Source organism: Rhodococcus sp. NPDC078407, assembly GCF_044542515.1.
Classification (GTDB): Bacteria; Actinomycetota; Actinomycetes; order Mycobacteriales; family Mycobacteriaceae; genus Rhodococcoides.
The window spans coordinates 1-56,422 of the sequence record NZ_JBITUQ010000018.1 but is presented as its reverse complement, the minus strand read 5'-3'; the positions used below and the strand labels follow the sequence as shown (position 1 = coordinate 56,422).

Below are 56,422 nucleotides of genomic sequence, written 5' to 3'. Positions count from 1 at the left end.
CCACCGTCGAATTCCATCCGTGGAACAGCCGCCGCGCCGACGTGGAGATGCCCGACGAGTGGCGCATCGACCTCGACCCGATGCCCGACTGCCCCTTCGACCGAGTCCGACGCGTGGCCGGGGTGGTGCAGGACGTGCTGAGTGATCTCGGTGCCGTCGGCTGGCCCAAGACGTCGGGTGGCCATGGTCTGCACATCTACGTTCGGATCGACCCGGCCCACGGCTTCAAGGACTTGCGAAGGGCAGCACTGGCTTTCGCGCGCGAAGTGGAGCGTCGCGCACCCGAGGACGTGACGACGACGTGGTGGCGCAAGGACCGCGACCCGTCGAAACTGTTCGTGGACTACAACCAGAATGCCCGTGATCACACCATCGCCAGCGCCTATTCGGTGCGGGGTAACCCGGAAGCGACTGTCTCGACACCCATTTCGTGGAACGAGGTGCCCGACGTCGACCCACGCGAGTTCACGATCTTCACGGTGCCGGCCAGATTCGCCGAGCTGGGCGACCTGCATGCCGGTATCGACGACGAGGTGTTCGCGATCGACGAGCTACTCGAATGGGCCGAGCGCGACGAGCATGCGGGCCTGACGGAACCCGAGGAGTAGCCGAACTCGAAGTTATGGACGGAAATCAGCGAAAATGCTTCCATAACTTCGAGTTCGGCAGCAGGAGTGGAGCCTGCGGAACGACCGAGTTCGGCAGCCTGCTCTAGTCAGTGCCGGACTCGATGGCGGCGTGGTCCAGTGCCGAAGAATCCACCGCACTATCGGGGCTGCTCGCGGCGATGGCGTCGGCTCCGCCTGCGGGCAGTTCGCCGATCAGGTCGCCCCACGCGGTGAGCTGATTCTGCGCGGCGTACTGCTCGAGTTTGCTGCGTGAATCGGCGATGTCGAGGTTGCGCATGGTCAGCTGCCCGATGCGGTCACCGGGGAAGAACGCCTGGCCCTGGCTGCGTTCCATCGACAGCTTCTCGGGGTGGTAGCTGAAGTTGCTGCCCTGGGTGTCGACGATCGTGAAGTCCTGACCGCGGCGCAATCGCAGTGTCACGCTGCCGCTGACGACGTTGCCGACCCAGCGCTGCAGGCCTTCGCGCAGCATCAGTGCCTGCGGATCGAACCAGCGTCCCTCGTACAGCAGACGCCCGAGTCGACGGCCCTCGTTGTGGTACGAGGCGACGGTGTCCTCGTTGTGGATGGCGTTGACGAGGCGCTCGTACGTGATGTGCAGCAACGCCATTCCGGGGGCCTCGTAGATGCCGCGGCTCTTGGCTTCGATGATGCGGTTCTCGATCTGATCGCTCATGCCGAGGCCGTGGCGTCCACCGATGGCGTTGGCTTCCATGACGAGGTCGACGGGGCTGTCGAAGCTCTTGCCGTTGATCCGCACCGGGCGGCCGCGCTCGAACTCGACGGTGACCTCCTCGGGCGCGATCTCCACCTCGGGGTCCCAGAACCGCACGCCCATGATGGGGCTGACGATCTCGAGGGACGTGTCGAGGTATTCGAGCTTCTTCGCCTCGTGGGTGGCACCCCAGATGTTGGCGTCGGTGGAGTAGGCCTTCTCGGCCGAGTCACGGTAGGGGAGGGTGCGCTGGGTGAGCCACTGCGACATCTCGTGCCGACCGCCGAGCTCGGCGACGAACGCTTCGTCCAGCCACGGCTTGTAGATCCGCAGCTCCGGGTTGGCGAGCAGACCGTAGCGGTAGAACCGCTCGATGTCGTTGCCCTTGTAGGTGGATCCGTCGCCCCAGATCGAGACGCCGTCTTCCTGCATGGCGCGCACCAGCATCGTGCCGGTGACTGCGCGGCCGAGCGGAGTGGTGTTGAAGTACGTCTGCAGCGACGAGCGGATGTGGAACGCACCGCAGGTCAGCGCAGCCAGGCCCTCCTCGACGAGAGGCTCACGGCAGTCGATGAGCCGCGCCTGCTCGGCCCCGTAGGCCAGGCCGCGCTCGGGTACATCGGACAGATCCGGCTCGTCGTACTGGCCGATGTCGGCGGTGTAGGCATACGGAATCGCGCCGTGCTCGCGCATCCACGCGACCGCCACCGAGGTGTCGAGGCCGCCGGAGAATGCAATGCCGATTCGTTCACCGACCGGGAGGGAGTTCAATACCTTCGTCACGGCCCGCAGCTTAGTCGTACGGTCAGCTGGGCCGATCGGCGAGCGACTCCACAGCTCCACGGACAGCGCTGAGGTGATCGGTCATGGCCTGAGCAGCAGCCGAATAACTACCCGAACGGATTCCCTCGACGATGGCGTCGTGCTCGATGTTGGATTGCTGTTGGCGATGCGCGACGAGGTTGAGGGTTTCGGATTGCCTGGTCAATGCGCCGCGGATATCGACGATGATGGCCTCGAAGACGCGGTTCTTGCTTGCCCGGGCGATGGCGGTGTGGAACTGACCGTCGAGCGTCACCCAGCTCTGCTGGTCGTCCTCCTCGCGCATCTCCTCGGTCAATCCGAGCAGGATCTGCAGGTCCTCCTCGGTGTGCCGTTCGGCTGCCCAGCCGGCGGCGGGAATCTCGACGTGCGGCCTGGCCTCCATCAGCTCACGCGCTGCGTAGTTACCGATGTCCAGATCGCCCGTGACCCGATCGGCGATGACGAAAGTGCCTCGTCCGGTCTTGGTTTCGGTCAGGCCCAGGGCGGTGCACGATCTGAGCGCCTCACGGATGACGGAGCGACTGACGCCGTGTCGGGTGGCCAGCGCGGCCTCGGACGGCAACTTCTGCCCGACGGGCAGATCACCCGACGCGATCGCTGCGCGCAGGTCGGCGAACACCGCCTCGGCAGCGCTCATGCGGGCATTGGTGGGCGCACTGACTGCCCAGCTGTCCGACAGGTTCATGATGCAATCCTAGCTCGGGGTTGACCGAAGGGGTGTTCTGCGCCACACTCAACCTGTCAGACAGCCGGACAGCTGGACACCCTAGAAGGAGCACAACCCGTGGCCGATACCCGCATCGAGAAGGATCTTCTCGGAGAACGCGACATCCCGTCGACTGTGTATTGGGGGATCCACACCCTGCGCGCTCTCGAGAACTTCCCCATCACCGGGCGTCCGATCTCCACCAACGCGCACCTCGTTCGCGGACTCGCCGCGGTGAAGTGGGCGGCCGCGTCGGCCAACCAGGATCTCGGAATTCTCGACGCCACCCGCGGGGAAGCGATCCGCACGGCCTGCCAGGAAATTCTCGACGGCCGATGGCACGAGGAGTTCGTCGTCGACGTCATTCAGGGCGGCGCGGGCACCTCGACCAACATGAACGCCAACGAGGTCATCGCGAACCGTGCCCTCGAAATTCTCGGACACTCGCACGGCGAGTACAGCATGCTGCACCCCAACGAGCACGTGAACGCCTCGCAGTCCACCAACGACGTGTACCCGACGTCGGTGAACATCGCGACCATCTTCGCGGTGCACGAACTCATCGCCTCGATGAAGGTGTTGCGAGACGCGTTCTGCCGCAAAGCAACCGAATTCGCAACCGTGGTCAAGATGGGGCGCACCCAGCTGCAGGACGCGGTGCCGATGACCCTCGGTCAGGAGTTCGGCACCTACGCGATCATGATCGACGAAGACTGCTCGCGGCTCGAGGAAGCAGCGCTGCTGGTGCACGAGATCAACCTCGGGGCCACCGCGATCGGCACCGGGCTCAATGCTCCTGCGGGATACACCGAATCGGCCGTCGCGCATCTGCGGACCATCACCGGTCTGCCGCTGGTCACTGCGACGGACTTGATCGAGGCAACGCAGGACGTCGGTCAGTTCGTGCATCTGTCCGGTGTACTCAAGCGCGTGGCGGTGAAGCTGTCGAAGATCTGCAACGACCTCCGGCTGCTGTCGTCCGGGCCGCGGGCCGGCTTGAACGAGATCAATCTGCCTCCGATGCAGGCGGGTTCGTCGATCATGCCCGGGAAGGTCAACCCCGTCATTCCCGAGGTTCTCAATCAGGTTGCCTACGAGGTGATCGGCCACGACGTGACCATCACGATGGCGGCCGAGGCAGGGCAGCTACAGCTCAACGCCTTCGAGCCGATCATCGTCAAATCCCTGTCCGACGGTATGGCGCATCTGAGTGCGGCATGCCGCACCGTCGCGCATCGGTGCGTCGACGGCATCACCGCGAACGTCGATCTGCTGCGTGAGCGCGTCGAGAACTCCATCGGCCTGATCACCGCGCTGAGCCCGTATCTCGGATACGTGGAATCCACTGCGATTGCGCAGGAAGCACTGGTCAGCGGCCGCAACGTTGTCGACCTCGTACTCGAGAAGGGCCTGTTGGCTCGCGACGAGCTCGATCGACTCCTCAGTCCCCAGCACCTCGCCAACCTGCGCGTGGCCCCAGTGGAGCATGCAGATGCTCCTGAGACGTCGACGAGGTAGCGGCACATGAGCATCGAAAATCGTAAGGCCTTCAGCGAAGAGGACCTCGGATATCGGAAAGAGCTGGCTCCGAGACAGATCCAGATGATCGCCATCGGTGGCGCGATCGGCACCGGCCTGTTCATGGGTGCCGGTGGACGACTGCGCGATGCCGGGCCCGCGTTGGTTCTGGTGTACGCGCTCTGCGGATCTTCGCTTTTCTGATCCTGCGAGCACTGGGCGAACTGGTGATGCACCGGCCCACCTCGGGGTCGTTCGTCTCGTACTCACGCGAATTCTTCGGCGAGAAAGTCGCTTTCGCGGCCGGGTGGCTGTACTGGATGAACTGGGCGATGACGGCGGTCGTCGATGTGACGGCCGTGGCGTTGTACATGAACTTCTTCAAGAAGTACTGGGCCCCGCTCGGCGACATCGACCAGTGGGTGTTCGCGCTCGCCGGCCTGCTGCTCGTTCTCGCGCTGAACCTGGTGTCGGTGAAGGTGTTCGGTGAGCTCGAATTCTGGTTCGCGCTCATCAAAGTCGTTGCCTTGGTGACATTTCTGTTGATCGGCACCTACTACGTCATCTTCGGCACGCCCATCGACGGGCAGGAGCCGGGCCTGAGTGTGCTCACCGACAACGGCGGCCTGATCCCGAACGGTCTGTTGCCGGCGATCGTCGTCATTCAGGGTGTCGTGTTCGCTTACGCCTCCATCGAGTTGGTGGGCACCGCGGCCGGAGAGACGCAGAACCCCGAGAAGGTCATTCCGAAGGCGATCAACACCGTCATCGTCCGCATCGTCGTGTTCTACGTCGGGTCGGTCCTGCTGCTCTCATTACTGCTGCCGTACACCGCCTATCAGGCCGGTGAGAGTCCGTTCGTGACGTTCTTCGGAGCGATCGACGTCGAAGGCGCCGACGCGATCATGAACCTCGTGGTCCTCACTGCGGCTCTGTCGTCCCTCAACGCCGGCCTCTATTCCACCGGACGCATTCTGCACTCGATGGCGGTCGCCGGCTCGGCACCGAAATTCGCTGCCAGGATGAACAAGTCGGGAGTGCCGTACGGCGGCATCGCGCTCACGTCGGTGGTGACGTTGCTCGGCGTCGTGCTCAACGCCGTCGTGCCGGCGCAGGCATTCGAGATCGTGCTCAACCTCGCCGCGCTCGGCATCATCAGCGCCTGGGCCGTCATCGTCGCGTGTCAGCTGAAATTCTGGTCCCTGTCCAAGACAGGCGCAGTCAGTCGACCCGCGTTCCGGCTGTTCGGTGCGCCCTACACCGGATACGCAACGCTAGGCTTCCTGGCGTGTGTAATCGTGCTGATGGCCTTCGACAAACCGGTCGGTACCTGGACGGTGGCGTCGATCCTGCTCATCGCGCCCATGCTGATCGGTGGATGGTTTCTGTGCCGCAAGCGAATTCGAGAGGTGGCCGCCCGTGATGACTGAGTTCGTTTCGGTGTTGACCACCGGTGGCACGATTGCCAGTAGTCGCGACGAGCACGGGGTGTCCCGTCCGGTGGCCGGTCTCGGAATCGATGTCGACGGTGTTCGGGTGCGTGAGGTGATGACGAAGGACAGCTCTGCGCTGGACTTCGCCGACCTCGACGCCATCCGCACTTCGGTCGTCGACGCGCTCGCCGAGGACGGCTGCATCGGAGTGGTGGTGCTGCACGGCACCGACACCATGGAGGAGTCCGCGCTGTACGTCGATCTCTTCCACGACGACGAAAGTCCGGTGGTGTTCACCGGTGCCCAGCGCACGGCCGATCACCCCGATCCGGACGGACCCGGCAACATCGCCGCGGCGGTGGCGGCAGCGCAGTCCGAGGGTGGTGTGTCGATCGCGTTCGGTGGACGGTTGCTTCCGGCGCGGGGTGCGATCAAGAAGCACACCTCCGCGCTCGATGCATTTCGGTCGGCGGCGCTGCCTCGGCCGACACCCCTGCAGTGGACGCCCGTCGCCGGAACTCGAGTGGACACTGTCGCCCTGTATCCCGGTGCCGACGGTGTTCAGATCGAGGCGTGCCTCCGGGCGGGGGCGTCGGGCATCGTGCTCGAGGCGTTGGGCTCGGGGAACACCAACAGCGACGTCGTGAGCGCAGTCGAGCAGGCGGTGGAGGCCGGGGTGCGCGTCGTCGTCACGACGCGGGTGCCGTTCGGCGAGACGTCGACGACGTACGGCGGCGGAGGGGGTGGGCACGATCTGGTCGATGCGGGTGCGGTGTTCTCCCGCGAACTACGAGCAGGACAGGCGCGGATTCAACTGGCCGCGCTCCTTGCAACCGGAGCCACTGACGTGACGGTCCACGATTCGTTCGCGTAAGCGGAGAACCGTGTGCTGACGCCAATAGTGGGCGGTCACGTCAGTAGTCACATGCCGTTCGAGCTACAGCTCCGACGCGCCCCAGGTTTCGACGTGTAGTTCGTCTCCGACCGACACGGTGCCGTGCTGCAGCACCGAAAATTTCGCTCCGAACGCCACGCCCTTCTGCTGGGCGCGGCGGTAGGTGGCCAGCGTGCGCAGGGGTTCGGGGCCGCCCCGCTCGCCGGTGGTCTGCTCGACCGTGGTGACGGGACACCGGATGGCCAGCTTGCTGTACGCGAGTCGAGTGGACCCGATCGCAACGTCCCGGACCTCGTCTTCGCGATGCGGATCTTCCCAGCCGTCGACGACGATGTTGGGACGAAACCGGTCCATCGGCAGCGGTGCGTCGAGGCGGGCGTTCAGCCCGGCCAGCGTGGCGGTCGAGAGGATGTGCACGGCAGCGCTGTCGGCGAATTGTGCTGAGCCGGGCGAAATTCCATCGGTGACTCGGCCGCGGTCGCGCGGAGCGGCGACCAGCCTCGACGGTTCTCCGATCACCTCGGTGAGCCAGGCCGCGACCTCGTCGCCCTGATCGATACCGCGCAGCGGTGCGCGAAACATCGTGATGTCACGGGCTGCGGAGTCCCGATCGACGGATACGGTCGTCGAACCCGACGGGGGGTGCTCGAGAGTCAACAGCCCGTCCGTCACCGAGCACCGGACGACCGCGAGGACGGGGTCGCTGCGTTGACTGCGAAAAGCGCCGTCGTCGTCGACGATCATGAACGCCCGATCGTGCTCGAGACCGGTGGCATCGACGGAGACCGAATCCAGCACGACACCAGCGCATCCCTTGACGGGGTAGGTGACCAGAGACGAGACGCGCACCCGTCGAGGATACTGGGATCCATGACTCGTGCTCTGTTGATAGTGGATGTGCAGAACGATTTCACCGAGGGCGGTGCCCTGGCGGTGACCGGCGGCGCCGAGGTCGCGCGCAAGATCAGCGAATACCTCGCGCGCCACGGCGACGACTACGACCTCGTGGTGTCCTCACGCGATTGGCATGACGCGGAGGGCGACAACGGCGGACACTTCGCCACCGACGCCGCCCCCGATTTCGTGAGCACGTGGCCGGTGCACTGCGTCGCGGGGACGGCCGGAGCCGAGTACCACCCCGAGTACGCGACCGGTTCCGTGGACGTCCACGTCTACAAGGGGCAGGGTAAGCCGTCCTATTCGGCGTTCGAGGGAGTCACCGAGGACGGGACATCCCTCGCCGAGACACTCGCGGCCAACGAGGTGACCGACATCGACGTCGTCGGGCTGGCAACGGACTACTGCGTGCTGGCGTCGGCGAAGGACGCTGTGGCCGAGAAGCTGAATGTCCGCGTTCTCGGCGATTTCGTGGCGGGAGTTGCTCCGGAGACCTCGGCCGCGGCCCTGGACGAACTGCGGGCTTCGGGTGCAGCGGTCGTCTAACTGTCGATCGTCGTCGTGATCGTGGTGACCGACGGGGCGGCGGGGGTACTGCCGAATCCGAAGGTCACCGGGGGAGTGACCGGGGTGAGTGTCCCGAGGTCCTCGCCCTGCCACGATGCGACGACGTCGGTGACGCGGTGTTGCCCTCGCGCACCGTAGTATTCGCGCCGACCGTTGCCGGCGCTGCCGCGGGTGCGGACCCCACGCAGTACTACTCGGGCGATGGGGTCGCTGATCGCACAGAACCACGGTGCCGTCGACACCGCGTCGGGGACGAGACTCAACGCGCGCCCGAGCAGGGTGGGGCCGGCAACGCGGATTCTCACCGACAGTTCACCGGCCTGCACCGATCTCCAATTGTCCGGTTCGGCGGCGAACGTCACCGGTACGAGCTCGGTGGCGTCGAAGGTGTAAGTGGCGGTGACGAATTCCCGGACGTCCTCGTTGGGCGCGACGAGTAGCCGTCGGCCGTCGGCGAATTGGATCATGACGTCGGTGAACTCGCCCAGCGGCGATCGCGTCCAATGCCCGACGACGATCCGCACACCAGACGTCGTACCTACCCCGTAGATCTCCCCGTGAAACCGTGATCTGTTCATCGTGCACCCTCCCTCGTCGGCGCTGTGCACTCCCGAACCGGGCGGTGCATAGTGGAGGTCATGGCGTCCTCGCAACCCACTGTATTCGTCCTGTTCGGCGCAACCGGAGACCTCGCGAAGCGAATGGTCCTGCCGTCGTTCTATCAACTCCACCTCGAGGGTCTGCTCCCCGAGAAGTGGGTGCTGATCGGCAACGGCCGCAAGGACTCGTCCGACGACGAGTTTCGGGACCACGTCCGCGGCGTGCTCGACGAGTTCGCCGAAAACGTGTCCGAGGACGACTGGTCGGCGTTTTCCGAGCGAATCCGGTTCGCGGGCAACGGTTTCAGCGTCGACGATCCCGGCAAGCTGACCGAGTTCGTCGCCGAGGTGAAGAAGGACATCGGCGACGACGCCCAGCTGGTGCACTACATCGCACTGCCGCCGAGCACCTTCGTCGATTACACCGAGGCTCTGGGTGCTCACCACCTCGCCGACGGTGCCCGGGTGGTGTACGAGAAGCCGTTCGGTACCTCGCAGAAGAATTTCGAAGATCTCGACAAGGCCGTCCACGAGGTCGTGGACGAAAAACAGGTCTATCGCATCGACCACTTCCTCGGTAAGGAAGCAACGCAGAACCTGCACGTGCTGCGGTTCGCCAACGGAATGATCAGTGGCATCTGGAATTCCGAGCATGTGTCCCAGGTGCAGATCGATGTGCCCGAGACACTCGACATCGACGACCGCGCCGAGTTCTACGACGCCACCGGTGCAGTTCTCGACATGCTGGTGACGCACCTGTTCCAGGTCGCCGCCGAGGTGGCGATGGAACCGCCGGCGTCGTTGGCCGCAGAGGATCTGCAGTCGGCTCGAGAAGAAGTGATCGGCAAATTCCGTCCGCTCGACACCGGCGAGGTGGTTCTGGGGCAGTACGACGGCTACCGCGACGTCGAGGGTGTCGACGAGAATTCGACGGTCGACACGTTCGTCGCGGCCAAGCTCTGGGTCGACACCGACCGTTGGCGTGGTGTCCCGTTCCTGCTCCGCACCGGAAAGATGTTGGGAGTGAGCAAGCAGCGCGTGTCGCTCGTCTTTCGGCAGCCCGCCGAGACACCACTCACCGATCTGCCGGACGACGGCGCAGTGCTGACGTTCGACCTGTCCGGCGACGGCAGCATCGATGTCGCGATGACGGTGAAGGAGCCGGGACCGGACTTCGATCTCTCCGTCGGGCATCTGGCTCTCCCGCTCGGGTCGGTGCCCGATGCCGAGCCGCTCAGCCCCTATGCGCGGTTGATCCTCGACGTGCTCAGCGGCGACCGTTCGCTGTTCACCCGGCCCGACGGTTTGGCGCACGTCTGGGACGTGGCCGCTCCGCTGCTGAACGATCCGCCTGCTGTCGAGGGTTACGCGCCGGGTTCGATGGGGCCGGCTGCGGCCGACGAACTCGCGGCCCCCTGCGGGTGGTTGATCACCGGCGAGAACGACGGCTGACAGGTCGTCACGTTTCGGGGGCGCAAACAGTCGGTGGGTCCTTTTTGTCCGAAACCATGGACCGCACCGTGTTCCGACCGTTATGTTTCAGCGGCCCGGTCACACTTGCGACTCAGGCCTCTGACACGCCCTCGAAAGGTACCCCCTCATGTTTCTCGATCTCATTCTCGGTCTGCTCGGCGGCGGCGAAGACGGCGGCATCCTCGGCCCCATCACCGACGGAATCACCGACGGAATCTCTGCTGGCATCGCCGAGGCGCTGACCGGACTGTTCACCGGTAGCGCCGAGGGAATCTCCAGCGCCGCAAGCTAGTCGACTGCCGAACCCCGGACCGAAGTTCAGGTCCGGGGTTTCGTCGTGTTCGGACTGTGGTGTCGTCGTGCGACCGTCATGCACGACGAGGCATCAGCATCAACGCAGCGAGATAGATCAGCACGACGGTACCGCCGGTGAGGACTGCGCCGGCGACGGTGGCGAGCCGGACGATGTTGACGTCCCAGCCGAAATACTCTGCCACGCCGCCGCATACACCTCCGATCATGTTCTGCGAACTGGAACGTGTGAATTCTCTGGGTGATCCGCTCTCGAATGTCATGGTGAAAAGTCTGCGTCATCAGCACCTGTGCGCACATCGGGACTTTCACCCATATCGACCCCGAGAAGCGAACAGGCCGAAACAGAGCGCCGAACGGGCACACCGACTTTTACGGCCGAGACGCTGGACCCGCTGTGACCGAGAGGATTACGGTCGATGTACCGGGCGCTTCCGGTCCGTCCCCCTTGCGGACCGGAAGCGTTGTCCGTGTCTTCGGATACGCCGGGTGTTCATCGACTCGCCATCGACCGGTCACCGAGGAGCACTAACTTTCGGCGCATGACCGCCAACGATCTTCGCAACGGTGAGGCTCCGCGCACCAACCTGAGCGACCTGCTCGACGTCACCACGGCCGTGGATCTTGCCGATACGTCGGGGTTCGTCGTCGACGATTCCGACGACGACGATCCCGTTCTGCTGACGGTTCCCGACGGGCACGTCGTCGATACCTGGCGGGAGAACTACCCGTACGACGAGCGCATGACCCGGGCGGAATACGACCTCGAGAAGCGCCTGCTGCAGATCGAGCTGCTCAAGCTGCAGATGTGGACCAAGGAGACCGGTCGACGTCACGTGATCGTCTTCGAGGGCCGTGACGCTGCCGGTAAGGGCGGCACGATCAAGCGCTTCATGGAGCACCTCAACCCGCGCGGTGCGAGCGTCGTCGCGCTGGAGAAGCCATCGGCCCGCGAGTCGACGGAGTGGTACTTTCAGCGCTACATCGCGCACCTGCCTGCCGCCGGAGAGATCGTGATGTTCGATAGGTCCTGGTACAACCGGGCAGGGGTCGAGCGCGTCATGGGCTTCTGTACCGACGAGCAGCACGCTCAGTTCGTTCGGCAGGCACCACTGTTCGAGCAGATGCTCGTGGACGAGGGCATCAGTTTGACGAAGTTCTGGTTCTCGGTGTCGCAGCACGAGCAGCGCACCCGCTTCGCCATTCGTCAGGTCGACCCGGTGCGGCAATGGAAGCTTTCACCCATGGACCTTGCCTCGCTGGACAAGTGGGACGCGTACACCGCAGCCAAGGAAGAGAGCTTTCGCGCCACCGACACCGACGTGGCACCGTGGACGGTCGTCAAGAGCAACGACAAGAAGCGTGCCCGCATCAACGCGATGCGATTCGTGCTCAACAAATTCGACTATGCCAACAAAGATCCCGAAATAGTGGGCGAAACAGACCCATTGCTGGTGGGCCGCGCGAAAGACGTGATCGGAGAATAGTTTTCGGTCCGCAACCAGTGACGTGTCCGGTGTGTCTTTGCGGCGCGCTCTGTTCGGAGCCTCGAGTTGGTACCGAGTACTGCACCGAAGCTCGGTGTGCGGTAGGAACGAAGAAGGCCGTATCTCCTACGGCTGTACGTACGAGTATCAGGAGTTCTCATGGGTTCAGCAGCGCAGTTCTTCACCGACATTGCCACCGGCGTCTACGACGGCATCGTCGATGCGATCGTCGAGCAGATCGTCGGCGTGCTGACGTCGGGTAGCGCCGCGTAATTCGTCGGCAACAGTCGCGGTCGCCGTCGGGGGCGGCCGCGACACCGGCATCGGTGACGGCGTCGTGACCGTTTTGTGACAGCTCACCAAGATTTTCGACTTTTAGACTCAAATGTGTGTACAGAACGTGATGAGACCGGGTAGAAATCTTCTTGCAGAGGAAATCAAGTGACGACCGTCACCTTCGATCTGCACCACCCCCTCTAACTAGGAGCCTGTCGCATGTCCGCTGAACTCGGTGACCTCTTCTCGATCCTCCTCCAGCTCTTCTCGGGTATCAGTTCTTCCTCCGACTGACACGCCCCGGCCCGAACGGCCGATCGGAGCTTGTCGTTCACGGACCTGTGACGATGCACTCCACGCATCGAATCCCCCTCTCTACAAGGAGTTCTCATGGAATTGCTCGCCATCTTGCTGCAGTTGCTCGCTCTCGGTAGTTCGGAAGGTAGCGGCTCGAGCGTCCTCGAAATCCCCGGCCCGGTGGCCTGATTCGGTCCAGCTGCTTCACACTTTCCACCTGCACGAACAGATCCACGACCAGAGCCGGATCCGACGTACCGTCGGGCCCGGCTCTCGTCGTTCGAAGTGTCGTCGTTCGTAGTGTCGTCGTTTGTAGTGTCATTCGTTCGACCGGAAAGTGCTCTACCAGTGGATGATCCGCCGGCGATCGGGTAGACCTGAGCTTCATCGCCGATGCACCGGGCATCGACGCCACCACAGGGGGCCATCATGCTCGAGTCCATAGTCGGGTTCATCAACAGTCAACTGCTCTGGTTCAGCTTCTCGACCGGTAGCTTTCACCCGATCATCCTCTAGTCGACTCCACGGGCCCACGTCATAGGGTGGGCCGATGCACACGGTTCCCATTCAGATGCCCGACGGTTCGACGGTGCCGGTGTCTCTGTTTCCCGGCGAAGGTCGTGACGATGCTCCGGTGATCGTGGTTCTTCCCGGTCTCGGAATTCCGGGGGGTTATTACCGCTTGTTCGCCGAGGCGCTCGTCGCGCGTGGTTTTCACGCCACGACGGGCGACCTACGTGGTCAGGGCGACAGTGTGCCGAAACCGAGTTCGGCGAGTCGGTACGGCTATCACGAACTGGTGTCGGTCGATCTCCCGGCGATCTTCGAGGTGGTTCGGGAGCAGTTCCCGGAAGCGACCCCTTACCTTCTCGGTCACAGCATGGGCGGTCAGCTCGGCTCGATGTACGCCGCCCGCATTCGAGGCAGGCTCGGCGGCTTGATTCTGGTGGCGTCCGGGTCTCCGTATCACCGCGGCTTCGGCACGACGCGCGGCGTTCCGTTGTATGTCGGCGCGGCCGCCATGGCGATCACCAGCAGTATCGCCGGCTTCTGGCCGGGTGATCGCATCGGTGTCGGCGGTTTCGGCCGTCAGTCGCGCGTGCTCATCGACGACTGGTCCCGTTTCGCTCGCTCCGGATCGATCGTGCCGGCGGGGGCGGACATGGACTACGAGGAGCGCATGGGCCGTCTGACGCTTCCAGTGCTGGCGGTGACCATCGAAGATGACGACCTCGCGCCTCGCGGCTCGATGGACAATCTCGTCCGCAAACTCGTCCGTGCGGATGTCACCTCGGCGCACGTCGATGAGCCGCTGGGCCACAACGGCTGGATTCGTAACCCCACCGCGGTGGCCGACCTCGTCGCCGCGTGGATCCGCAAGTAGTTCACATGAATTAACTTTCGGCCTATTGCTCGCTATTCGCCATTTCTGCATACTTCCGGTCCGTTTTGGTGTAGAAAGCTGTTGAACCAACAATTGTTCGGCGACGTTAGTGAGCACGACTATGTACGGCGTGGGGGATTCAATTCGTCGACGACAGGGTGGGACGAGGATCGCTCGCTCGGCGACGGGACGCAGATCGGCCGTCCTGTGGATGGTCGTCTGTATGACGGCCCTGGTGCACCCGATCGCGCACGCCGCGCCGTCCGATTCTCCGTCCGATGCTGCCCCATCCGCTACGTCGCCGTCGTCCTACGTAGTGCGTACCGAGGCCGCCGACGACGTGGCCATGACCGCATTCGTGCACTCGGCCGCGATGGATCGAACCATTCCGCTCAAGATTCTGCGCTCACCCGATCGGACGGCACCGAGCCCCACGCTGTACCTGCTCAACGGCGCGGGCGGTGGAACCGACGGAATGGACTGGCACACCCAGACAGACGTCGTATCCTTCTTCGCCGACAAGAACGTCAACGTGGTGACGCCCGTGGGTGGGGCCTACTCGTACTACGCGGACTGGCAGCACGACGATCCCGTGCTCGGCCGCAACCAGTGGGCCACGTTCCTGGCAGACGAACTGCCGCCGCTGATCGACGAGCTGCTGAAGACCAACGGACGCAACGCAATTGCCGGGATCTCGATGGCGGCCACGTCGGTACTGAATCTGGCGATCCAGAACCCAGGGCTCTACGAGGCAGTCGGTTCGTACAGCGGTTGTGCTTCGACGACCGATCCGTTGGGCAGGGCATACGTCAAGACGGTCGTGTCCATGGCGCTCGGTGCGAACGTGACGAACATGTGGGGACCGGACGGTGGTCCGGAGTGGACTCGCAACGACGCGGTGGTGAACGCCGAAGGTCTTCGCGGCACAGCGTTGTACGTCTCGAACGGCAGTGGCCTGGCCGGGGCATCGGACACTCTGGACGGCACGAATACGAACGGACCCGGCTTCGTGCTGCTCAATCAGATGGTGGTGGGCGGTGTGATCGAGGTGGCGACCGGCGACTGCACTCGGCGTCTGCGCACAGCCCTGGAACGACTCGACATCCCGGCCCACTTCGAGCTACGCGACCGAGGCACGCACTCGTGGGGATACTGGGAGACCGACTTGCACAACTCCTGGCCGATGTTCGAATCCGCTCTCGCGGAGTGATCATCCGACCCGTTCGAGGTGCCGCCACAGGAACTCGTAGGTCAATGCAGTCTTGAAGGCCAGCTGCGCGTTGTCCGACGCCCCGCCGTGCCCGCCCTCGATGTTCTCGTAATAGCTCACGTCGTGGCCCAGTTCGGCCAGCAGGGCGGCCATCTTGCGAGCATGTCCGGGGTGGACGCGGTCGTCCCTGGTCGACGTCGCGATCAGGATCGGTGGGTACCGGCGCTCGGCCGCGGACACCACGTTCTGATACGGGGAGTACTGCGAGATGAACTCCCACTCCTCGGGATCGTCCGGATCGCCGTATTCGGCCACCCAGGACGCGCCTGCGAGCAACAGGTGATACCGCTTCATGTCCAGCAGCGGTACCTGGCAGACCAGCGCTCCGAACAGTTCCGGGTACTTCGTCAGCATGATGCCCATCAGTAGGCCACCGTTGCTTCCGCCCTGCGCTGCCAACTGCGCTGTGGTGGTGATGCCTCGGGTCACCAGATCCCGCGCGACGGCGGCGAAATCCTCGTGGACGAGGTGCCGTCCGGCGCGAAGCACCTGGGTGTGCCACTCCGGTCCGTACTCGCCGCCGCCTCGGATGTTGGCCACCACGTAGGTGCCGCCCCGTTCGAGCCAGGCCCGTCCGGTAGCGCCGCTGTAGCCGGGCGTCATCGAGATCTCGAAGCCGCCGTAGCCGTAGAGCAGCGTCGGACCGGGATCGGCGTCGGCGCGGCGAACGACGAAGTAGGGGATCTGCGTGCCGTCGTCGGAACGGGCGAAGAACTGCTCCACCGTCATGCCGTCGACGTCGAAGAACGCCGGGGCCTGCTTCAGAATCTCGACGTCGTCCCCCACCTTGCCGAGCAGCAGCGTCGCGGGAGTCAGGTAGCCGGAGGAGGACAGGAAGAACTCGTCCCCGTTCTCTTCCCCGTCGGTGCCGATGATGTCGGTGCTGGTCAGCTCCGTCGTGCGCCCCTCCAGGTACGCAAAACGCGCACGAGGGTCGAGGACATGCAACTGCGTGCGCACGTCCTGCAGCGTCACCAGCAGCAGATAGTTCTCCGTCCAGGCGTACTGGTGCAGTGAGGTGTGCGCATCGGGAGCGAACAGAACGAGCAGAGAGGTGGTGCCGGCGAGGAATTCCTCGAAGTCGGCGGCCAGGAGTGCGCCGGCCGGGTAGGTGGTGTCGCCGACCGTCCACGGCGTCATGGTCCGTACCACCAGCCAGTTCTGGTGCACCGACGTCGACGCGTCGGTGGGCGTCGAGATCCGGGTCAGCGCGGACCCGTCGAGCACGTAGGTCTCGGAGTTGTAGAAATCGGTGGCCCGCTGGACGAAGTCTCGCTCGAATCCTGGAGTGCGGTCGTGCCAGGCCGAGATCGAGATGTCCTGCGCTTCGCCCTCGTAGACGGTCTCCGCCTCGGCGAGGGGAGTCCCGCGCCGCCACCGCTTGGTGATCCGCGGGTAGCCCGAGTCGGTCAGTGAACCGTCCCCGAAATCGGTGCCGACGAACACGGTGCCGGCATCGATCCAGCCGATGTCGGTCTTGGCCTCGGGTAGCGCGAAACCGCCGTCCTCGGGGGCGCGGAACATGCGGGAGTCGATGTCGAACTCCCGGACCACGGTGGCATCGGCCCCGCCGCGGGAGAGGGTGATCAGCGCCAGTCTCTGATCGGGCCGAAGCACCTGCGCGCCGCCCCACACCCAGTTCTCGCCCTCGGCGGCGGCCAGAGCGTCGAGATCGAGCAGGACGTCCCACGCGGGCTCGTCCTTGCGGTACTCGTCCATCGTGGTTCGACGCCAGAGGCCGCGGACGTGCTCGCCGTCGCGCCAGAAGTTGTACAGATACTGCCCACGGCGGCGTGCGTAAGGAATGCGAGCATCGGTGTCGAGAATCTCGCGTACGCCTGCCACGGTGGTATCGAATCGCTCTCCGGCCAGCGCTTCGGTGGTCACCGCGTTGCGATCGCGGACCCAGTTCACAGGCTCCTCGCCGGTGACGTCTTCGAGCCAGAGATACGGGTCGTCCGAGAAAGCCATTCCACAGTTCTAGCAGCACACCCGCGGTCGGGTGCAGTGTGGACGCGGGGCTACCGGCTGGTAACGAAGACCAGGTCGAGACAGTGTCGGAGGGCACGACTACGCTGGGGACTCGTGACCTCACACTATGACGTCGTTGTCCTCGGAGCCGGTCCCGGTGGGTACGTCGCTGCTATCCGCGCCGCACAACTCGGACTCAGCACCGCCATCATCGAGAAGAAGTACTGGGGCGGTGTGTGCCTGAACGTCGGCTGCATCCCCTCGAAGGCCCTTCTCCGCAACGCCGAGCTGGCGCATCTGTTCACCAAAGAGGCCAAGCTGTTCGGCATCTCGGGTGAAGCGTCCTTCGACTTCGGCGCAGCATTCGACCGCAGCCGCAAGGTCGCGGACGGACGCGTCAAGGGCATTCACTTCTTGATGAAGAAGAACAAGATCCCCGAGTACGACGGCAAGGGCACGTTCACCGACGCCAACACCATCGAGGTCGAGCTGACCAAGGGTGGCACCGAGACGATCACGTTCGACAACGCGATCATCTCGACCGGAAGTACGACCAAGCTGCTCCCGGGAACCGAGCTGAGCAAGAACGTCGTCACGTACGAAGAGCAGATCATGACCAAGGAACTTCCCGGGTCGATCCTCATCGTCGGTGCCGGCGCCATCGGCATGGAGTTCGGTTACGTACTGAAGAACTACGGCGTCGACGTCACCATCGTCGAGTTCCTCGATCGTGCGCTCCCGAACGAGGACAAGGACGTCTCGAAGGAGATCGAGAAGCAGTACAAGAAGCTCGGCGTCAAGGTCATCACCGGCGCGGGTGTGCAGAGCATCGACGACGACGGCTCCAAGGTCACCGTCGAGATCAAGCACAACAAGTCCGGTGAGAGCGAGACCTTCACCGTCGACAAGGTGATGCAGTCCGTCGGTTTCGCTCCTCGCGTCGAAGGATTCGGCCTCGAGAAGACCGGCGTCGAGCTCACCGATCGCGGTGCCATCGGTATCACCAACACGATGCAGACCAACGTGCCGCACATCTACGCCATCGGCGACGTGACCGCCAAGCTGCAGCTCGCTCACGTGGCCGAGGCTCAGGCCGTGGTGGCTGCCGAAACCATCGGCGGCGCAGAGACATTGCCGATCGACGACTACCGCATGATGCCGCGCGCGACGTTCTGCCAGCCGCAGGTCGCCAGCTTCGGTCTCACCGAGGACCAGGCGCGCGAAGAGGCGCAGGCTCGTGGCTCCGACATCAAGGTCGCGAACTTCCCGTTCGCGGCCAACGGCAAGGCGCACGGACTGGGCGACGCGACGGGCTTCGTCAAGCTCATCGCCGACACCGAGCACGGCGAACTGCTCGGCGGACACCTCATCGGACCGGACGTCTCGGAGCTGCTGCCCGAGCTGACCCTGGCCCAGAAGTGGGACCTGACGGTCAACGAGTTGGCTCGCAACGTCCACACGCACCCGACGCTGTCGGAGGCACTGCAGGAAGCGATCCACGGCCTCGCCGGCCACATGATCAACTTCTGATCCCACACCAGGAACGACGAACGGCGGCGACCACTTCGGTGGTCGCCGCCGTTCGTTTCGTTCCCGGGTGTTGCTCGAATATCGAAACAACAGTGGCGGTTTCGGCAGGTTCGATTTTCGCCACGGGATCGGTGCGTCGATCTTGTGAATACTCATATGCCCCGCACTGAGGAAAACGTCAACTCGAATCATCTGCAGCTGCTAATTTCCTCAGCGACGTACCGAGGGGTTCGGTGCGAGCAGCGAGGCAGCGGGGGCGTCTCGCAATCCAGGGGTGGGGGTGAGCTGCGTTGTCGACTCGTTCGAGTGTCACGGGCGCGCCGCGATCGCGGGTGTCGTCCGGGTTTCGTACGTTCGGGCAAGCTCTGGAACTCGCTCTCGATGCGTTCACGTATCTGTTCGGCGACATCGCACGGCTTCGTCATCCGTGGCGCGATTCGATCGAGCAAGCGTGGTTCGTCGTCACCGTCACGGCAGTTCCGGCGATTCTGGTGTCCGTTCCGTTCGGCGTGATCGTCTCGGTTCAGGTGGGCTCGCTGACCGACCAGGTCGGTGCCACCTCCATCGCCGGTGCCGCAGGCGGACTCGGCGTCATTCGTCAGGGGGCACCGATCGTCGCGGCGCTGCTCCTCGGAGGCGCAGCCGGATCGGCCATCGCCGCAGACCTGGGAGCTCGCACGATTCGCGACGAGATCGACGCTCTGAAGACCATGGGCATCGATCCGGTGCGACGCCTGGTGGTGCCGCGATTGGCCGCGATTCTGTTCGTCGCGCCGCTGCTGTGCATTTTGATCATCTTCATGGGGATCACCGCCGGCTACGTGATCAACGTCGGCTTCCAGGGCGGGACTCCAGGCAGCTACATCTCCTCGTTCGGGTCCTTCGCGTCCGTCGGAGATCTCGTGGTGGCACTGGTCAAGGCGGAGATCTTCGGGATCATCGTCGTCATCGTCGCCTGCCAGCGGGGATTCTCCGCCGTCGACGGTCCGCGCGGGGTGGCGAATGCGGTCAACGCCACCGTCGTCATCGGTGTGATCGCGGCCTCGACGGTCAACGTGGTCATCACCCAGCTCGTCGTCATGTTCATGCCGCAGAAGATCGGATAGCGAGACACCGATGGCAACTCCGTCCCGGCACAGTCCGTACGGCACCCGTGTCGCGGCCCGCTACACACGACGTGTGGTGCGGGGACCCGGTCTGCTGCTGCAATCGCTGGGCCATCAACTGACGTTCTGCGTGCAGGTGCTTGCTGCGATTCCGCACACCGTTCGCACCTACCGTCGGCAGATGCTCCTCATTCTCACCGATATCACCTGGGGCAGTGGAGCTCTCGTTGTCGGCGGGGGCACCGTCTCGGTGTTGATCGTGCTGGGCGTCGCGCTCGGTGCCTCGATCGGAATCGAAGGGTTCAACACTCTCGGTATGGTCGGCATGGAGCCGCTCACCGGTTTCGTCTCCGCCTATGCCAGTACCAGGGAACTCGCTCCGATGGTGGCGGCCATCGGCTTTGCCGCACAGGCCGGTTGCCGGATGACCGCCGAGATCGGGGCGATGCGGATCTCCGAGGAGATCGACGCTCTCGAAGCCCAGGGCATCAGGTCGATCCCGTTCGTCGTCACCACGCGGGTGATCGCCGGCATCGTCACGATCGTGCCGCTGTATCTACTGACGCTGATTCTCAGTTACCTCTCCTGCCAGGTGATCGTCAATGTGTTCAACGGACAGTCCTCCGGTACGTACGAGCACTATTTCACCGCATTTCTTCAGCCGTTGGACGTGGTGTGGTCGCTGCTCAAGGCGACGATCTTCGTCGTCACCGTCATCGTGATCCACGGCTACCAGGGCTACTACGCCTCCGGTGGTCCCGAGGGCGTCGGTCGTGCGTCGGGTCGCGCGATTCGGGCGAGTCTGATTTCGGTGGTGGTGCTGGACATGATCCTGACGATCGTGCTCTGGGGATTCGATTCCGGCATAAGGATTTCGGGGTAGTCATGGCAGTGTTCGAAGATTTGTCGGGCAGGTCGGCCGGCCCTGCGACCCTGCGGGCGAGGGGCATTGCGGTGGTGGCGCTCATCGCCGTAGTCGCTGTACTGCTCACGGCCTATGCGCGCGGCTACTTCGACTCGACCTTCGATCTGACCGTCGATGCGGCCACCGTGGGCGACGGTCTCACTGCCGGTGCCGAAGTGTAATTCCGTGGGTTGGCGATCGGCTCGGTGGAGCAGGTCGAGACTCTCGGCTTCGGCCGTCAGCGACTCGAACTGGCCATCGACGCAGCGCAATCGAAAGAATTGACCGATACCACCGAGGCGCAGTTCACGTCCTCGAACATCTTCGGCTCGACGGCAATCGAACTTCTCTCCGACGGCACCGGCTCGGCGCTGCAAGAGACCTCGACCCTCGTCATCGCTCCCGACTCTGTCAACGTGACGGTCACCAGTGTGTTTCGCCGAGTGGCAGCGCTCACCGAGGTGCTCGACTCCGATCAGGTCGACCGGCTGCGTGGTCTGCTGGCCAGAATCTCGTCGGACATATCGGGAAACCTGAAGCCCTACTTCGATACTGCCCGACTGCTCGCCGAGAACCAGATCGATCCACTGTCACTCAAATTGCATCGCGGCGGAGAACTGGGACAGGGCATCGACGACCTGATTCCGCCTTTGCTGGATCTGGTGGTGGGCGTGGTGGACAACAGCGCCTACTACGAGCCGATGGACAACCGAAAGCGCACTCTCGACGCGATCAACGGTCTGAGCAACGAACTGCTCTATCCACTCGGCAAGATGCTCGAGACGAACAACCCCAATTTGGCGAAGCTGTTGTCCACCACATTGGATCTGCTGGTCCCGATCACCGCGTCTCTGGGCACCCTCGCGCCGGCGTACGACCGCATTCCGGCCGTGCTCGACGGGGTGGCCGATGCGTTCCCGCTCGTCGACGGTGCCCCGCAGCTTCAACTCGACGTCATCGCCGCGACCATGCCGAATCTCGCGGACTCGGTGGCGGCCTACCGAAGTGAGGCCGAACAGTGATCAAAGTCGGCGGAACCGCCATCAAGCTGGCGGTGTTCACGGTGGTCGTCATGGTGTGCGGGTATGTTGTCGTCGCAGCGCTTCGGACACCGGTCTCGGGACCCACCTCGACGTACACCGCCTCGTTCGACGACGTGTCGGGCTTGTACGAGGGCGACGACGTGCGGATGTCCGGGGTGCAGATCGGCAAGGTGAACGCGGTCGAACTCGATGGCACCACCGCCACGGTCACGTTCGATATCGAGAGCAATCGAGCGGTCTACGACACGACGCAGGCCGCGGTGCGATACCAGAACCTGCTCGGCCAGCGCTATGTCGAGTTGATGCAGGTCGGTACGGCCTCCGGAGACGTCATGCCCGCCGGATCGGCCATCCCCCTCGACAACACGGTGCCCTCCTTCGACATCACCGAGCTGTTCGACGGGTTCCAGCCGATCTTCGACACCCTCGACACCGACCAGCTGAACCTGTTCGGCGAGAACATACTTCGCATGGTGCAGGGCGACGGCAGTGGCATCGCACCGGTATTGAAGGACATCGACTCGATCACCACGTTCGCCAACCAGCGTGAAGCGATCATCGCCCTGCTCATCGACAATCTCGGGCAGATCTCGCAGACCATCGGCGGCAAGTCCGCCTCGGTGGCGAGCCTCGTGGAGCAGCTGACGTCACTGGTCTCGCGGCTCAGTACCGAGATGGAGCACGTGTTGTCGTCCCTCGACCAGGCCAATTACGGTCTGGGCCCACTGGTGGGGCTGGCCGAGCAACTTCGCGACGCCTACGACGGTGGCTACGCGCCGGTCGATGGGGCGCTACGCCGATTGATTCCACAGACCGATCAGGTGACGGAATTGCTCGCACTCGCGCCGTCCCTACTGACATCGCTGAATCAGCGAATCCCAGGGCCCGGCGAGACCTACACGTGTAGTCAAGGGCAACAAGACATCCCGGGGATCGGACAGATCCTTCTCGGCAATCAGAAGCTGGTGGTGTGCCGATGACGAGCAAGCAGGGCGGGCGTCGTACGCCGCTGCGCAAAGGTGTGCGCGACGAGCAGTCGGAGAATCGTCGTCACCTGCTGTGGGGTGTGGTCGGCGTGGGCGTCACCGGAGCATTGTTGCTCACGGCCGGTGCCGTGTACGCCGTGCCGCTGGGGAAGAAGACGTACACCGCACATTTCGGGACGTCCGGCGGCCTGGCGTCCGGCGACGAGATCAGAGTCGCCGGCATCGGAGTCGGTAGCGTCCGGACGGTCGCTCTGGCCGGTGACCACGTGGACGTGACGTTCGGAATCGACCGGGACGTCTTCGTCGGCGATACGTCCAGCGTCTCGGTGCAACTGCTGACGCCGATCGGCGGCCATTACGTCAAGCTCGATCCCACCGGCGATCGACCGTTGGACGACGCGCCGATTCCCAAGGAGCGCACCAAGACGCCATTCGATCTGTCCGCCACCCTGGAACAGGCGACACCGTTGATCAGGGACGTCGACGGTGCCACGCTCCGCGCAACCGTCGCCGAGGTGGACAAGGCCCTCACGGTTCAACCCGAGTCGACGCGTCGAGTGGTCGACAACCTCACCCAGCTGACCGACCTCATCGCGCAGCGTTCCGAGCAACTCGAGCGCGGCCTTGCCGTGTCCGACGAGTACACCGCGGCGCTGTCGTCCGACGAGCTGATGTTGGACGAGTTGGTGCGCCAACTCGGAACGCTCACGAAAGGGTTCGGCGACAAGCGCACGTCCGTGGTCAGTGCGTTCGATCTGCTGAAGCGGTTGTTCGAGCTGTTCCATCGACCGTTGATCGCATACGCGGACGGAGTGGAACCGTCGGTGGTCCAGCTCGAAGAAATAGTCCAGAAGGCATTCGCACAGTTCGGCAACTTCGATTCCGCACTGACCCAGATCAAGACGGCATCGGACCAGATTTCGACTCTGGTGGCGAACGGAAATCAGGACGGCCCCGTGATCGATCAGTCGCAGAGCGTCGTGCGCGGTGCCACCGTGTGTGTACCACTTCCAGGGAAGGCGTGCTGATGCGCGCACGAGTGTCGCGACCGGTCGTCGTCGGGGTATCGCTGGTGGCGATCGTTGCCGTGGCCGCAACCGTCGCGTCGGCCAGCGGGGTCGTCGACGTCACGACTCGAACGTCCACTGTGTGCGCCGAATTCACCGACACGGTCGGATTGTACGAGGGCAACTCGGTCAAGATGCTCGGTGTCGACGTGGGCACCGTGACATCGATTTCCAACGACAACAGCGTGGCCGGCGGGGTGCTGGTGACGATGGACGTAGACGAGAACGTTCCGTTGCCTGCCGACGTCGGAGCGGTGACGATGTCCTCGTCCATCGTCACCGATCGATACGTGGAATTCACCGAGCCGTACACGGAGGGGCAGACTTTCGATCGTGGCGAGTGCATTCCTCTCGAGCGCACCAGAACACCGCTCGGGGTGAGCGAGACGTTCGATGCGGTCTCCAAGCTGGCAACCGACCTACTCGGGCCCGCCGACGAGTACGGCAAACGCAGAGAAATTCTGGGTGACGCGCTGCGGTCGGTCGACGGTGCACTCGACGGCTCGGGGCCGCAGGTCAATTCGGCAATCCAACAACTGTCGGTGCTGGCCGGGGAGCCTACCGATCGCGACGCGACCGTGCGTCGACTGATCGACAACATCGACAAGCTCGTCGACGTCTTCGCCGTCAACTGGCCGGACGTGGCGAAACTGCTCGACAATCTCAAAGCCGGCATGATCACCCTGACGGAGTTCACCACGGAATTCAGCGGTGCCGTGGGATTGTCGGTCGAGCTCATTCCGGTCCTCGCCCGCCAGCTCGACAAGTACGGCGACAAGATCTACGGATTCCTCGATCAGTTGATTCCCATCGTGGACGTCGGGCTGGGCCGCGTCGGGGACATCAAGGACATCCTGGAACAAGTTCCCGCCGTCAGCGACGCACTCGTCACGATGTACGACGAGGACCTTCGGGCCGGCCGATTGACCTACCACCCACCGAAATTCGAGATCGCAACGGCGTCACCGAACGAGATCTGCGCGTTGATCAACAAGTATCGGCCCACCTGCTCCGCCGATCAGCAGCGCGGCGACGTCATCGACGTCGGACTGGTGCAGTTGATTCTCGGATCGGCGGGATGGCGATGAGCAGGACGACGACAGTGGCGGCGTTGGTGCTCGCATCCGCGGTATCGCTTGCCGGGTGCAGTGCGAACCCGGTCGATCTCCCTATCCCCGGTAGTTACGTCGACGGCGACAAGTACACCGTGGACATCGAATTCGCCAGTGTGCTGAACCTGCCGGCGAAGGCGAAGGTCATCGTCGATGGGGTCGAAGGCGGGGTGTTGGATTACGTCACGCTCGACGACGACAGAGCCGTCGCCACAGTGGATCTCGCAGCGAACGTCTCGCTGCCCAGGGATACCGTCGCCGAACTGCGACAGAGCACCATCCTGGGCGAGATCTATATATCGCTGCAACCACCGAAGGACCCGTCGAGCACTGCAGTACTGGTCGACGGGGATGTCATTCCTCTCGATCACACCGTCCCCGCGGACAATGTGGAAGACGTCCTGCGCGGGTTGTCGAATGTGGTGACCGGTGGTCATGTCGTGGAACTGCAAGAAGCGGTGAACAACTTCAACGCGGCCGTGCCGCAGGATCCGCTGGTGTTCGACCGTGTGAACACCGCGGCGCGGGTGGCCATCTCCGATCTCGGATCCAACACCGCAGACATCGATCGCATACTGGCTGCGGCAGAGGGGGTTTCGAACACCATCATCACCCAGGAGTCGGGACTGACCCGCGTGCTCGATCTGGGTCCGTCTCGAGCGGAGGGGCTGTCGGAAGTGCTGTTCTCCGTCGTCAATCTCATCTTCGCGCTGGGGTACATGTCGCAGAACGTCGGTGATGTGCTCGGACCACCGTACGAGGAACTCAGCGGAGCGATCGGCATCATCCTGCCGGCGATCATGACGGTCTCGCGAGCCGACACCACCGTTCCGATGAACGTTGCGAAAGTCGACGCGCTATTGCGCGAGCGACTCGTTCCGTTCTTCTCCGCAACTCCGAACATTCGGATCGCGTCTGTTTCGGGACCGGACGACCCGGGTGCGCGTGCGGACGACATGATCGGCGTGCTGCGATCGATAGGAATCGTCCGATGACCAGATCGACCGTCTTCTCACTCGTGGGCCTGCTGCTGTTGACCGTGGCGGGGGTCGGATACATGACCGTCGGTGTTCTCGACATGGATCCGCGGCGCGAATACAACTCTGTCACAGTGCGGCTCGCCTCGTCCGGTGGGCTGATGGACACCTCGCAGGTGACCTCGCGCGGGATGAAGGTGGGCAAGGTCGAGAGCATCGCCGTCACCGCCGAGGGGCTCGACGTGGCGTTGGCTCTCGATGCCGCCCATGACATCCCGGTCGACTCCGATGTCGTCGTCGCCAATCTGTCGGCGGCGGGGGAGCAGTACCTCGACATTCGACCACGACATTCCGGGGGGCCGTACCTGTCCGACGGTGCGGTGATCGACGTCGATCGGACCGTGGTATCTGCTACGGTCAGCGACACCCTCGGCAAGGTGGATGCCCTTGTGGCACAACTCGATACCTCGGCGCTCGGCGGTCTGGCGGACACCGCGGCGCGCGCGGTCGACGGGCGCGATCCCGATATCGACAATCTCGTCTCGACGTTCCGCCTCCTGGCTCTGACGTTGCATGACAAGCGGGCCGAAATTCAGCACCTGTACGACAACGCCCAACAACTGGGTCGGAAGGCCTACGGCTACGGGCCGGTGCTCAGCGACGCGGGGCCGTGGGTGGGATCGACCGGGGAAGGCGTATCGAGTCTGCTACAGGGCTTCGAGCAATACTCCTACGTCGCCTCGGATGTCTGGAAGGACCCGATCGGACCTCTGATCACGAAAATCGACAGCTACCTGACTCCGACATCTCCCGACCTCGCCCTGATCGCCACTCTGTTGAAGCCCTTCACCGCACCGATCAAGCCACTTCGGGTGGATGCGGGCAAGATCATCGACCTGCTCGGTGGCACCTTCCCTCAGGGCGGACCTGCTCGCGTGGCAGTGACGATCCCCAACTGACCGCACTCACAACTGACCGCACTCACCAACTGACCGCACTCACCGTTGTACCCCGATCCACCGAATACCTTCCCGACATTGGAGACACCCGATGACCGACACCGCACCCGCGTCCGCCGAGGCACCCGCAGCACCCCCCGAGAAGGTCGAGGCGTCCGACGGCGCTGCCGTACCAGGACCCGGCAGGTCGAAGGCTGTGACAGTAGCGGTCGTCGTGGCCGCACTCGCCGTCGTCGCTGCGGCGGTGTTCGGCTACCTCTGGTATTCCGCTTCCGCTGATCTGAGCGCTCAGCGCCAGGCCGAGACCGATCGTCAGATCGCCCTGAACACAGCCATGGACTACACGAGCCGTTCGTTGACGTACGACTACAACGACCTCGATGCCTTCTTCGCCAGTGTCAAAGACGGAGCGGCGCAACCTCTGCAGGACCGCTACGACGGGGTGAGTGATGCGCTGACTGCCATCATGACCGAGTCGCAGGTTGTCGCCACGGGTGAGGCGCTGTCGGCCGCAGTCGATTCCGAGACAGACGGGGTCTACAAGATCTCGGTGTACGCCGAGCAGCAGACCCGAAACGTGCAGACGCCCGACGGGGGTTCGGTTGCCAACATTCTGTCCGTGACCGTGTCGGAAGACGACGGCAGGTGGATCGTCGACGACTACGGTCCGAAAAGCTGATCGGTGTCTACGTTTTGGTGGCGCTGACGAATTGGGCGAGACCGCGGATGTCCTGCTCGATGGCGGTCATTCCTGCGGCCGCGAAGGCGTCGGTGAACTGATTTTTCGGGAGCATCCTGACGCCCGCCAGGCCGGTTCCGAAGCCCACCATGGAACCGAGAGGTGCGGGACCGGGCTGGCAACTCGTCATGATGGCGATCCGTCCACCCGGACGCAGGACGCGAATCGACTCGTCCAGCACCGCCATCGGCTCCGGAACGAGATACAGTGCGGCGTAGCAACATACGGCGTCGAATGCGGCGTCCGGATACGGGAGGTGCGCCGCATCGCCGCGCACGTATGCGGCTCTCGGTCCGCGGTTGTCGCGCACTGCCCGGGCGATCATGGCTTCGGAGATGTCGAACCCGACTGCGAGCCCGTCACCGGTGAGAGCCTCGGACAGGAACTTCGTGAAGTTACCGGGGCCGCAGGCCACGTCCAGTACCTGCTGCGGCCCGCGTAACCGCAGATCGGCAACAGCCTTGGCTCGCTCGGCCGACATCGACATGCCGGCGATGCCCATCAGGGACACCCCGAACGGACGCCACAGCTTCTCGTAGATCGCAGCCACCACACGATTGTTCATCGCGATACTTGCCGGGGACGGGTTCGGTGCCGGCACGTCCGGCAGCAGTTCGACGTAACCGCCGTCGGTGCGAGCGGACTCTCGCAGCATCTCCGGCTCGATCATCTCGAGAGCGCGGCGCAATGCTGTCTCGGGTGTCTCGCTCATCGCCGTGGCGGCCGATCGCCGTAGTCACGTTCGACGCGCAGTGTGCCGAGAGTTGTTGCCAGGCCGTCGTATTGGGTGACCAGAAGCATGAATTCGATGAGGCGGCGTTCATCGAACTGCGTCGCGAGCTCGGCCCACGTGGTGTCGGTCAGTGTCTTGGTCTCGATCAGCTCGTCCACCGCTGTGAGAATGGTGCGTTCGCGCGTCGACAATCCCGGAGCGTCCGGTCCGGTCATGATCGAATGCAGCAGATCCCGGTCGATTCCCGCGCGTCTGCCGAGCCGAATGTGGTGGTCCATTTCGTATGCGGAGTCGCGGAGGTGGGCCACACGCAGGATCACCATTTCCGATTCCTTGCGTGAGATCTTGCCGCCGGGCATCAGGTGCCCGCTGTAGAACAGCCACGCTCGAAACAAGCCGCCGGTGCGACCGAGGGTGGTGAACAGGTGGGGATTCGGCACCCCCGCGCCCTTGGCGATCACCTTGCAGATGACCCAGTTGACGGGTCCGAGTGTCTTGGCGGTTCCGGACGGAATGCGTGGAGTGGTCACAGTCACACCGTACCGACTGGTCGTCGGATCGTCATCGGGTAGCCAAAGGCTAGGCTACCCTCTTCATGACTCTGTACAACCAACTCCCGGAGGACCCATGACGAAGTTCACTGCCCGCGGCACTGGGCTCGCCCTCGTCATCGTGGCGCTCGCCGCAACGGCGTGTTCCTCTACTGCGGCGACCACCGAGAGTGGCGCAACCAGATCGATCGACACCGTCCGAGGCACCATCGACGTTCCCGAGACTCCGCTGCGCGTCGTCACCCTGGAACCGGTCGAGCTCGACACCACCGTCGCGCTCGGCGTCGTGCCCGTCGGCACCGCGGTGCTCAGCGAGGTGAGCGGAGTGCCGTCGTATCTCGGTACGGACGCGGCAGGGATCGCGACCGTCGGCACAGTTGCCGAACCGACCATCGAGGACATCGCAGCCCTGCAACCCGACCTCATTCTCGGCACCGAGACTCGGCACGCCGAGTACTACGACCAACTCACCGCCATCGCACCGACGGTGTTCATGGCATCCCAGTCCGATCCGTGGCGGGACAACGTCCGGTTCGTCGGACGCACGCTCGGCAAGGAAGCGAAGGCGGATGAACTGCTCACCGCCTACGACGACCGGTGCGCCGAGATCGCCGACAAGCACGACACCGCCGGGAAGACGGCGCAACTGATCAGGCCGCGCAACGGCGAACTGACGCTCTACGGACCGTCCTCGTTCGCCGGAAGCACCCTCGAGTGCGCAGGATTCACCACCCCGCCGCGACCGGAATGGGCCGACGAGATCTCCGTCGACCTCTCCACCGAACTGGCGGCACAGGCGGCAGCAGACCTGATCGTCGTCACCGCCGACGACCCGTCCGACCCCGCTGCGATACCGGCAGCCATCACCGCCAACGCTGCGGTACTACCCGATCCGCACGCGGTGGACCTGTCTTACTGGATCACCGGCGTCGGGCCGATGGGTGGACAGACCGTGCTGGACGACATCGATCGGATTCTCTCGGAGTAGGCCGACTCACATGCGGACCGCGCCCGCCAGAGCCGCCGCGTGCTCGGCCCGCTCGACCACTCGGTCACGTGAGCAGTCGATATGTGCGAGCAGCAGTTTCAGGGCGGAATCGAGAGTGCCGGCGAGAACGTGTTCGACGATCTCGACGTGTCGATCGATGGCGCTGACGATGGCTGCTGCATCGAGTCCACCGAGTATCCGCACCGGACGCACCTTGGCGTTGACCGTGCACAGGGCATCGGTCAGAGCCGAATTTCCCGACGCGGCAAGCAAGGTGACGTGGAAATGCTCGTCCATCGCCACCAGGTCGTCGGTCGTCGCGGGTGGGTCGGTGCGGAGCGCGGTCCAGGTATCCAACAGAGTGGTCAGTGATACCCGATCGAAGGACTGCGGGGTCGACCGAGTGATGCCACGGGCCTCGAGTGTGGCCCGCAGCTCGTACAGATCGGGTAGGTCGCTCAGCCGAGGGCGATAGGCGTGCACACCGGCCTCGTCGCGAGTGACGAGGCCGTCGGACTGCAGCCGTGCCAGGGCCTCGCGCACGGGAGTGCGTGAGACCCCGTACAACTCGGCGAGACGCTCCTCGCCGAGCCGTTCCGTGGAGCTGATGGCACCGGAGATGAGATCCCGGCGCAGTGACGAATAGACCTTCTCGCGAAGGTCCCTGCGCGGCACGATGCGTCCGGTCAGATTGCCATGGCTGCGCGGACGTCGGCCTCGGACTCGGTTCCGCCCACACCGGTCGAGGTGATGCGGCCGGCCTCGAGGATGTAGTACTTCTGCGCGGACTCGAGGGCGAATCCGATGTGCTGCTCCACCAACAACACTCCGAGGCCGCCGCGGCGGGTGAGCTCGAGGATGGTGCGTTCGATCTCGGCGACCACCGACGGCTGAATGCCCTCGGTCGGCTCGTCCAGGATCAACATTCGTGGTTCGGTGATCAGCGCCCGCGCGATCGCGAGCTGCTGGCGCTGACCACCCGAGAGCAATCCTGCTCTGCGACCCAGCAACTCCTTCAACGCCGGAAACAGATCGAGTGCCTCGTCCACGAGGGCTTTGCCGCGCTTGCGACCGTCGGCGACGACCTGCAGATTCTCGGCCGTGGTCAATTGGCCGAACGACTGCTGGCCCTGCGGCACGTAGGCGAGTCCGCGGGCGACGCGGGCGCTGGGACGCAACGCGCTGACATCCTCACCGTCGAACATGACCTTGCCGGAGTTGACCTTCAACAATCCCACTGCTGCGCGCAGCAGAGTGGTCTTGCCGGCACCGTTGTGGCCCATCACCGCTGCGACCCCGTCGGCCGGCACCGTCAGCGAGGCACCGTGAACAACCTCGCTGCGGCCGTAACCTGTTCTGACGTCGATCAATTCAAGCATGACCGGCTCCCTTTTCTGCTGTGCCGTCGAGTTCCTCGCCCGCAGCCGCGGTACCGAGATAGACCTCCTGGACTTTCGGATCGGCCTGTACCTCGGCCACCGTGCCCTCGGCCAGAACGCGTCCGGCAGCCAATACCGTCACCGAGGTGGCGAACATGCGCATGAAGTCCATGTCGTGCTCGACCACCACCACGGTGCGTTCACCGCCGATGCGCTGGAGCAGCCTGCCGGTTTCCTCGCGCTCCTCGTGACTCATGCCGGCGACCGGCTCGTCGAGAAGAAGCACTTCCGCGTTCTGCACCAACAGCATTCCGATTTCCAGCCATTGCTTCTGGCCGTGCGCGAGAATTCCGGCGGGCTTGTCGCGCTCCGATGTCAGGCCGATGGTCTCGAGAGCCTCCTCGATCTGCGGCAGTACCGACCCGCGTCGGCGCAACATCGTCAATACGGACCGACCGGATCCGGCAGCGATGTCCAGGTTCTGCAACACCGTCAGATTCTCGAAGATGCTGGCTGTCTGGAAAGTTCGGCCGATGCCGAGACGGGCGATCTGATGCACCTTCTTGCCCAGCAGTTCCACGCCGGATTTGGTGATCGAGCCGGTGGCCGGGACGAGGCCGGTGATGGCGTCGATCAGCGTGGTCTTGCCTGCGCCGTTGGGCCCGATGAGGAAGCGCAGGTCGCCCTGCATGAGCGTCAGATCGACGTTGGTGTTGGCCTTGAAACCGTCGAAACTGACTGTCAGGTCTCGAACTTCGAGGTACTGACTCGACATACCGGCGTTTCCGCCGAACGTGGGTTGCGGTCCTTCGACATGGATCATCGTGCGAGTTCCTTTTCTGGCTCGTCGCTCGACTCGGGTTCGGGGTCGGGTTGCTTCTTGCGTTTACGGAGCGCGAACAAGCCGGCGACACCGGCGGGGAAGAATCCGACGACCACGACGAACAACAGACCCTGCGCGTACGTCCAGCCGGAAGGGAACTGCTCGGACAGTGTGGTCTGTGCCCACGCAACGCCGAGCGCGCCGAGAACCGGGCCGAGCAGAGTGGTGCGGCCGCCGATGGCGACGCCGATGAGGAACGCGATGGACGGAACGATTCCGACGTCGTTGGGGGAGATGATGCCGACGATCGGAACGAACAGCGCCCCTGCCAGTCCCGCAAAGAATGCCGCGGCGACGTAGGCCACGATCTTGACGTTCGCCGGGTCGTAGCCGAGGAAGCGCACACGCTCTTCCTGATCACGAACCGCCACCAGCAGTTCGCCGTAGCGCGAGTACATCAGCTGGCGGGTGATGGCGACGACGGCCAGCAGCACGCCGGCGGCGATGAAGAACAGCATCTGCTTGTTGGCGGGGTCGTTGAGGTTGAACCCGAAGAACGTGCGAAATCTGTTGAGGCCGTTGGAGCCGCCCGTGGACTGCTGACCGATGAGCAGGATCGCGAATGCCGCTGCCAGTGCCTGGCTCAGGATCGCGAAGTAGGCACCCTTGACTCGACGCTTGAACACACCGAGTCCGAGCACCAGGGCCACCAGGGCGGGCACGAACAGGATGCCCAGGATCGTGGTGATGGGTGAGGTGAAAGGCAACCAGTACGAGGGCAATTCACGAATACCGGCAATGGACATGAAGTCCGGTACGGTGTCGCCGCGCAGGTCCGCGTCGGAGATCTTGAGGTGCATGGCCATGATGTACGCACCGATGCCGAAGAAGACGCCCTGACCGAGGGTGAGCATTCCGCCTCGGCCCCAGGCCAATCCGATGCCGACGGCCACGATCGCGTAGCAGATGAACTTGCCCAGCAGATTCAACCGGAATTCGCTGAGGACGGCGGGAGCTACGGCGAACAGCAGGATCGCGGCGAGCGCGAACCCCAGCAGAGCGCCGCGCTTGGCGATGAACTCGCTCATACCAGGCTCCTTGTCTTGACGGCGAACAAGCCCTGCGGGCGGGCCTGCAGAAAGATCACGATGAGCACGAACACGATGACCTTGGCGATCGAGGCCGTGGTGCTGTACTCGATGAAGGAGTTGAGGATGCCGAGGGCGAAGGCCGCGATCACCGCACCCTTGATCTGGCCGAGGCCACCGACGACGACCACCAGGAAGGCGTCGATCAGATAGCTCTGTCCCACAGTGGAACTGGTGGAGCCGATAAGGGTGAGCGCGACGCCGGCGACGCCGGCCAGGCCCGACCCGAGGAAGAACGTCGAGATGTCCGTTCTTCTGCTCGAGATGCCCGAGGTCTCGGCGAGATCGCGGTTCTGCACCACCGCGCGGATGCGTCGACCCATCGCGGTCTTCTTCAACGCGATGGACAGTGCGAGTACGGCGACGACCGCGAGAAAGAGAATGAAAATTCTCGTCTTGGGCACCACGGCACCGAGGATGTCGACGCCACCGCTCAGCCATTCCGGGGAGACGACGTTGACCGCCGGGGCACCGAAGATGTCGCGCGCGATTTGCTGCAGGATGAGCCCGACGCCGAACGTGACGAGCAGGGTGTCCAGTGGTCGGTGGTACATGCGCTGGATCAGGGTGACCTCGAGCAGCACACCCATGGCGCCGCCGACGAGGAAGCCGACGATCAGCGAGATGAACAGTGAAGCGCCGCCGGTGGAGACGATCTGCTGCACTACGTAGGCCGTGTACGAACCGGCCATGATGAACTCGCCGTGTGCCATGTTGATGACGCCCATCTGACCGAACGTCAGCGAGAGCCCGAGGGCGGCGAGCAAGAGAATCGATCCGATCGACAGGCCGGTGAACAACTGTCCGATCACGACGTCCATGGGGGAGCTCCTTCGGTGGTGCCTACGGCAGTGGTGCGGTTAGGTGCCCTATAGGGCGCTCAACCGCACCACTGCCGCAGGCACTCTGGGTCAGTTGAGGTCGGAGGCCCAGTCGTAGGTCTCGAGGAACGGGTCGGGTGCAATTGCCTCAAGGGACTCCCACACCGTGTAGATCAGTCCGTCGGCGCGAATCTCACCGATGCGGGCGGTCTTGGAGATGTGGTTGTTGTCGCCGTCGATGACGACCTCACCCTCGGGGGCGGCGAAGCTCACGCCGTCGGCCGCCGCTTGAATATCGGCCACGGCAAAGGAATCGGCCTTCTCGACGGTGTTTTTCCACAGGTAGACCGAGGTGTACGCGGCTTCCATCGGGTCCGACGTCGGCTTGTCGGCACCGTACTTGGCCTTGTAATCGGCGACGAACGTGGTGTTCTCGGGGCTGTCGACGGTCTGGTAGTAGTTCCACGCAGTCAGCTGGCCGACGATATTGGCCGCACCGATACCCGCAACTTCCTCCTCGGCGATGGAGACCGAGATGACGGGCATATCAGCAGCTTTCAGGCCCGCGTTGGTGTACTCGCGGAAGAAGGCAACGTTCGAATCGCCGTTGAGGGTGTTGAACACCGCATCGGCGTCGGCCGAGCGCACCTTGTTCACAATGGTGGAGAAGTCCGTCGAGCCGAGCGGGGTGTAGTCCTCGCCCTTGATCTCGATGTCGTTGGCGGCAGCGTAGGCCTTGATCTCGCGGTTGGCGGTCTGCGGGAAGACGTAGTCGCTGCCGACGAGGTACAGCGACTTCACGCCCTGCTCCTTGAGATAATCCAAGGCCGGGATGATCTGCTGGTTGGTGGTGGCACCGGTGTAGAAGATGTTCTCCGACGCCTCGAGCCCCTCGTACTGCACGGGGTAGTAGAGGAGAGCATCGTTGTCCTCGAACACGGGCAGCATGGCCTTGCGGCTCGACGAGGTCCAGCCGCCGAATACTGCTGCGACGCAGTCACTGCTGATCAGCTTCTCGGCCTTCTCGGCGAATACGGTCGGCTCGGACGCGCCGTCCTCGGCGACGATCTCGATCTGCTTACCGTTGACTCCGCCTTCTGCGTTGATCTGCTCGACGGCCAGTGCGATCGAATCACGCACTGTCACTTCGCTGATTGCCATGGTGCCGGACAGTGAGTTGAGCGAGCCGACCTTGATGGTGTCACCGGAGGTGTCCACACAGGAGGTGGCAGTGCTGCCGCCACCCTCGGCGGAGGTGGTGTCGCTCGCCTTGCTGCCGCAGGCGGTCGCGACCAGGCTCAATGCAGCCAGGGCTGCGGGAACGACCATGACGCGCTTGACGGAGTTTCGCTTCGAGACAGCGGGCATCTACGGGCCTTTCGGAGTTTGTATACAGAGGTGTATTCGCGATTGCGAACAGTAAAGGGAAGTTATTGCGTGGGTATGTTGCGCGGTGACGAGTCTGTTTCCCGCGTTACGTGGACGTAAAAGCCGTCGAATGACAATTGTTCTTGACATTTTTTGACAAGCCAAGTTGACTTTCACCATGTCCACACACGACGAGGAGGATCGATCATGAGTGCCTTCGTGAGAGCAGCTCGGTTCGTCGGAGACCTCGACGACGAGTTCTACGCCGACGAGCTCCGGCGCGATATCTGGAACGAGGCCTCGGCCGTCGGATTTCAGTCGTTCCTGTGGATCGGGTCGATCGCCGGGGCTGTTCTCCCGTTCGCGGCCGGCGTCACCGGGGCCTGGGTGGCACTCGGTGTGTTCCTCGTGCTGACCTCTGTGTCGTTCGTGGTGTTGGGATACGCCAAGGCGCGGGGGATCGATATGTATGCCTCGCAGAAACTTCGACGCGCACGGTTGGTGTTCGCGGGACTGCTGCTCTTCGTTTGTGGGCCGGGAGCGGCGTTACGCCTACTCGCGCACTACGGCGGTGGCAATCCGGGGCCGATGCTGATCGGAGCGGCGATCGCGGCACCGGTGGGCTTCGCAGCGGGAGTGATCGGTATCAAGAATCGACAGCGTCAGGTGCGAGAGGCCGAGCGGGCCGCCGAGGAGGCCGAGTTGCTCGGGTTCGACCCAAACAAATGACATGCGTCCTGTGGATCGTTCCAAACCTGCTGGTTACAGGACGTAAAGATGCGTAAAGGTGTCGGTTTCGATCAGTCCGTTCGCAGATCTGCCGCCCGGGAGGTATGTTCTGTCCGATGACATCACGTTTGTCCGGTGTCAGCGGCTGTTGCAGGGCTGGTCGGGCGCGGGTGAGTAACGCGGTCGGGCGTGCGCCCGATGTAAAGAGAGGCTCGGTTCGAGGCCGATGACGATGTGCACTACCAATCCGCCCTTCGTCGCGCCACGAAGTACCAACGAGACCACGTCGGACGTTCACCTCACGGTGGAGCACGCTAACAGGGAAGTCGAGGCCGTGCGCAGAGACAAGAGCTACCTCAGACTCGTTGGATCGAGCACGCCGGAGCCCACCATCGAGGCTGTCGGCGGACCCAAGACCATTACCGTTCACGTCGAGAACGTGCTGCCAGGGCAGATGTGCGAGATCCTGCACAACGGCATGCTGTCGCTGAGCCACCGCGTCATCGTCGAAGGCAACATCTCGAGCATCGACATCACCACGTTCGCCCTCAAGCCGGGCGAGTACAACGTGTCGCTGCGTCTCGACGGCCGCTTGGACTGCGTCACCGAGTCGCAGACCGTCGTCGTCGGCGAGCAGCTGGAAGTTCGCCGCAGCTCGTAGGAATGCCTGCGCGACCCGTCGGCCGTGACCGCGTTCCGGTTGGTGTCGGGTGATGCAGTTCCTGCCGCCCCTGTGGGTGTCACAAGCACTCGAGGGCGGCCCTTAACCAGGTCTTTTCATACAGTTCCCGCGCGGTGTCCCCGCTGCCCGCCGGGGTTCGACAAAACCGAGCCATCCACGCCGCACACGACGGCGTGGGTGGCTCAGTGCGTTGTGGGCGGCAGCGCCGATCCTCTGAGTCGAACGTCGATGATGCCGGTGCAGCAATGACAAGAGGGCTTGACTTCTGCTGACAAGTCCGCTTGACTTTTGGCATGAGTAACGCGCTGAGGACCAATGCGGTGCGTGAACATCGAAAGGCTGCGCGGCTGACCCAGGCGGAGCTCGGAAAAGTCTGCGGAGTGTCCCGCCAGAGCATCGTCTCCGTCGAAGGTGGCGACTATGCACCGAGCGTCTATTTGGCACTGAAGCTGGCCAGAGCGTTGGACACCACGGTCGAAATATTGTTCGGAGACGAGGAGTGACATGAGGGCATTCACCAAGACCATGCGATTCGTCGGCGATCTGGACGACGAGTTTTACGACGACGAACGCCAGCGGGATGTGTGGAACGAGGCCTCCGCCGTCGGCTTTCAAATGTTCTACTGGGCGGCGATCATCGGCGCTGCGATTCTGGCGTGGACGGCGAACACGACCGGAGTGTGGATAGCGCTGGGGATCATCGTCGTAGCCACATTCATCAGCTACGCAACCCTCGGGTACTCGGCTGCGCGTGGGGTGAACATGTACACCGCAGCCAAGCTGGGACGGGTCAGAGGCGTCGTTGTCGCTGCCATCATCGCGGTCGGCTCCTTCGGGGTCCTGATCAGACTGCAGCCGGACGTCTACTCGCAGGCGAGCTCGTGGGCCGGGGCAGTCGTGGGTGCCATCGCGGCGGGCGTCGTTGTCGCACTGAGCATCCGGCAGATGCGCAAGCGCAACGCGCGCTTCGAGGCCGAGGAGATCTGAGCAGGAGCTTGACCTTGACGCAGCGTCAATCGTGATGATCGAGGCATGAATCGCATCCGTCTCGCCGTCCCGTTGTACATCGGTGGCGCTTCGTTGTCGTTGTTCGGCAACTCAGCCATCACGATCGTTCTGCCCTGGTTGGTGTTGGCCACGACGGGAAGTCTGTCGTCGGCCGGTCTGATCGCGGCGGCAGCGGGCATCGCCGCGGTGCCGGCCACATTCGCCGGTGGTCGACTGATCGACCGATTCGGGGCACGCAACGTAGCCGTCGTCTCCGATCTGGGCAGCGCGGCCGCAGTACTCGGTCTGCTCGTGGTGGATACGACGGTGGGGTTGTCGGTGCCATGGTTCGTGGTGTTGGGAGTCGCAGGCGCTGTTTTCGACGTTCCGGGCATGACTGCGCGTCAGGCAATGCTCGCCGACGTGGCGTCGATCTCGGGAACGTCGGTCGGGACAGTGGCCGGCCTCTTTCAGACGGGGTTCTCACTGGCGTTCCTGGCCGGCCCGGCGCTGGCGGGGCTGCTGTTGAGCATGCTGGACCCGATCGACGTCGTTGCCGTCACCGCCGCTTCGTCCGCGGCCGCTGCGGTGCTGACCGCGTTGGTTCCGGTCATGGGGCAGGCATTCCAGAGTGCTGCCGCGGGTGCCGGGAGTGCCCTGGACCTGATCCGAGCCACCCCCGCGCTGCGGGCGATGCTGGTTATCGCGTTCTTCGCCAGCCTGGTAACTCCGCCCATGATCAGCCTCCTGCTGCCGGGCCACTTCAACGAGATCGGCGAACCCGGGCAGCTGGGCCTGGCGATGTCGGCGTTCGCCGTCGGCGCGCTGGCAGGGTCGGCGCTGTTCGTCGTGCTGGCCGCCAGATCACGACGCGCCACCTTCGTGACGGGAATGGCAGCGATGACGACCGGAATCTGGCTGCTCGCGCAGCTGAACGGTTTCTGGATCATCGCGGCCGGCATGCTGGTCATGGGACTCGGATCCGGGCTGTTCGGCCCGATCTGGAATACCTATGTGGCCGAACAGGTTCCCGCAGACGCTCGCGGACGCGTCCTGAGCTGGCTCAACATGGGAGGGCTTCTCGCCGGTCCAATGGGGCTGGGGCTGATGTCGGTGGTGCTGATCGGCGGGGACCTGGGCCTCGGGGCCGTCGTCATGGGAGTCGGCTGGACCGCCGTCGCCGCCTACGCAGTGCTGAGCCCGGGTGCGCGCGAGCTGACCGCACCGGTGCCCGAATCGGCCGAGGTGGACAGTTGATCGGCAAGAATGGTTTCCGTGCTGCGCATCGGTGAGTTGGCTTCGTACGTGGGGGTGACGTGCAGGGAGCGTGGCATCGAGCCCCCCCCCGGACCACGGCGACGGCCAGGGGGTTCGTCAGTCCTCCACGATCAGTGACGGAGTGTCGCGGCGGAGGATGTCGCCCTTGAAGAATTCGGGCTTGCGCAGTGCGACCACTGCCATGACGATCATGCCGAGAACGATGATGCCGACGCCGATGACGAAGACCATTCCGATGCCGAACAGTGATGAGCCGCTGCCGAATTCGGGGTCCCAAGCATCGACCGAGGTTTGCAGGAACACCACGGCCATTCCGACGCCGCCCAGTAGGGGCGCGAGGAACTTGAAGAACACGTTGCGGGTACTGGTGAACAGTTCCTCGCGGAAGTACCAGACGCACGCGAACGCCGTGATGCCGTAGTAGAAGCAGATCATCAGTCCCAGAGCAGCAATGGTGTCGGTGAGCACGTTGTCGCTCACCACTCGCATCACGGCGTAGAAGCCGGCCGACGCGCCGCCCGCCACCAGCGTCGCGAAGCCCGGAGTGCTGAATCGCGGTGTGATGGAGGCGAACCGCTTGGGCAGGGCCTGATAATGACCCATCGCGAGCAAGGTGCGGGCCGGTGAGATGAACGTGGCCTGCAACGAACTGGCGGAGCTGCTCAGTACGGCCAAAGAGAGGAGAATTGCGAACGGACCCATCACCGGCCCGGCGAGGGCGGCGAACACGTTGTCGGTGGTGTCGGGATTCTGCAGTCCGTTTCCGGTGTCGCCGGTGCCGGCGAACAGCAGGGTGGCCACGGCCGTGAGCAAGTACAGAACGATGATGAAGAATACCGTGACCAGTGCTGCGCGGCCGGGAATCTTTGCGCTGCCGGAGGTTTCCTCGTTGACCGTCAGACAGACGTCCCAACCCCAGTACATGAAGATCGACAGTGACAGTCCGGCCGTGAACGCAGAGAAGCTCGGGATGCCGAACGGATCGAACCAGTCCAGACCGAACGAGATGTCCTGGGCCCCGTCGCCCGAACCGACTTTGACGAACGCAGCGATGATGAACCAGGCCATCACCAGTAGCTGGAACCCGAGCATGGTGTATTGGACGCGCTTGGTTTCCTGCATACCGCGGTAACACAACAACGCGGCCAGAGCCATGAAAATCAAACACGTGACGATGTTGAGGAGCTTGTTTCCGGTCAGGTCGGCCAGCGAATCGTTGCTGGTGACCTGGGCGAGAAAGAGGTAGAAGAAGTCGACAGCCACTCCGGCGAGGTTCGAAAGCACGATGATGGTGGCGGCGATCAGGCCCCACCCGCCCATCCAGCCGACGTAGGGGCCGAAAGCTTTCGACGCCCACGTGAACGACGTGCCGCTGTCGGGCTCGGCCGCGTTCAGCTCTCGATAGCCCAACGCCACCAACAACATCGGGATGAAGCCGACGATGAAGATCGCTGGCAGGTGCACCCCGACCTCGGTGACCGTCGGCCCGAGTGACGCGGTGAGTGCGTACGCGGGTGCGATGGTCGAGATGCCCAGGACCACACTGGCGAGCAACCCGAGCTGGCCGGCAGACAGGCCCTTGGACTCGACGTCCACTACCTTGTGCTCATTCATCGCCGGCCTCTCTCGGAACAACGATCATCGGAACGGGAACGACCCGAAGCATCTTCGCGGCAACCGATCCCAGGAAAAGACGATGCGGCTGGGCGAGTCGAGACGAGCCGACCATCAACACGTCGCCATCGTGCCAGTCCAGCGAGGACGCGGCCTTCTCTATTCCGGAGCCCTCGGCGACCGTCAACTGCACCTCAGATCCCGCGGGCAATTCCGCTTGTACGGCGCGCAAGAGATCCTGGGCCTTGGCGAGACCTGCTGGCCCCTGCGCCGACTGCTTGTCTGCGGAAACGAGAGACAGCAAGCGCAGCGGCAACTCGGCGGTGGCTGACAGGTTGGCGGCTGCTTCGACGAGTTCTGCTGCACCCGGCCTGTTTCCGATGGCGCAGGTGATCTCCCGAATCCGCTTCGGGGGAGAGTGCCGATAACCCCGCGGTGCCAGCGCGAGGGGAACGTGCGCGACGTGCAGCAGATCGCTGGTGACGGTACCGATCGAATGTCGACCGAGCAGACCGTCACCGGCCGCACCAACCACGATCATGTACGCGTCGAACTCTAGGACGGCGTCGAGCAGGCCCTGTGCGAAGGATTCGTCGAAGAGCAGGTGGGTACGGGCCTCGACGTCCTCGGGCACCAATGTCAGTGCCTCGGCCAACCATTCGGTGGCCTGGTCGATCAGGATGTCGTCGTACCCCGCCTCGACCGGCGCTTTGGACGGTATCGGTCGCTCCTGCGGCAGCACCAGGCAGATGTCCAGTGATGCTTGCACAGAGCGCGCGAGCGTTGCCCCCAGGGCGATTCCGTCCGCGCCACTCGGTGTTGCCTGATACCCCACGATCAAACGCATGGGCGAGCCTTCCGTGAGGTCGGGCGAACTAGTGACAGGTGCTGCCGGGATCGGTGTGGCAGTGCTTCGGCTCCGACGGAGCGACGTCGAGCGAGGGGTTTCGGTCGAAGAAGCCGAAAGGCTTGAGCCAGAACGAGACAGTGTCGGACGGCATCACCGGCCAGTCCTCGGGCCGGGTGATGTGGTGAATTCCGAAGGTGTACCAGACGACGACGTCGGTGTTCTCGATGTTCCGATTCGCCTCGGTCCACTCCGGCAGACCGTGATCGACGCCGCTCTGATTGACGAATTCACCGCTGGGCCAACGCTCGTCGGGAGAATTGGGGGTGACCCACACCGTATAGCCGATCACCTGGGACCGCTGGAAGATGGGTGACGCCGGATCGAACATCGCCGGGATCGCCGAGCCCGGAACCAACTTGTACGCCGGCCGGGTGCCCAGCCCGTTGGTGACGTTGTCGTTGACCACCTTCCACGCCTTCTGCGTGTTCCAGTCGTAGTCCTGCTTGCCCTCGGCCTCGGTGGTGAGCGGGGTGTTCACCTGGGTCAGGGCGAGCCCGTACGGATTGTCCGGCCCCATCGGAACCATCTGCGTCTGGCTCGAATACACGGTGTTCTCGGTACCGTCGATGTCCAGATCGAGACGGGCGACGAGGAAATGCTGGTGGTACGGCGCGTACGTGCGGTTGTCGATCAGCGTGCCGGACGGGTGGGTGCCACCTTCGTCGAAGTGAGTGACGACCATGATGCCGGTCGCGCGCACCTCACACTCGATGTTGCCGTCCTGATAGAACCGCCAGTAGACCAGGTACTCGTAGTTGGCGACGGTGGCATGGAAGCTGACCGTGAGGCGACGCATACGCCGCACCTCGGCACCGGCGTCGTGATCGACGTGCTTCCACAGCACAGCGTTGTCTTCCTCGTGGATGCAGATCGCATTGGTGATCGTGTACGGCTCGCCCTTGCTGTTGTGCAGCACGGCGTCGAGGTACCGGATCTCACCGAGGCAGTCGCAACCGAGCTCGAGCGAGGTGGTCATGAAGCCCAGGCCCCACTCGCCGATGTCGAACGCAGTGCGGCGGTAGTGGTCCTCGGTGTGATCGCGATACGGAACGATCATCTCTGCGAACGATATTCGATTCGCAACGGATCGCACGTTCCCGTTGTCGTTGTAGCTGACGGCGTGCAGAGTCATGCCTTCGCGGTAGTTGAACCCCACTCGAAGCGACCAGTTCTGCCACGTCAGCTTGTTGCCGTCCAACTCGAACGACGGACCGTCGGGCTGGGTGATCTCCAGCGGCTTCAGCGGCGGACGGCTACTGGCGTTGCGGATGCGTTCCGGAATGTGGCGAGGAACGTACTCGCCCATGATCTCCGGCCGCTCGACGCGATACGTGTCCTCGATCTCGAGCAGTTCCATCGTGTTGGCGTCGATGACGCAGTGGAATCCGCCCACCGGTCCCGCATACGGGTTGGCACCCTCTGCCGCTTTGACCCACGTGTCGGACCAGCCAAGGCGTCGACCCTTGTACTTCTCGGGCGTCACTGCCTCGCCGTACGTCCAGGTATCCATGAACACCAGACTGAGATCAGTGATCCCGCGATCGGCAAGTGCGGCAATCACATCCGGGTGGGCACGCAGCGCCGCGTCTGCCTCTTCCCACTCGTCGACGGTGAAGTTGGGCTGCACGTCGGGAATATGCGTCCACGACTCGGTGGTGCGATCGTCGAGTGATACCACGGCCTTGAACGTGGTGTTCTCGGCGCGGTTCAACACCACCGAGATTGCTCGACGGGCCGGCACGGTACCGTCCGCGTCGAATGCGGCGACCTCGGACTTGGACGGTTCGATCATCTCGATCGAAGCAAATCGCCACCCGTCGCCGACGCCGTGATCGCGGCCGAGAACCTCTGCGACGGAGGTGAATTCGTCACTGGACAGTGGGTCGAGTGGATGAGAATTCATCGAAGAGTCTCCGTCGAGCTCATCACGTGCTTGATGCGGGTGTAGTCGTCCACGCCGTAGGCCGACAGGTCCTTGCCGTAGCCGGAGTACTTGAATCCGCCGTGCGGCATCTCGGCGACCAGTGGGATGTGGCAGTTGACCCACACGGCACCGAAGTCGAGGGCTGCCGAGACCCGAAGTGTGCGTGCGTGATCGGAAGTCCAGACGCTCGACGCGAGACCGAAGTCGACGTCGTTGGCAAGCTGGATCGCCTCTGCCTCGTCGGAGAACTTCTGCACCGTGAGGACCGGGCCGAACGTCTCCTCCTGCACGATGGGATCGGACTGCTGCACGCCGGTGATGATGGTGGGTTCGTAGAAGAAGCCCTTGTCGCCCAAGCGTTTTCCGCCGGTGACGATGGTGGCATGTGCGCCGATACCGTCGACCTTGGAGCTCACCTGGCCGAAGTGGTTGACGTTGTTCAGTGGTCCGAGGAAGGTGTCGGGGTCGTCGGGCAACCCGACCTTCAGGGTCTTCGCCTTGGCGACGAGGGCGTCGACGAGGGAATCGTGCACCGACTCGTGCACCAGGACACGGGTTACGGCGGTGCAGTCCTGGCCGGCATTGAAGAACGCTGCCTCGGCGATACCGTCGGCCGCCTTGACGATGTCCACATCGTCGAAGACGATGGCCGGTGCCTTGCCACCGAGTTCGAGGTGCGCCCGCTTGAGCTGCTTCGCGGCGGCCACGGCGACGGCGATGCCGGCGCGGACGGATCCGGTGATCGAGACCAGGCCGGGCGTCTTGTGCTCGACGATGGCTGCGCCGGTGCCGCCGTTGCCGAGGACGACGTTCAGCACGCCGTCGGGGACGATGCCCTTCGACAGCTTCGCCAGCACCAGGGTGCTCTCGGGGGTGGTGTCACTCGGCTTGAGGACGACGGTGTTACCGGCCGCCAGCGCGGGTCCGATCTTCCAGATCGCCATCATGAACGGGTAGTTCCACGGTGTCACCTGTCCGACGACGCCGATCGGTTCGCGGCGAACATAGGAGGTGAAGCCGTCCATGTACTCGCCGGCCGATTTGCCCTCGAGCATGCGGGCCGCACCTGCGAAGAACCGGATCTGATCCGCGCCGACAGTCACTTCCTCGGCAGCGATGGTGGCTTTGGGCTGGCCGGTGTTGCGGCTCTGTGCTTCGACGATCTCGTCGCTGTGGGCCTCGATCGCATCGGCGAGCTTCAGCAATACCTTCTGCCGTTCACTGGGAGTCGTCTTGCCCCAGGTCTCGAAAGCCTTGGCCGCGGCGGTCATCGCGGCATCGACATCGGAAGCATCGGAAATCGGGGCGTGAGCTACCACCGACTCGTCCACAGGAGAGACGACATCGAGCATCTCGGTACCCGACGGCGTCACGAATGCCCCGTCGATGTAGTTCTGCAGGACAGGCACCGTCATCACAACCCCTAGCGTCGACTATTTCAGTTCTGCAAAGCCTGCACCTACGCGCGAGACTTTGCCACCCGACAATATGTCCACCCCATCACGATGGATCAGGACGAAACGTCGCGAGAGTCGGCCAGTGCTCGAACGCCGGCGATGTAGGTGGCCAGTCCTAGCTTCTCGAACGCGGCTCGGGAGCTGGGATCGCCGAGGAGTTCGGCCGACGCCAGAATGTTCGGGAACTGGTTCGGGTCGAGTGATTCCATCGTCGACGCCACCTCTTGTTCGACGTGTGCCCGACGCTCCGACGAGACTTCGACGCCGCCGGAGAGGGGGCCGGTGAACAAGGGCTCGGTGACGAGCGAGATGGCGACGCGAACGCCGTGGCGGGCCAATTGGGTGGCGTCGGTAAGGGAGAAACCGGCATCGCCGAGCGCCTTGAGCGCTACCTCCATTGCCTCTCTGCTGTTCGGGGAGAACAACATTCGCGGAACGGCGATGTCCGCTGCACCCGGATGAGCTCGCAAGGCTCGCATGAAGTCTTCGAGCACGGTGCCTAGCTGTTCCCACCACGGTGCCGAGGAATCGCCGGTGAGCTCGAGTTCTTGGCAGACGCGGTCGCCCATGGCGTCGAGTAGCTCGTCCTTGTTCTTCACGTGCCAGTAGATGGCCATCGGGGAGACGTTCAGTTCGGTGGCGATCTTGCGGATCGTGAGGGAGTCCAAGCCGTGACGGTATGCGACGTCGAGAGCGGCGTCGACGACGGCAGTCCTGGTCAGGCGAGGCATCGGCAGAACTATACAGGTGTACGAGTTGGTGCTAGCGTGAGTTGTACTTAGTACGAGAAAGGGGTGGGAGATGGACGACGTCATCCTCGTCGGCGGTGGGATCATGAGCGCGACCCTCGGGGCACTGCTGCAGAGACTGGAACCAACCTGGTCGATTCGGGTGCTCGAGCGCTTGCCTCGAGTAGCGGCGGAAGCGTCCGATGGTTGGAACAACGCCGGAACCGGACATGCCGGTCTGTGCGAAACCAATTACACGACAATGCGATCCGACGGTTCCGTCGACATAGATCGAGCCGTGCGGATCGCCGAGCAGTTCGCGACGACCCGTCGCTTCTGGTCGACGCTGCCTCGGGCCGACTTCGTCCGGACTGTACCCCACATGACGTTGGTGCAGGGTGCCGACAACGTCGAGTTCCTCCGCGGCCGGCACCGCGCGCTGCGTGCACACCCACTGTTCGAGGCGATGGAGTACACGGAAGATGCTGCGGTGCTGCAGCAATGGTCACCACTGGTGGCAGAGGGCCGTACCGGTAGATGGGCTGCGACAAGAGATGTCACGGGTACCGACGTCGACTTCGGCGCAGCGACGCGGCAGCTGTTCGACGCCATGACAACGGCAGGGGCAAGTGTGGAGACCGGACGCGAAGTACGGGGGCTTTCGCAGGATCGAGACGGATCCTGGCGACTCGACGTGCGGGGCGGTCGGCCGGTGGAGCGAGCTCGATTCGTGTTCGTAGGTGCCGGCGGATGGGCTCTGAAGTTGCTGCGCCGAGCCGGAGTTCCCGAGGCGCGGGGCTACGGCCTGTTGCCGATCAGTGGACAATTTCTGCGCTGCGACCGGAGCGAGGTGGTCGATCGCCACGACGCCAAGGTGTACGGGACGCCGCCCATCGGTGCGCCGCCGATGTCGGTGCCGCACCTTGACACTCGCATCGTCGACGGGCAGCGCTCCATCCTGTTCGGCCCGTACGCCGGTGCGAACCCCAAGTTTCTGAAACACGGATCGCTGCTGGACCTTCCGGGATCGGTCAACCGGGACAACATCGGCTCGTTGCTATCGATGGCCCGGGCCAACACGCCGTTGATCGGGCTACTGCTCTCCGAGTTGACCGCCACTCGAGGGAAGAAGATCGCCGCGCTACGTGAGTTCGTACCGAGTGCTGATTCGGCCGACTGGTCCATCGCCAGCGCTGGCCAACGCGCCCAGATCGTGAAGAACGGCGAACTGCGGTTCGGTACCGAAGTGGTTGCCTCTCAGGACGGCACCATCGCCTCTGTACTCGGTGCATCCCCGGGTGCCTCGACGGCTGTACCCATCATGCTCGAGGTGCTGAGCACGTGTTTTCCGGCCCGACGGTGGGACTCTCGTCTTCGCGAGTTGCTCACCGGCTAGCCTGAGATAATGACGGACACCGAGGTGGGATACCGGCAGATTGCCGACGGGACCTGGGCTTTCATGCGACCTCCCGGCAGTTGGGGACAGACCAACACCGGACTGATCGTGGCACCCGCATCCGCGTCGATGCTGATCGACACAGTGTGGGACGTGAACTGGGCGGAGCGGGTCGTGGCCGACACCGCCGAACTGGTGGCCGACGCGCCGATAACCGAAGTGCTCAACACGCACTCGGACGGTGATCACTGGTGGGGAAACGACAGCGTTCCGGCGTCCGCGCGCATCACCACCAGTGCTGCATCTCTGCACGCGATGAAAGAGGAAACACAACCGAAAGGGGTGGACGCGTTCGCCTCCTTCGGCAAGGCGGTCGGCTGGGTGCCCGGACCGGTCGGGGCGATGGGCTCGTACATGAACCGCGTTCGCGGCGACGCGGTGTTCCCCTCGACGCTGCCCCGGCTGCCCGACCACACGTTCGAGACCGCCGAAACCATCGACGTGGCAGGCAGATCCGTTCATCTGAGGTATCTCGGTCCGGCACACACCGAGGGCGATCTGATCGCGCACCTACCCGACGCCGGAGTCGTGTTCGCCGGCGATCTGCTGTTCATCGACGCCACTCCTGTGCTCTGGCACGGTCCGCTGCAGAACTGGATCGATGCCCTCGATCACCTGCTCGAACTCGACGCCGACGTCTACGTTCCCGGGCACGGCCCGCTGTGCGGCACCGACGAGATCCGCGCAGTGCGCAACTACTGGAGTTGGGTATCGGAGGCCGGACGCAGCTGCTTCGACGCCGGCCTCGGCTCCACCGAGGCCGCGCTGAATCTGCTGAAGTCCACCGAATTCGGACAGTATGCGCGTTGGGACTCGCCGGAGCGACTGATCCTCAGCATGAGCACCCTCTACCGACTGTGGCGAGGTGAACCGCCCGCGCCACCCACGCTGTCGCGTCGAGCACGGGCGTTCGCGGACGCGGGGCGGTTCCTGCGAGAGCGCTAGGCGAACTCTTGCGTCAACGACGCAGCGTGCGCGAACAGTGTCGACAGATCCGAAAGATCCGACGGCGGTTCGAGGACGACGGTGGTAGCCCCGGCGTCGATCCAGCGGTGGGCATCGATCGGGGCCCCATCGGCACCGAACGACACGTAGACGACAACGTCGTGGTCGGGCCCGCCGTCGATGTGGCCGATGGCGGTGGTCACCTGTTCCGGTGTGGTCTCGCTGGTGAGAATGGTTCCGGCACTGCGCCGGCCGCTCAAAGCAAGTGTCTTCGGCCCGGTCGCTCCGACGAGAAGCGGCGGCGGTGGCAGCGGCGGCCAGGTCAATTTCACCCCGTCGAGCGAGACGTACCGACCCTGCACGGTGACGCTGTCGCCTGCCAGCAGGCTTGTCAGCGCGGTCATCTGCTCGTCCAGCAAGGTCAGGGGGACTGCACTCGGCCACCGATCTGTCCCATCCACGACTGAACACCGTGTCCGAGTCCGACGCGCAGCCGCCCCGGATGGATCCGCGCTACGGTCGCGATTTCCATGGCTGTGGCTGCCACGTTCCGCATCGGAGTGGGCAACACCCCGATTCCGACGTTCACGTGTTCGGTATTCGCGAGAACCAATGCGGCAGTGGATATCCCGCCGGAGAAGAAGCAGTCCTCCCAGAGCCATACCTCATCGACACCAGATGTGTCTGCCGCGCGAGCGGCGTCGACGATGTCCTCGGGTGCCATCTCGGGCCGCAGTACCACTCCGAAACGTGTCATGACCGATCCTCCTGATCATCAGCGAACAAGGTAGGGAGACACCGAACTTCGATGCTCGTCGATGTCGAGGTCCTTGCCCAGGGGCGGGAATGCGCGCTGCGGGCAGTTCGAGCGCTCGCACACCCGGCAACCGGCCCCGATCGGAGTCGCAGCGGCCGAACCCTGCACATCCAGCCCGTCGGCGTAGACGAGCCGGCCGGCGTGGCGGAGTTCGCAGCCGAGGCCGATGGCGAAGGTCTTGCCGGGCTGGCCGTAGCGCGCAGCCCGGCGCTCCACGGTGCGCGCGATCCACAGATAGCTTCGGCCGTCGGGCATCTCGGCGATCTGCGTCATTATTTTGCCCGGATAGGCGAACGTTTCGTACACGTTCCACAGTGGGCACGTGCCACCACTCGACGAGAAATGGAAACCCGTGGCGGACTGACGCTTCGACATGTTCCCCGCGCGATCGACGCGCACGAAGGAGAACGGCACACCGCGCAGCTCGGGCCTTTGCAAGGTGGACAGTCGATGGCAGATGGTCTCGTAACTGACCGAGAAGAAAGCCGAGAGCCGCTCGATGTCATAGCGAAAATCCTCGGCCACGTCGTGGAACTGGTGGTACGGCAACACCGTCGCGGCGGCGAAATAGTTCGCGAAACCGAGGACTGCCAACTTCTTCGACGACTCACTGGTGAAGTTGCCCTCGTCGGCCATCTTGTTCAGCAGATCCCCGCATTCGAGGTAGGCGAGTTCGGCGGCGTATCTGAACACCTTCTGCCCACCGGAGAGATGAGGTGAAATCTCCAGTACGCGCGTCTGCGGATCGAACCGATGCAGCACGTTCTCGCCGAGGTCGATGCGATTGACGATCTGCACATCGTGCACCGTCCGCAGTCGCTTGGCGATTTCGCCGCCTACGTCTGCGCGATGGAATCGAATCCGCGAGGTCAAAGCCTCTGCCGCAGTGTCCAATTCGTGCAGGTAATTCTGCCGCTGATAGAAGTGATCGCGTACTTCCTCGTGCGGTTTGCTGATGGAACCACTGCCACTGCCGTCGGAGAATCGCTCCTCGGTGGCAGCCAACAGCTGAGCCGTCGTATTGCGGTATCGGCGGTGCATGTTGACCATCGCCCGTGCCAGTTGCGGGTGCGAGCTGACCATCTGGGCGATCTCGTGCGCGTCGGCGTCGATGTCCATGTCTTGATCGAGCGCGACTTCGCGGAGCTCGGCCACCAATCTGGTGTCGTCCTCGGAGGAGAAGAACGACGTGTCGACGCCGAACACCTCGGAAATGCGGAGCAGTACCGGCACCGTCAACGGCCGCACGTCGTGCTCGATCTGGTTGAGGTAGCTGGCCGAGATCCCGAGCTTCTGCGCGAGCGAAACCTGGCTCATGCTGCGTTCGCTGCGGAGCTGCCGAAGCCGCACGCCGACGAAGGTTTTGGACACATCGCCAGGCTACGCCTGCGAAGAATCGCCTTGGCAATGTTTGCAAACAGCTGCTGGATCACAATTCGGTGAGCATCGGGAACATTAGCCGAAGTAAAGGCGTATACCGGTATACGAGCCATTCACCACGCACTTCGAGGAGCGGTCATGTCCAACCGTCAACGCACATCGGGAATCGTCAGGGACGTCGTCGTCTTCGTCACCGGAGCGGTATTGGTCGCATCCACCGTCTGGCTCCCGGTTCAGGGGGACCAGGAGGTGACCGGTGCCATCCTCGTTCTCGGCATACTCGCCGCGTGGTCCGCACTGTGGGCCATCGGATCCGCGTCGCGGCAAAGTCATTGGACCCACGTCGGCCTCGGTCTGCTGCTCGCGGTCTCGCCTGCATTGATGGTCTTTCCATCCGGATTGTTGGCCGCGGATCTGTTTGCCATCATCGGCGGACTGGTGATTGCCGCGATGGGTACGCTGGGAGTGATTTCCTCGCGTCGGTCACCCGTTGCCTCGCGGGTGGTGGCGTCGAGCGAGAGGTCCGGCGTTCGGATCTGACCCTGCAACTGGTGCTCCACTCCGTGGGGTGTGCGCGAGAAAACTCACGCCCGCCCCGGCGAGTGGAGCATTACGTGCACTCATCGCCGCGATTGACGACGCCGCCTGAGTACCGCAGCGATCTCGCTCGCAATGGCATCCGGTGCGGCCAGCACATCGAATGCCGAATAGCGCAGCACCAACCAGCCGTCGAGGATCAGCGCGTTCTGCCTGCGGCGGTCCTTGCTGAACACCCCTGCATCACTGTGGAATTCGCGACCGTCCACTTCGATGATCGTTCGGCTTCGTCGGTCGACGAAATCGCAGACGTACGGGCCGACGGCAGCGGTCATGTCCAGGCGAAGCCCTAGCCGATGCAGCGCTCGTCCCAACGCCCGCTCCGGTTCCGAGGCAAACCTCGACACCGCCAACCGGACTTGCCGCGCCAATTCTGCGTTACCGCGCCGTCCCGGGTGGCACGCGAGCAGGCGTAGTAGCCCAGCAGGGTCGAGACCGAACTTCAGACGCTCGTCGATCAGCAACTCGGCCTCCGGTCGGGGGAGTATCGCCAGGCAATCGAGCATCGTCTGCGCAGGGTTGGTGCAGGGGAGCGTCTCGACCTCGTCGACGAGTGTGGAGTCGAGCGCGCGACGGTGCAGCCGAAGCCACGTCGGAGGTCGCAGCCGCGAAGACCGAGGGACAGTGGCGTCGAGCATTGCCGGCTCGGTTGTCCAACCGCGTAGATATGCGGCCGACCGATGGCTGAGCACCGTGTCGGGTCGCCACAGGGTGATGGCGTGACACCGATCCATCGTCGAGGGCTGCCCAGCGATGTAGACCTCCGGGAGAACGCGAGTGAAGCAACGGGAGACGGTGCTCGGATGCAATCCGGAGGCGACGAGCTCGCGAAGGGTGGCGGGAGTGGAGCCTGCGGAATGACGTTTGCGAGCGGGAGTGGAGCCTGCGGAATGACCTTTGTGAGCGGGAGTGGAGCCTGCGGAATGACCTTTGTGAGCGGGAGTGGAGCCTGCGGTGGGTGTCATGGGTGCACTGTCGGGCATGTCGCAGGTCGACTCGGATGGCCGAGCTGGGGGAATGGGCTGCCCTGTTGATAACTGCGTGCCTGTGGATGGGTGCACGGCATGCTCCACTCGGTGGCGTCGTGTGGGGGATTCCGGCGAAAGTGGTGTCGAGTGGAGCAACCCGCGCATGTTCATAATGTGGGAACCGAGTAATGTGAGCTCGGTCACATCACGGGCAACTTCTGACTCGATTCAGACGCGGCGGTGAAACCGTACGAGCGTCCTGTATGAGTTTTTGTGCATTGCGTTCATCAACTGGGGATTCGTCGCTACCGACGAGTAACCACGCTGCCCGATCGGCGAGGTATGTGAGCCCCAAAAATTCGCAGACTTAGCAAAGGGCTCTGGAAAGCTAGCCAAGATTGGCACTAACAACTGGTAGACGCTTGTTTTCGGTTGTGCCATTGTTTTGGAGTACACCAGAAGGGCCTGGCAACGATGTGAAGATTCGTCTCGAGGCAGGCCGAGAAGCAGAAGAGACTGGAGCTGAAGATGTCGACCACCGGCACCCCGAAGACCACCGCCGAGATCCAGCAGGATTGGGACACCAACCCTCGCTGGAAGGGCGTCACCCGTAACTTCACCGCGCAGCAGGTCTCCGACCTCCAGGGCACCGTCGTCGAAGAAGCGACACTCGCTCGCCGCGGCAGCGAGATCCTGTGGGATCTCGTGAACAACGAGGACTACATCAACTCGCTCGGTGCCCTCACCGGTAACCAGGCCGTGCAGCAGATTCGCGCCGGCCTCCAGGCGATCTACCTCTCCGGCTGGCAGGTCGCCGGCGACGCGAACCTCTCGGGCCACACCTACCCGGACCAGAGCCTCTACCCGGCCAACTCGGTGCCGTCGGTCGTCCGTCGCATCAACAACGCACTGCTGCGCGCCGACGAGATCGCCAAGATCGAGGGCGACACCTCGGTCAAGAACTGGCTCGCTCCCGTCGTGGCCGACGCCGAAGCCGGCTTCGGTGGCGCACTGAACGCCTACGAGCTGCAGAAGGCCATGATCGTGGCCGGCGCTGCAGGCGTGCACTGGGAAGATCAGCTCGCCTCGGAGAAGAAGTGCGGCCACCTCGGCGGCAAGGTTCTCATCCCCACCCAGCAGCACATCCGCACCCTGACCTCCGCACGTCTGGCCTCTGACGTCGCCGACGTTCCCTCGGTCATCATCGCCCGCACCGACGCCGAGGCAGCCACGCTGATCACCTCCGACGTCGACGAGCGCGACCGTGAGTTCCTCGACGGAACCCGCACCGCAGAAGGCTTCTTCGGCGTGAAGAACGGCATCGAGCCCTGCATCGCTCGCGCCAAGGCCTACGCACCGTACGCAGACCTCATCTGGATGGAGACCGGCGTGCCGGACCTCGAGGTCGCCAAGAAGTTCTCCGAGTCGGTTCGCAGCGAGTTCCCGGACCAGCTCCTCGCCTACAACTGCTCGCCTTCGTTCAACTGGAAGGCACACCTGGACGACGCCACCATCGCGAAGTTCCAGAAGGAGCTCGGCGCAATGGGCTTCAAGTTCCAGTTCATCACCCTCGCCGGCTTCCACTCGCTCAACTACGGCATGTTCGACTTGGCACACGGCTACGCCCGCGAAGGCATGACCGCGTTCGTCGACCTGCAGGAGCGCGAGTTCAAGGCTGCCGAAGAGCGCGGCTTCACCGCCATCAAGCACCAGCGTGAGGTGGGCGCGGGCTACTTCGACCGCATCGCCACCACCGTCGACCCCAACACCTCGACGGCTGCACTGAAGGGCTCCACCGAAGAAGGCCAGTTCCACTGAGCCGCCTCTCCTCGCCTTCTGCGCACTAGTCAGGCGGTCCGCAACCTTCGTTGCGGGCCGCCTGTTCTGTATTACCTGGGTCTTGGGCGTACCCGATAAGAGTTACCCCCATCTCACGAGAGATGTTGTATCGCAACGTTTTTATAAAGGAGTGTCACTGTGACGGTCGAGAGGGTGGGGATCGTCGGAGCCGGGCAGATGGGGGCTGGAATTGCCGAGGTCTGTGCCCGCGCCTATGTCGACGTCCTGGTCTACGAACAGACGCGCGAACTGGCGACGGCCGGCCGCAGCCGCGTCCTGCAATCCTTGGACCGCGGAGTGAGCAGCGGCAAGATCACCGAACGCGAGCGTGAGCACGCTGCATGCAGGCTGCGCTTCACCTTCGACCTCGCGGACTTCGCCGACCGCCAACTGGTCGTCGAAGCAGTGCTCGAGGACGAAAAGATCAAGACCGACATCTTCACCGAACTCGACGCCGTCGTGACCGACCCCGGAGCCGTGCTCGCCTCGAACACCTCCTCCATCGCCATCTCGACGCTCGCATCCGCCACCACGGACCCGAATCGGGTGGTCGGACTGCATTTCTTCAACCCGGTACCGGTGCTGCCGCTCGTCGAACTCGTCGTCACCGACGCGACCTCCGGGGCGGTTGCCGAGCGCGCCGAGAAGTTCGCAGGCGATGTTCTCGGCAAGCAGGTGGTGCGCTCGGCCGACCGCTCGGGTTTCGTCGTCAATGCGTTGCTTGTGCCCTACTTGCTGTCGGCGGTTCGGATGGTCGAATCCGGGTTCGCCACCAAGGAAGACGTCGACAAAGCAACCGTGTTGGGGCTGGCGCATCCGATGGGCCCGCTGGCGCTGGCCGATCTGATTGGCCTCGACACCGTCAAAGCCATCGCGGATTCCATGTACTCGGAGTTCGCCGAACCGCTGTTCGCTGCACCTCCGCTTCTCCTGAGCATGATCGACGCCGGGCGGATGGGTAAGAAGTCCGGAGCCGGGTTCTATCGCTACGAAAACGGCCGGGTCGCAAAGTAGTCAGTGGCTCGCATAGCGCTATTGTCGTTCTGCCAGTTCCACCACGTCGATCGCAGGGAGCGCGTCAGTGAGCAAGTCCAAGAAGTCGAACGGTCTGGTCGCCAAGGCATTCGGAATCGGGTTGGCCGCCACCGGCGCCGCCCACTTCGTGGTCCCCGAGGCATTCGAGGGCATCACCAAGCTCCCGTTCCCCAAGGACACGCGTACCTGGATCAGTCGCAACGGTGCCACCGAATTGGCCGTCGGCGTGGCGATCGCGTACCCCAAGACCCGCAAGATCGGACTGGTCGGTCTGGCAGCGTATGTTGGATGGCTCGGCGTCAATATCGCCAAGAACAGCTGAAGTTACTGTTGCGAACGACTCGTTCGAAGCGGGAATAGCCTGGTCGCAGCGGTAGCTGTGTTGCGCTTACACAGATGCGTAGGTAGCAATGTAGTCATGACTTCAGCTACCGCTTACCAGGCCACCGCTCCGGACGCGCCGCTCGAGAAGGCGACGATCGAGCGACGCGCAGTCGGACCGAACGACATCCTCATCGACGTGAAGTTCGCGGGCATCTGCCACTCCGACATCCATACCGCTCGAAACGAGTGGGGCGGTACCAGCTATCCCGTCGTCCCGGGACACGAGATCGCCGGCATCGTGGCCGAGGTGGGCTCCGAGGTCACCAGCCGCAAGGTCGGCGACCGCGTCGGCGTCGGCTGCTTCGTCGACTCCTGCGGTGAGTGTGAGGCGTGCGTCGACGGCGACGAGCAGTACTGCACCAAGGGTGTCGTCCAGACCTACAACTCGAAGACCTACGAGGGCGAGTTCACCAACGGTGGTTACTCGACCCAGATCGTCGTCACGGAGAAGTTCGTGCTCGGCATCCCGGAAGGCGTCGAACTCGACGTCGCCGCGCCGCTGCTGTGCGCCGGCATCACGCTGTACTCGCCGCTGAAGCACTGGGGAGCCGGCCCCGACAAGAAGGTCGCCATCATCGGTATGGGCGGCCTCGGCCACATCGGCGTCAAGATCGCCCACGCCATGGGCGCGCACGTCACCGTGCTGAGCCAGACGGACGCCAAGGAAGCAGACGGCAAGGCCTACGGTGCCGACGAGTACTACGCCACCAAGGACACCACCGCCCTCAAGGATCTGCAGGGCAAGTTCGACCTGATCCTGAACACCGTCTCGGCCAACCTGCCCATGGGCAAGTACCTGGGACTGCTGGCCCGCAACGGCACCCTCGTCGAGCTCGGTGTTCCCGAGAAGCCCCTCGATATCCCTGCCTTCGCCCTGTTGACCAACCGTCGCTCGTTCGCGGGCTCGATGGTCGGCGGCATCGCCGAGACCCAGGAAATGCTGGACTTCTGCGCCGAGCACCACATCGGTGCCGAGATCGAGGTCATCGCGGCCGACAAGATCAACGAGGCGTACGACCGCGTCGTCAAGTCCGACGTGCGCTACCGCTTCGTGATCGACACAGCGACACTGTAACTGTCTCGTTGTTCGCGTGAATGGTCCATTGACCTGCACTGGACCCCGCGGGTTGGACTGCTAATGCAAATCCTAGGCTGCGAGGGCCTGGGCTCGGTATCGCACCGGGCTCAGGCCGTCGAGGCGTAG

56 protein-coding genes and 1 pseudogene (1 of these 57 cut by a window edge) are annotated in these 56,422 nt (G+C 63.8%); 34 read left to right on the top strand and 23 right to left on the bottom strand.

From position 1 onward, the window contains the following. On the top strand, positions 1-608 hold the 3' portion of the coding sequence (gene ligD / locus ACIGGF_RS18020; RefSeq protein WP_397522527.1) for a non-homologous end-joining DNA ligase. 346 nt of this gene lie to the left of the window's left edge; the window shows 608 of its 954 coding nt (coding positions 347-954); its start codon lies off the left edge, out of view; it ends in the stop codon at positions 606-608. 103 nt (positions 609-711) lie between these two features. Here ligD and argG read toward each other — a convergent pair whose 3' ends face one another. Both argG and ACIGGF_RS18010 read right to left on the bottom strand, forming a co-directional pair. Further along, entirely contained in the window at positions 712-2,127 is a 1,416-nt protein-coding gene (gene argG / locus ACIGGF_RS18015) for an argininosuccinate synthase (protein ID WP_397522526.1), read from the bottom strand. Between the two features lie 22 nt (positions 2,128-2,149). After that, entirely contained in the window at positions 2,150-2,854 is a 705-nt protein-coding gene (locus tag ACIGGF_RS18010; protein WP_397522525.1) for a FadR/GntR family transcriptional regulator, read from the bottom strand. 99 nt (positions 2,855-2,953) lie between these two features. Between ACIGGF_RS18010 and aspA the strand changes: the two genes are divergently transcribed. The 3 genes and pseudogenes from aspA (at position 2,954) to ACIGGF_RS17995 (ending at position 6,700) form a co-directional block, all read left to right on the top strand. Continuing rightward, a complete protein-coding gene (gene aspA / locus ACIGGF_RS18005) occupies positions 2,954-4,393 on the top strand; it encodes an aspartate ammonia-lyase (protein WP_397522524.1) in 1,440 nt (479 codons plus the stop codon). Positions 4,394-4,399: 6 nt separating this feature from the next. Then, positions 4,400-5,823: pseudogene (locus ACIGGF_RS18000) on the top strand (amino acid permease). Beyond that, complete coding sequence (locus tag ACIGGF_RS17995; protein WP_397522523.1) at positions 5,816-6,700, top strand: asparaginase domain-containing protein; 885 nt, start codon at positions 5,816-5,818, stop codon at positions 6,698-6,700. The pseudogene ACIGGF_RS18000 and the gene ACIGGF_RS17995 overlap by 8 nt, the downstream one beginning before the upstream one ends. A gap of 63 nt (positions 6,701-6,763) precedes the next feature. On the opposite strand, the gene ACIGGF_RS17990 is transcribed toward ACIGGF_RS17995, so the two are convergent. Continuing rightward, positions 6,764-7,570 carry an MOSC domain-containing protein gene (locus tag ACIGGF_RS17990; RefSeq protein ID WP_397522522.1) on the bottom strand — a complete coding sequence of 269 codons (807 nt, stop codon included), beginning with the start codon at positions 7,568-7,570 and terminating at the stop codon, positions 6,764-6,766. 21 nt (positions 7,571-7,591) lie between these two features. Here ACIGGF_RS17990 and ACIGGF_RS17985 point away from each other — a divergent pair, with 21 nt between their 5' ends. Next, complete coding sequence (locus ACIGGF_RS17985; RefSeq protein WP_397522521.1) at positions 7,592-8,164, top strand: isochorismatase family protein; 573 nt, start codon at positions 7,592-7,594, stop codon at positions 8,162-8,164. Here ACIGGF_RS17985 and ACIGGF_RS17980 read toward each other — a convergent pair. After that, a complete protein-coding gene (locus tag ACIGGF_RS17980; RefSeq protein ID WP_397522520.1) occupies positions 8,161-8,763 on the bottom strand; it encodes a hypothetical protein in 603 nt (200 codons plus the stop codon). The genes ACIGGF_RS17985 and ACIGGF_RS17980 overlap by 4 nt on opposite strands. A gap of 60 nt (positions 8,764-8,823) precedes the next feature. On the opposite strand from ACIGGF_RS17980, the gene ACIGGF_RS17975 reads away from it, so the two are divergent. Together ACIGGF_RS17975 and ACIGGF_RS17970 are read left to right on the top strand one after the other, a co-directional pair. Further along, on the top strand, positions 8,824-10,236 hold the full coding sequence (locus tag ACIGGF_RS17975; RefSeq protein WP_397522519.1) for a glucose-6-phosphate dehydrogenase (NADP(+)): 1,413 nt from the start codon (positions 8,824-8,826) through the stop codon (positions 10,234-10,236). A 148-nt stretch (positions 10,237-10,384) separates the two neighbouring features. Continuing rightward, the gene (locus ACIGGF_RS17970) at positions 10,385-10,549 is read left to right on the top strand and encodes a hypothetical protein (RefSeq protein WP_397522518.1); all 165 of its coding nucleotides are present in this window, start codon (positions 10,385-10,387) and stop codon (positions 10,547-10,549) included. A gap of 76 nt (positions 10,550-10,625) precedes the next feature. Here the strand turns inward: ACIGGF_RS17970 and ACIGGF_RS17965 are convergent, their stop codons facing one another. Further along, positions 10,626-10,832 (bottom strand): PspC domain-containing protein, encoded by a 207-nt coding sequence (locus tag ACIGGF_RS17965; protein ID WP_397522517.1) that lies wholly within the window; start codon positions 10,830-10,832, stop codon positions 10,626-10,628. Positions 10,833-11,111: 279 nt separating this feature from the next. Here ACIGGF_RS17965 and ppk2 point away from each other — a divergent pair, with 279 nt between their 5' ends. The 3 genes from ppk2 to ACIGGF_RS17950 all read left to right on the top strand — a co-directional run bounded on the left by ppk2 (position 11,112) and on the right by ACIGGF_RS17950 (position 15,223). Further along, positions 11,112-12,056, top strand: a complete 945-nt coding sequence (gene ppk2, locus ACIGGF_RS17960) for a polyphosphate kinase 2 (protein WP_397522516.1) — start codon at positions 11,112-11,114, stop codon at positions 12,054-12,056. Between the two features lie 1,123 nt (positions 12,057-13,179). After that, positions 13,180-14,013, top strand: a complete 834-nt coding sequence (locus ACIGGF_RS17955) for an alpha/beta fold hydrolase (protein ID WP_397522515.1) — start codon at positions 13,180-13,182, stop codon at positions 14,011-14,013. Between the two features lie 223 nt (positions 14,014-14,236). Next, complete coding sequence (locus ACIGGF_RS17950; protein ID WP_397522514.1) at positions 14,237-15,223, top strand: alpha/beta hydrolase; 987 nt, start codon at positions 14,237-14,239, stop codon at positions 15,221-15,223. Here ACIGGF_RS17950 and ACIGGF_RS17945 read toward each other — a convergent pair whose 3' ends face one another. Continuing rightward, positions 15,224-17,254, bottom strand: coding sequence for a prolyl oligopeptidase family protein (locus tag ACIGGF_RS17945; RefSeq protein WP_397522513.1), 2,031 nt, complete (start codon positions 17,252-17,254; stop codon positions 15,224-15,226). Between the two features lie 114 nt (positions 17,255-17,368). On the opposite strand from ACIGGF_RS17945, the gene lpdA reads away from it, so the two are divergent. The 11 genes from lpdA to ACIGGF_RS17890 all read left to right on the top strand — a co-directional run bounded on the left by lpdA (position 17,369) and on the right by ACIGGF_RS17890 (position 27,617). Further along, the gene (gene lpdA / locus ACIGGF_RS17940) at positions 17,369-18,784 is read left to right on the top strand and encodes a dihydrolipoyl dehydrogenase (protein WP_397522512.1); all 1,416 of its coding nucleotides are present in this window, start codon (positions 17,369-17,371) and stop codon (positions 18,782-18,784) included. Positions 18,785-19,149: 365 nt separating this feature from the next. After that, positions 19,150-19,890 (top strand): ABC transporter permease, encoded by a 741-nt coding sequence (locus ACIGGF_RS17935; RefSeq protein WP_397522589.1) that lies wholly within the window; start codon positions 19,150-19,152, stop codon positions 19,888-19,890. 10 nt (positions 19,891-19,900) lie between these two features. After that, positions 19,901-20,773: an MlaE family ABC transporter permease gene (locus ACIGGF_RS17930; protein ID WP_397522511.1), complete on the top strand. Its 873-nt coding sequence runs from the start codon at positions 19,901-19,903 to the stop codon at positions 20,771-20,773. 2 nt (positions 20,774-20,775) lie between these two features. Beyond that, positions 20,776-20,976: a hypothetical protein gene (locus tag ACIGGF_RS17925; protein WP_397522510.1), complete on the top strand. Its 201-nt coding sequence runs from the start codon at positions 20,776-20,778 to the stop codon at positions 20,974-20,976. A gap of 9 nt (positions 20,977-20,985) precedes the next feature. Next, positions 20,986-21,816 (top strand): MCE family protein, encoded by an 831-nt coding sequence (locus ACIGGF_RS17920; RefSeq protein WP_397522509.1) that lies wholly within the window; start codon positions 20,986-20,988, stop codon positions 21,814-21,816. Next, positions 21,813-22,817 carry an MCE family protein gene (locus ACIGGF_RS17915; RefSeq protein WP_397522508.1) on the top strand — a complete coding sequence of 335 codons (1,005 nt, stop codon included), beginning with the start codon at positions 21,813-21,815 and terminating at the stop codon, positions 22,815-22,817. The genes ACIGGF_RS17920 and ACIGGF_RS17915 overlap by 4 nt, the downstream gene beginning before the upstream one ends. Further along, complete coding sequence (locus tag ACIGGF_RS17910; RefSeq protein ID WP_397522507.1) at positions 22,814-23,851, top strand: MlaD family protein; 1,038 nt, start codon at positions 22,814-22,816, stop codon at positions 23,849-23,851. Before ACIGGF_RS17915 ends, ACIGGF_RS17910 begins: the two co-directional genes overlap by 4 nt. Then, positions 23,851-24,978, top strand: coding sequence for an MCE family protein (locus ACIGGF_RS17905; RefSeq protein WP_397522506.1), 1,128 nt, complete (start codon positions 23,851-23,853; stop codon positions 24,976-24,978). Before ACIGGF_RS17910 ends, ACIGGF_RS17905 begins: the two co-directional genes overlap by 1 nt. Continuing rightward, the gene (locus tag ACIGGF_RS17900; RefSeq protein WP_397522505.1) at positions 24,975-25,997 is read left to right on the top strand and encodes an MlaD family protein; all 1,023 of its coding nucleotides are present in this window, start codon (positions 24,975-24,977) and stop codon (positions 25,995-25,997) included. The genes ACIGGF_RS17905 and ACIGGF_RS17900 overlap by 4 nt, the downstream gene beginning before the upstream one ends. Beyond that, positions 25,994-26,938, top strand: a complete 945-nt coding sequence (locus ACIGGF_RS17895; RefSeq protein WP_397522504.1) for an MlaD family protein — start codon at positions 25,994-25,996, stop codon at positions 26,936-26,938. The genes ACIGGF_RS17900 and ACIGGF_RS17895 overlap by 4 nt, the downstream gene beginning before the upstream one ends. A 91-nt stretch (positions 26,939-27,029) precedes the next feature. Continuing rightward, positions 27,030-27,617 (top strand): hypothetical protein, encoded by a 588-nt coding sequence (locus ACIGGF_RS17890; protein WP_397522503.1) that lies wholly within the window; start codon positions 27,030-27,032, stop codon positions 27,615-27,617. A gap of 7 nt (positions 27,618-27,624) precedes the next feature. Here the strand turns inward: ACIGGF_RS17890 and ACIGGF_RS17885 are convergent, their stop codons facing one another. Both ACIGGF_RS17885 and ACIGGF_RS17880 read right to left on the bottom strand, forming a co-directional pair. Next, the gene (locus ACIGGF_RS17885; protein ID WP_397522502.1) at positions 27,625-28,389 is read right to left on the bottom strand and encodes a class I SAM-dependent methyltransferase; all 765 of its coding nucleotides are present in this window, start codon (positions 28,387-28,389) and stop codon (positions 27,625-27,627) included. Beyond that, a complete protein-coding gene (locus ACIGGF_RS17880) occupies positions 28,386-28,946 on the bottom strand; it encodes a carboxymuconolactone decarboxylase family protein (protein ID WP_397522501.1) in 561 nt (186 codons plus the stop codon). Before ACIGGF_RS17880 ends, ACIGGF_RS17885 begins: the two co-directional genes overlap by 4 nt. A gap of 91 nt (positions 28,947-29,037) precedes the next feature. Here ACIGGF_RS17880 and ACIGGF_RS17875 point away from each other — a divergent pair, with 91 nt between their 5' ends. After that, a complete protein-coding gene (locus ACIGGF_RS17875) occupies positions 29,038-29,949 on the top strand; it encodes an ABC transporter substrate-binding protein (RefSeq protein WP_397522500.1) in 912 nt (303 codons plus the stop codon). 6 nt (positions 29,950-29,955) lie between these two features. Here the strand turns inward: ACIGGF_RS17875 and ACIGGF_RS17870 are convergent, their stop codons facing one another. The 6 genes from ACIGGF_RS17870 to urtA all read right to left on the bottom strand — a co-directional run bounded on the left by ACIGGF_RS17870 (position 29,956) and on the right by urtA (position 35,488). After that, a complete protein-coding gene (locus ACIGGF_RS17870) occupies positions 29,956-30,624 on the bottom strand; it encodes a GntR family transcriptional regulator (protein ID WP_397522499.1) in 669 nt (222 codons plus the stop codon). An 11-nt stretch (positions 30,625-30,635) separates the two neighbouring features. After that, the gene (gene urtE / locus ACIGGF_RS17865; protein ID WP_397522498.1) at positions 30,636-31,328 is read right to left on the bottom strand and encodes an urea ABC transporter ATP-binding subunit UrtE; all 693 of its coding nucleotides are present in this window, start codon (positions 31,326-31,328) and stop codon (positions 30,636-30,638) included. Further along, entirely contained in the window at positions 31,321-32,151 is an 831-nt protein-coding gene (urtD, locus tag ACIGGF_RS17860) for an urea ABC transporter ATP-binding protein UrtD (RefSeq protein WP_397522497.1), read from the bottom strand. Before urtD ends, urtE begins: the two co-directional genes overlap by 8 nt. Next, entirely contained in the window at positions 32,148-33,239 is a 1,092-nt protein-coding gene (gene urtC, locus ACIGGF_RS17855) for an urea ABC transporter permease subunit UrtC (RefSeq protein ID WP_397522496.1), read from the bottom strand. The genes urtD and urtC overlap by 4 nt, the downstream gene beginning before the upstream one ends. Continuing rightward, complete coding sequence (urtB, locus tag ACIGGF_RS17850; protein ID WP_397522495.1) at positions 33,236-34,120, bottom strand: urea ABC transporter permease subunit UrtB; 885 nt, start codon at positions 34,118-34,120, stop codon at positions 33,236-33,238. Before urtB ends, urtC begins: the two co-directional genes overlap by 4 nt. Before the next feature lie 90 nt (positions 34,121-34,210). After that, entirely contained in the window at positions 34,211-35,488 is a 1,278-nt protein-coding gene (urtA, locus tag ACIGGF_RS17845; RefSeq protein WP_397522494.1) for an urea ABC transporter substrate-binding protein, read from the bottom strand. Between the two features lie 207 nt (positions 35,489-35,695). Between urtA and ACIGGF_RS17840 the strand changes: the two genes are divergently transcribed. The 5 genes from ACIGGF_RS17840 (at position 35,696) to ACIGGF_RS17820 (ending at position 39,143) form a co-directional block, all read left to right on the top strand. Then, a complete protein-coding gene (locus ACIGGF_RS17840) occupies positions 35,696-36,217 on the top strand; it encodes a hypothetical protein (protein WP_397522493.1) in 522 nt (173 codons plus the stop codon). A gap of 226 nt (positions 36,218-36,443) precedes the next feature. After that, on the top strand, positions 36,444-36,878 hold the full coding sequence (locus ACIGGF_RS17835; protein WP_397522492.1) for a hypothetical protein: 435 nt from the start codon (positions 36,444-36,446) through the stop codon (positions 36,876-36,878). 314 nt (positions 36,879-37,192) lie between these two features. Beyond that, positions 37,193-37,402: a helix-turn-helix transcriptional regulator gene (locus tag ACIGGF_RS17830; protein ID WP_397522491.1), complete on the top strand. Its 210-nt coding sequence runs from the start codon at positions 37,193-37,195 to the stop codon at positions 37,400-37,402. A 1-nt stretch (position 37,403) separates the two neighbouring features. Next, entirely contained in the window at positions 37,404-37,886 is a 483-nt protein-coding gene (locus ACIGGF_RS17825; protein ID WP_397522490.1) for a DUF2029 domain-containing protein, read from the top strand. Between the two features lie 45 nt (positions 37,887-37,931). After that, entirely contained in the window at positions 37,932-39,143 is a 1,212-nt protein-coding gene (locus tag ACIGGF_RS17820; RefSeq protein WP_397522489.1) for an MFS transporter, read from the top strand. 117 nt (positions 39,144-39,260) lie between these two features. Here the strand turns inward: ACIGGF_RS17820 and ACIGGF_RS17815 are convergent, their stop codons facing one another. From ACIGGF_RS17815 to ACIGGF_RS17795, 5 genes are all read right to left on the bottom strand, one after another. After that, positions 39,261-40,778: an APC family permease gene (locus tag ACIGGF_RS17815; protein WP_397522488.1), complete on the bottom strand. Its 1,518-nt coding sequence runs from the start codon at positions 40,776-40,778 to the stop codon at positions 39,261-39,263. Next, positions 40,771-41,625 carry a universal stress protein gene (locus ACIGGF_RS17810; RefSeq protein ID WP_397522487.1) on the bottom strand — a complete coding sequence of 285 codons (855 nt, stop codon included), beginning with the start codon at positions 41,623-41,625 and terminating at the stop codon, positions 40,771-40,773. Before ACIGGF_RS17810 ends, ACIGGF_RS17815 begins: the two co-directional genes overlap by 8 nt. 28 nt (positions 41,626-41,653) lie before the next feature. Next, positions 41,654-43,591 carry a primary-amine oxidase gene (locus tag ACIGGF_RS17805; RefSeq protein ID WP_397522486.1) on the bottom strand — a complete coding sequence of 646 codons (1,938 nt, stop codon included), beginning with the start codon at positions 43,589-43,591 and terminating at the stop codon, positions 41,654-41,656. Continuing rightward, positions 43,588-45,027, bottom strand: a complete 1,440-nt coding sequence (locus tag ACIGGF_RS17800) for a gamma-aminobutyraldehyde dehydrogenase (RefSeq protein WP_397522485.1) — start codon at positions 45,025-45,027, stop codon at positions 43,588-43,590. The genes ACIGGF_RS17805 and ACIGGF_RS17800 overlap by 4 nt, the downstream gene beginning before the upstream one ends. Before the next feature lie 95 nt (positions 45,028-45,122). Then, positions 45,123-45,800 carry a TetR/AcrR family transcriptional regulator gene (locus ACIGGF_RS17795; RefSeq protein WP_397522484.1) on the bottom strand — a complete coding sequence of 226 codons (678 nt, stop codon included), beginning with the start codon at positions 45,798-45,800 and terminating at the stop codon, positions 45,123-45,125. A gap of 70 nt (positions 45,801-45,870) precedes the next feature. On the opposite strand from ACIGGF_RS17795, the gene mqo reads away from it, so the two are divergent. Next, entirely contained in the window at positions 45,871-47,193 is a 1,323-nt protein-coding gene (gene mqo / locus ACIGGF_RS17790; RefSeq protein ID WP_397522483.1) for a malate dehydrogenase (quinone), read from the top strand. A gap of 9 nt (positions 47,194-47,202) precedes the next feature. Next, positions 47,203-48,198, top strand: coding sequence for an MBL fold metallo-hydrolase (locus tag ACIGGF_RS17785; protein ID WP_397522482.1), 996 nt, complete (start codon positions 47,203-47,205; stop codon positions 48,196-48,198). On the opposite strand, the gene ACIGGF_RS17780 is transcribed toward ACIGGF_RS17785, so the two are convergent. Genes ACIGGF_RS17780 through ramB form a run of 3 tightly spaced genes read right to left on the bottom strand, consistent with a single transcriptional unit; the run spans position 48,195 to position 50,386 of the window. Then, positions 48,195-48,659 (bottom strand): LLM class flavin-dependent oxidoreductase, encoded by a 465-nt coding sequence (locus ACIGGF_RS17780; protein WP_397522481.1) that lies wholly within the window; start codon positions 48,657-48,659, stop codon positions 48,195-48,197. The genes ACIGGF_RS17785 and ACIGGF_RS17780 overlap by 4 nt on opposite strands. After that, positions 48,620-48,955: an LLM class flavin-dependent oxidoreductase gene (locus ACIGGF_RS17775; RefSeq protein ID WP_397522480.1), complete on the bottom strand. Its 336-nt coding sequence runs from the start codon at positions 48,953-48,955 to the stop codon at positions 48,620-48,622. The genes ACIGGF_RS17780 and ACIGGF_RS17775 overlap by 40 nt, the downstream gene beginning before the upstream one ends. 18 nt (positions 48,956-48,973) lie before the next feature. After that, positions 48,974-50,386: an acetate metabolism transcriptional regulator RamB gene (ramB, locus tag ACIGGF_RS17770; protein ID WP_397522479.1), complete on the bottom strand. Its 1,413-nt coding sequence runs from the start codon at positions 50,384-50,386 to the stop codon at positions 48,974-48,976. A gap of 147 nt (positions 50,387-50,533) precedes the next feature. On the opposite strand from ramB, the gene ACIGGF_RS17765 reads away from it, so the two are divergent. Beyond that, entirely contained in the window at positions 50,534-50,935 is a 402-nt protein-coding gene (locus ACIGGF_RS17765; protein WP_397522478.1) for a hypothetical protein, read from the top strand. 80 nt (positions 50,936-51,015) lie between these two features. Here ACIGGF_RS17765 and ACIGGF_RS17760 read toward each other — a convergent pair whose 3' ends face one another. Next, on the bottom strand, positions 51,016-51,957 hold the full coding sequence (locus tag ACIGGF_RS17760; RefSeq protein ID WP_397522477.1) for a DUF559 domain-containing protein: 942 nt from the start codon (positions 51,955-51,957) through the stop codon (positions 51,016-51,018). Between the two features lie 531 nt (positions 51,958-52,488). Between ACIGGF_RS17760 and aceA the strand changes: the two genes are divergently transcribed. The 4 genes from aceA (at position 52,489) to ACIGGF_RS17740 (ending at position 56,293) form a co-directional block, all read left to right on the top strand. Continuing rightward, positions 52,489-53,778 (top strand): isocitrate lyase, encoded by a 1,290-nt coding sequence (gene aceA, locus ACIGGF_RS17755; protein ID WP_032386173.1) that lies wholly within the window; start codon positions 52,489-52,491, stop codon positions 53,776-53,778. A 159-nt stretch (positions 53,779-53,937) separates the two neighbouring features. After that, positions 53,938-54,813 (top strand): 3-hydroxybutyryl-CoA dehydrogenase, encoded by an 876-nt coding sequence (locus ACIGGF_RS17750; RefSeq protein WP_397522476.1) that lies wholly within the window; start codon positions 53,938-53,940, stop codon positions 54,811-54,813. Between the two features lie 67 nt (positions 54,814-54,880). Then, positions 54,881-55,156 (top strand): hypothetical protein, encoded by a 276-nt coding sequence (locus ACIGGF_RS17745; RefSeq protein WP_397522475.1) that lies wholly within the window; start codon positions 54,881-54,883, stop codon positions 55,154-55,156. A 96-nt stretch (positions 55,157-55,252) separates the two neighbouring features. Next, positions 55,253-56,293: an NAD(P)-dependent alcohol dehydrogenase gene (locus ACIGGF_RS17740; RefSeq protein ID WP_397522474.1), complete on the top strand. Its 1,041-nt coding sequence runs from the start codon at positions 55,253-55,255 to the stop codon at positions 56,291-56,293. Positions 56,294-56,422 lie beyond the last annotated feature (129 nt).

Coding starts and splice junctions, on each gene's coding strand:
- ACIGGF_RS17830 (WP_397522491.1), top strand. CDS start 37,193: ATGAGTAACGCGCTGAGGACCAATGCGGTGCGTGAACATCGAAAGGCT.
- ACIGGF_RS17900 (WP_397522505.1), top strand. CDS start 24,975: ATGAGCAGGACGACGACAGTGGCGGCGTTGGTGCTCGCATCCGCGGTA.
- urtA (WP_397522494.1), bottom strand. CDS start 35,488: ATGCCCGCTGTCTCGAAGCGAAACTCCGTCAAGCGCGTCATGGTCGTT.
- ppk2 (WP_397522516.1), top strand. CDS start 11,112: ATGACCGCCAACGATCTTCGCAACGGTGAGGCTCCGCGCACCAACCTG.
- aceA (WP_032386173.1), top strand. CDS start 52,489: ATGTCGACCACCGGCACCCCGAAGACCACCGCCGAGATCCAGCAGGAT.
- ACIGGF_RS17810 (WP_397522487.1), bottom strand. CDS start 41,625: ATGCGTTTGATCGTGGGGTATCAGGCAACACCGAGTGGCGCGGACGGA.
- ACIGGF_RS17945 (WP_397522513.1), bottom strand. CDS start 17,254: ATGGCTTTCTCGGACGACCCGTATCTCTGGCTCGAAGACGTCACCGGC.
- ACIGGF_RS17805 (WP_397522486.1), bottom strand. CDS start 43,591: ATGAATTCTCATCCACTCGACCCACTGTCCAGTGACGAATTCACCTCC.
- ACIGGF_RS17995 (WP_397522523.1), top strand. CDS start 5,816: ATGACTGAGTTCGTTTCGGTGTTGACCACCGGTGGCACGATTGCCAGT.
- ACIGGF_RS17875 (WP_397522500.1), top strand. CDS start 29,038: ATGACGAAGTTCACTGCCCGCGGCACTGGGCTCGCCCTCGTCATCGTG.
- urtB (WP_397522495.1), bottom strand. CDS start 34,120: ATGGACGTCGTGATCGGACAGTTGTTCACCGGCCTGTCGATCGGATCG.
- ACIGGF_RS17795 (WP_397522484.1), bottom strand. CDS start 45,800: ATGCCTCGCCTGACCAGGACTGCCGTCGTCGACGCCGCTCTCGACGTC.
- urtD (WP_397522497.1), bottom strand. CDS start 32,151: ATGATCCATGTCGAAGGACCGCAACCCACGTTCGGCGGAAACGCCGGT.
- ACIGGF_RS17840 (WP_397522493.1), top strand. CDS start 35,696: ATGAGTGCCTTCGTGAGAGCAGCTCGGTTCGTCGGAGACCTCGACGAC.
- ACIGGF_RS17930 (WP_397522511.1), top strand. CDS start 19,901: ATGGCAACTCCGTCCCGGCACAGTCCGTACGGCACCCGTGTCGCGGCC.
- ACIGGF_RS17910 (WP_397522507.1), top strand. CDS start 22,814: ATGACGAGCAAGCAGGGCGGGCGTCGTACGCCGCTGCGCAAAGGTGTG.
- ACIGGF_RS17815 (WP_397522488.1), bottom strand. CDS start 40,778: ATGAATGAGCACAAGGTAGTGGACGTCGAGTCCAAGGGCCTGTCTGCC.
- mqo (WP_397522483.1), top strand. CDS start 45,871: ATGGACGACGTCATCCTCGTCGGCGGTGGGATCATGAGCGCGACCCTC.
- urtC (WP_397522496.1), bottom strand. CDS start 33,239: ATGAGCGAGTTCATCGCCAAGCGCGGCGCTCTGCTGGGGTTCGCGCTC.
- ACIGGF_RS17765 (WP_397522478.1), top strand. CDS start 50,534: ATGTCCAACCGTCAACGCACATCGGGAATCGTCAGGGACGTCGTCGTC.
- ACIGGF_RS17980 (WP_397522520.1), bottom strand. CDS start 8,763: ATGAACAGATCACGGTTTCACGGGGAGATCTACGGGGTAGGTACGACG.
- ACIGGF_RS17970 (WP_397522518.1), top strand. CDS start 10,385: ATGTTTCTCGATCTCATTCTCGGTCTGCTCGGCGGCGGCGAAGACGGC.
- ACIGGF_RS17785 (WP_397522482.1), top strand. CDS start 47,203: ATGACGGACACCGAGGTGGGATACCGGCAGATTGCCGACGGGACCTGG.
- ACIGGF_RS17820 (WP_397522489.1), top strand. CDS start 37,932: ATGAATCGCATCCGTCTCGCCGTCCCGTTGTACATCGGTGGCGCTTCG.
- ACIGGF_RS17925 (WP_397522510.1), top strand. CDS start 20,776: ATGGCAGTGTTCGAAGATTTGTCGGGCAGGTCGGCCGGCCCTGCGACC.
- ACIGGF_RS17800 (WP_397522485.1), bottom strand. CDS start 45,027: ATGACGGTGCCTGTCCTGCAGAACTACATCGACGGGGCATTCGTGACG.
- ACIGGF_RS17905 (WP_397522506.1), top strand. CDS start 23,851: ATGCGCGCACGAGTGTCGCGACCGGTCGTCGTCGGGGTATCGCTGGTG.
- ACIGGF_RS18010 (WP_397522525.1), bottom strand. CDS start 2,854: ATGAACCTGTCGGACAGCTGGGCAGTCAGTGCGCCCACCAATGCCCGC.
- ACIGGF_RS17895 (WP_397522504.1), top strand. CDS start 25,994: ATGACCAGATCGACCGTCTTCTCACTCGTGGGCCTGCTGCTGTTGACC.
- ACIGGF_RS17975 (WP_397522519.1), top strand. CDS start 8,824: ATGGCGTCCTCGCAACCCACTGTATTCGTCCTGTTCGGCGCAACCGGA.
- ACIGGF_RS17835 (WP_397522492.1), top strand. CDS start 36,444: ATGACGATGTGCACTACCAATCCGCCCTTCGTCGCGCCACGAAGTACC.
- ACIGGF_RS17890 (WP_397522503.1), top strand. CDS start 27,030: ATGACCGACACCGCACCCGCGTCCGCCGAGGCACCCGCAGCACCCCCC.
- ACIGGF_RS17775 (WP_397522480.1), bottom strand. CDS start 48,955: ATGACACGTTTCGGAGTGGTACTGCGGCCCGAGATGGCACCCGAGGAC.
- ACIGGF_RS17985 (WP_397522521.1), top strand. CDS start 7,592: ATGACTCGTGCTCTGTTGATAGTGGATGTGCAGAACGATTTCACCGAG.
- ACIGGF_RS17825 (WP_397522490.1), top strand. CDS start 37,404: ATGAGGGCATTCACCAAGACCATGCGATTCGTCGGCGATCTGGACGAC.
- ACIGGF_RS17760 (WP_397522477.1), bottom strand. CDS start 51,957: ATGACACCCACCGCAGGCTCCACTCCCGCTCACAAAGGTCATTCCGCA.
- ACIGGF_RS17950 (WP_397522514.1), top strand. CDS start 14,237: ATGACGGCCCTGGTGCACCCGATCGCGCACGCCGCGCCGTCCGATTCT.
- ACIGGF_RS17885 (WP_397522502.1), bottom strand. CDS start 28,389: ATGAGCGAGACACCCGAGACAGCATTGCGCCGCGCTCTCGAGATGATC.
- ACIGGF_RS17740 (WP_397522474.1), top strand. CDS start 55,253: ATGACTTCAGCTACCGCTTACCAGGCCACCGCTCCGGACGCGCCGCTC.
- urtE (WP_397522498.1), bottom strand. CDS start 31,328: ATGCTTGAATTGATCGACGTCAGAACAGGTTACGGCCGCAGCGAGGTT.
- ACIGGF_RS17955 (WP_397522515.1), top strand. CDS start 13,180: ATGCACACGGTTCCCATTCAGATGCCCGACGGTTCGACGGTGCCGGTG.
- ACIGGF_RS17965 (WP_397522517.1), bottom strand. CDS start 10,832: ATGACATTCGAGAGCGGATCACCCAGAGAATTCACACGTTCCAGTTCG.